Raw genomic sequence first — 57,097 nt, 5'->3', positions numbered from 1 at the left:
AGCCGAGGATTCTGGTAGTCGACGACGATGCAGCACTCGCCGAAATGCTCACAATCGTGCTGCGCGGCGAAGGATTCGAGCCGTTCGTAGTGGGCGACGGCACTCAGGCGCTCGGTGCCGTGCGCGAGATCCGCCCCGACCTCGTGCTGCTCGATCTCATGCTTCCGGGCATGAACGGCATCGATGTATGCCGCGTGCTCCGCGCCGACTCCGGCGTACCCATCGTGATGCTCACTGCCAAGTCCGACACCGTCGACGTGGTTCTCGGCCTCGAGTCGGGTGCCGACGACTACATGGTCAAGCCGTTCAAGCCGAAGGAACTGGTGGCGCGTGTGCGCGCCCGGCTGCGGCGCACCGAGCAGGAACCTGCCGAAGTCCTGTCGATCGGCGACATCACGATCGACGTTCCGGCACACAAGGTCACCCGCGGCGACGAACTGATCTCGCTCACCCCGCTCGAATTCGATCTGCTGGTGGCACTCGCGCGTAAGCCGCGCCAGGTGTTCACCCGCGAGGTCCTCCTCGAACAGGTCTGGGGCTACCGCCACGCAGCCGACACCCGTCTGGTGAACGTTCACGTCCAGCGCCTGCGGGCGAAGGTCGAGAAGGATCCCGAGAATCCCGAAGCGGTGCTCACGGTGCGGGGGGTCGGCTACAAGGCCGGACCGCCGTGACCCGTGGCTTCCGGCTGCGGCGGCGAATCGCACGAAGGACGCTGCCGCTCGTAAGGTGGTCGCGGTCGGTCAGCAGCAGACTCGCGCACACCTGGCGACGATCGCTCCAATTGCGGGTGGTCGTCTCGACACTCACCCTGTCGCTGATCGTGATGCTCGTGCTCGGCGTGGTCCTCATCAGCCAGATCACCGACAGGCTGCTGGAAGCAAAGATCGACGCCGCGACCGAAGAGATGGACCGTTCCCGCGCGCTGGTCGAGGGGCAACTCGCCGGCGCCGACGACTCCGGGTCGCTGGCGGTCCGGCTCGACGGCGCGGCGGCCACTCTCACCAGCCGCGCTGGCGACAGCGGCCAGGACACCGGCGTCGCCGGCACGTTCGACCCGGTGCTCATCGTCCCCGGAGACGGACCCCGCGCCCCGACCGCGAGCGGACCCGCCGAGCAGATCCCGCAGAACCTGCGCGCGTTCGTGCAGAACGGTCAGGTCGCCTACCAGTTCGCGACGGTCTCGAACCCGAACGGATACACCGGGCCGGTGCTGATCATCGGCAGCCCGACCGAGTCGGCCATCTCGACACTCGAGCTCTACCTGGTGTTCCCTCTGGGCGGTGAAGAACGCACGCTCGCGCTCGTGCGGGGCACGCTGCTCGTCGGCGCGGGTGTACTGCTCGTGCTGCTCGCAGCTATTTCGATGATCGTCGCGCGTCAGGTGGTGCTGCCGATCCGGTCTGCGTCCCGGATCGCGGTGCGGTTCGCCGACGGCCGCCTCAAGGAGCGCATGCCGGTCCGGGGCGAGGACGACATGGCGCGTCTGGCAATGTCCTTCAACGAGATGGCCGAAAGCCTGTCGCGCCAGATCACCCAGCTCGAGGAGTACGGAAACCTGCAGAAACGGTTCACCTCCGACGTCAGTCACGAGCTTCGCACCCCCTTGACCACGGTGCGGATGGCGGCGGATCTGATCCACGACGGCAGCGACGAACTGGACCCGTCCCTCAAACGTGCGTCCGAACTGCTCGTCGCCGAACTCGACCGGTTCGAGGGTCTGCTGGGCGACCTTCTCGAAATCAGCCGCCACGACGCGGGCGTCGCCGAACTCGCCTCCGAACGACTCGACGTCCGCATGTGCGCGCGAGCGGCCGTGTCCACGGTCCGGCACCTCGCGCGCGAGACTGCCACCGAGCTGATCGTCGACCTGCCCGACGAACCCGTCGAGGCCGAGGTCGACCCCCGGCGGGTGGAGCGGATCCTGCGAAATCTGCTCGCCAACGCGATCGACCACGGCGAGGGGAAGCCGATCCTGCTGCGCCTGCGGGCCGACGAGAACGCGGTGGCGTTCGTCGTCCGCGACCAGGGCATAGGGCTGCGCCCGGGTGAGGAGAAACTGGTGTTCAACCGTTTCTGGCGCTCCGATCCGTCGCGGGTACGCCGTTCCGGCGGCACCGGGCTGGGCCTTGCGATCAGCGTGGAGGACGCGAATCTGCACAACGGGAAACTCGAGGCGTGGGGCGAACCCGGCCGGGGCGCGAGCTTCCGGTTGACGCTGCCGCGAGAGCGGGGCCGGAAGGTCGGGCGCAGCCCCGTCCCGCTCGTGCCGGGTGCCGCACACGCGATCCAGGGAAAGCCGCCGCATTCGCCGGTCGAACCGGCGGAGAGCGATGCGGCTCCCGCATCGCCGTCCGGAGGTCCGGACGAGCGGCAGGGCCCGGCGGACAACGCTGCGCCCTCGTCTTCGGAAGGAGCGCCGACATGAATCCCACCGCACGGATCCGGGCCGCGCTCACCGTCGTGATGTGCGTGGTGGCGCTGGTCGTCTCGGGGTGTGCGACCCTGCCCGATTCGTCGTCTCCGCAGGCCATCGGCACCATCGATCCCACCCCCGCGACCACCGAGGTCGCGACGCCCGTCCCCGGGCGCGAACCGGATCTGTTGCTCCGTGATTTCCTGCAGGCCAGCACCGAACCGACGAACAGGCACGTCGCGGCCCGGCAGTTCCTGACTCCCGAGATGTCGGCGCGCTGGGACGACGCGGCGAGCGCGACGATCGTCGACAAGGTCGACGTCCTCGCCGAGAGCCGCAACAGCGATCGCGCGACGTACGTCGTCCGGGCGAACATCGTCGGCTACCTCGAACAGGGCGGCGTCTACCGGGCTGCCGACGGCGACTTCGAAGCGAAATTCACGCTGGTGCGGAACGGCGGTGAATGGCGGATCGAGGCGATGCCCAACGGGGTCATCATGGACCGTCCGCGCTTCCTCAACAGCTACGAACGGCGATCGCTGTACTTCGTCGAACCGTCCGGCGAGACAGTCGTTCCGGATCCGCGATGGATCACCGGAAATCCCGAGCAGACGGCTGCCCAGCTGATCGGGCTGCTCGTGGAGGGGCCGAAGGCATCCCTGGCATCAGCGGTTCGCAACCTCCTCGAGGACGTCACCGTGGTCGGTGCCGTCACCAAGGCGGACGGCCGGACCGGTCAGGTGGGCGTCGGCCTCGGCGGTATCCGCGTCGACTTCCAGGGCGTCGGATCGATGAGCAAAGGAGACCGGGAGCTTCTCGCCGCCCAGGTCGTATGGACGCTTGCCAACGCCGACATCTCGGGGCCGTACGTGCTGCTGGCAGATCACCAGCCTCTCGACGAACGATTCCCGAACGGCTGGACGACCGCCGACGTGGCATCGATGAACCCGCTTGCTACCTCCAGTGCCACCATCGGCCTGCACGCGCTGTTGCGTGGCGGACTCGTGGGCGTCGCGGAGACGGGCGTGACCCCTGTACCCGGATTCTTCGGGGCCGCCGACAACCTCCAGTCGATCGCCCTGTCACGCGACGGTGAACTCGTGGCAGCGGTCGCCGAGACCGGGGGAGTCGCGCCCGAGCCGGCCGCCCAGCTGATCGTCGGCGCGTACGGCGCCGATGTGGCCGAGCCCGCCGTCGACGGACAATCGATCACCCGCCCCACGTGGTCTCCCGACAACACCTCGGTCTGGGCTGTGGTGAACGGCATGGCCGTGGTCAGAGCCGTTCGCGAACCGGGAACCGGCCGCGTGACCGTCGTGGGCGTCGAAGCCGGCGCTCTCCGCGTGGTAGGCGGGCGCATCACCGAACTACGGTTGTCGCGGGACGGAGTGCGCGCCGCCCTCATCATCGACGGACGGGTATACGTCGCGACCGTCGTGCAGACGCCCAACGGCGAGTTCTCCCTCACCAGCCCCCGCGAGATCGGCTTCGGCCTCGGTGGACCGGCGCTTTCGCTCGACTGGAGCAGCCCCGACACCGTGGTGGTGTCGCGGGCGGCGTCGGACATGCCGGTCGTGCAGATCGCGGTGGACGGCTCCCGGATGGACGCCCTGCCCAGTCGCAACCTGACACCGCCCGTGATCGCCGTCGAGGCGTCGACGACCGCCGAGTTCGTCGCCGACTCGCGCGCGGTGTTCCAGCTCAACAACCGCGACCCCGCCGACGACCGCTACTGGCGTGAGGTGCCGGGACTGGCCGGGCTGACCGCGATTCCGGTGTTGCCGGGCTGACCTCGGGGTGCCGGTGGTGTCGGTGCGGCACGTCACACTGCACGGGTGCTGTCGTCGCTCCTCGATCTCGTGCTGCCCCTCGCCTGTGGGGGGTGCGGCGCGCCCGCGACGGCGTGGTGCCGCGCGTGCGCGCGGGCTCTCAACGATCCGCCCGCGACCGTTCGGCTGCGAGGCGACCCCGGGGTACCGGTGTGGAGTCTGGGCACGTACGCGGGCCCTCGGAGACGTGCGGTGATCGCCGCGAAGGAACGAGGCCGCCGCGATCTGGCCGTGCCGCTCGGACTCGCGTGGGCGGTGGCGGTGTCCCGGCTGCGGCGCTGGGGCGAACTGGCCCCCGGCCCGACGACCGTCGTGCCCGCACCCACCCGTCCGCGGGTCGCGCGGTCGCGCGGCGGCGATCCGGTGACCCGCGCGGCCCACGTCGGCGCCGGGCACGACCCGAGCCTGGCCGTGCATCGGCTCCTCGTCCACACCCGGGGTGTGCGCGACTCGGTGGGCCTGTCCGCGGCGGAGCGGCACCGCAATCTGGCCGGCAGGATCCGGGTACGGGAGGCGGGTGTCCCGCGCACGCGGCAGGTGCTGTTGGTCGATGACATCGTCACGACCGGGGCTACCGCCGCGGAGTCGATTCGGGTGCTCCGGGCGGCGGGTTTCGACCCTGTCGGCGTGCTCGTGTTAGCACACGCATGAGACCCCCGGGGGTACGCGGGGTGTCGAAAAAGTGAATTGGACCGCAAGGGTGGCATGCGTCCGAGATACCGACTACCGTCGCCATCAGACCCGGAAACAACAAGGTAGAAGGGTGTAACTGCTCATTCTTCCGCTTCCGGGCGGGCGCTCTTTGCGCTCATCGACATGCCCGGCGTGCAGGCTGCGCCGGCCGTATTCGGGAGGTACTTGTGACGACCCCTTCGAAGACCCAGGTTTCCGTCGGCGAGGCAGATGCCACCACGGAAGGCCCCCAGGCCGAGATCGTCGTGAAAGGCCGCAACGTAGAGGTTCCGGACCACTTCCGGATCTACGTATCCGAGAAGATTGCTCGAATCGAACGGTTCGATCCGACGATTTTCCACTTCGACGTGGAGTTGCAGCACGAGCGCAACCGCCGTCAGAAGAAGAGCTGTCAGCGGGTCGAGATCACGGCACGAGGCAAGGGACCGGTCGCGCGGGCGGAAGCTTCCGCGGACAGCTTCTACGCGGCATTCGAGTCGGTCATCGCCAAGCTCGAAGCCCGTCTGAGGCGGACGAAGGAACGTCGGAAGGTCTCGTACGGCGACAAGACCCCGGTCTCCGTTGCAGAAGCCACCGCCAAGCTCGCTCAGGACGACGACCTGGCGATTTCGCCGGACCTCCCGTTCGACGGACATGACCAGGAGCCCGAGGGTCCCGGCAGGATCGTCCGCGTCAAGGAACACAAGGCCGAGCCCATGACCGTGGACGACGCTCTCTACGAGATGGAACTGGTCGGGCACGACTTCTATCTGTTCCACGACAAGGAGACCGACAAGCCGTCCGTGGTGTATCGGCGCCACGCCTTCGACTACGGTTTGATCAAGCTCGTGTGAGCAGTGCCCGGAGCGGTCTCGGCGCAACACCGTCGCAGCAACTCCGGTAGAACGCCTACCATGGAATCCGGCCGGGGTCCGCAAGGCCTCGGCCGGATTTTCTTGTCCGTGCAGGTACCCGAGATTGAGGACGAACACACCAGTGCTGTCGCTGACGAAGCTGCTCCGGATCGGTGAAGGTCGCATGGTCAAGCGGCTCAAGCACATCGCCGAGCATGTCGAATCCCTCTCCCCGGAGTTCGAGGCCCTGACCGACGCCGAACTGCGGGCCAAGACGGACGAGTTCCGTAGCCGCTACGAGGACGGGGAATCGCTCGACGAGCTGCTGCCCGAGGCCTTCGCGACCGCGCGTGAGGCGTCGTTCCGCGTGCTCGGACAGAAGCACTACGGTGTCCAGATCATGGGTGGTGCCGCCCTGCACTTCGGCAACATCGCCGAGATGAAGACCGGTGAGGGCAAGACGCTGACCTGTGTGCTGCCCGCTTACCTCAACGCGATCTCGAGCGACGGCGTCCACGTCGTCACGGTCAACGACTACCTCGCCAAGCGCGACTCCGAGTGGATGGGGCGCGTCCACCGCTTCCTCGGGCTCGAGACCGACGTGATCCTGTCCGGCATGACCCCGGCCCAGCGCCGCGCGGCCTACAACGCCGACATCACCTACGGCACGAACAACGAGTTCGGCTTCGACTACCTGCGCGACAACATGACGCACTCGCTCGACGACCTCGTTCAGCGCGGCCACAACTACGCGATCGTCGACGAGGTCGACTCGATCCTCATCGACGAGGCCCGCACGCCGCTCATCATCTCGGGTCCCGCAGACGCGTCGAGCAAGTGGTACGCCGAGTTCGCTCGGATCGCCCCGCTGCTGAAAAAGGACGTCCACTACGAGGTCGACATCCGCAAGCGCACGATCGGCGTGCACGAGGCGGGCGTCGAGTTCGTCGAGGATCAGCTGGGGATCGACAACCTTTACGAGGCGGCCAACTCTCCGCTGGTGAGCTACCTGAACAACGCCATCAAGGCCAAGGAGCTCTACACCAAGGACAAGGACTACATCGTCCGCGACGGCGAGGTCGTCATCGTCGACGAGTTCACCGGCCGCGTGCTCTCGGGCCGTCGCTACAACGAAGGTATGCACCAGTCGATCGAGGCCAAGGAACACGTCGAGATCAAGGCCGAGAACCAGACGCTCGCCACGATCACGCTGCAGAACTACTTCCGCCTCTACGACAAGCTGTCGGGTATGACGGGCACCGCCGAGACCGAAGCCGCCGAGCTGCACCAGATCTACGATCTCGGCGTCATCCCGATCCCGACGAACCGCCCGATGGTCCGCGTGGACCAGGGCGACCTGATCTACAAGACGGAAGAAGCGAAGTTCGCCGCCGTCGTCGACGACGTGGTGGAGCGCCACCAGAACGGCCAGCCGGTCCTGATCGGTACCACCAGCGTCGAACGCTCGGAATACCTGTCGAAGCAGTTCACGAAGCGCGGCGTCCCGCACAACGTCCTCAACGCGAAGTTCCACGAGAAGGAAGCGCAGATCATCGCGGAGGCCGGGCGGACCGGCGCGGTCACCGTCGCGACCAACATGGCCGGTCGCGGCACCGACGTCGTGCTCGGCGGTAACCCCGACATCATCACCGACACCCTGCTGCGCAAGCGCGGACTCGATCCGGTCGAGACGTCGGAGGAGTACGAGGCCGCGTGGGACGAAACCCTCCCCGCGGTGCAGCAGCAGGTCCGGGAAGACGCGGATCGGGTCCGGGAGGCCGGTGGCCTGTACGTGCTGGGCACCGAGCGTCACGAATCCCGGCGTATCGACAACCAGCTGCGTGGCCGCTCCGGTCGCCAGGGCGATCCCGGTGAGTCACGTTTCTACCTGTCGCTCGGTGACGAGTTGATGAGACGGTTCAACGGCGCTGCGCTCGAGTCGATCATGACGCGGCTCAACCTGCCCGACGACGTGCCGATCGAGGCGAAGATGGTCTCCAAGGCCATCAAGAGCGCGCAGACGCAGGTCGAGCAGCAGAACTACGAGATCCGTAAGAACGTCCTCAAGTACGACGAGGTGATGAACCAGCAGCGCACCGTGATCTACGCGGAGCGCCGGCGCATCCTCCGTGGTGAGGACCTCGAGGGCCAGGTGCAGCACATGCTCACCGACGTGGTGACCGCCTATGTCGACGGCGCGACCGCCGACGGTTACGTCGAGGACTGGGATCTCGAACAGCTGTGGACCGCACTGAAGACGCTCTACCCGGTCGGGATCGACTACAAGACGCTGCTCGCCGAGAACGAGGATCTCGACCGCAACGATCTGCGCGAAGCGCTGCTCGCGGACGCCCGTGCGGCGTACGAGCGTCGCGAGGCCGAACTCCGGTCGCTGGCCGGCGAGAACGCGATGCGCGAACTCGAGCGCCGGGTGCTGCTCTCCGTTCTGGACCGCAAGTGGCGTGAGCACCTGTACGAGATGGACTATCTCAAGGAGGGCATCGGCCTGCGCGCGATGGCGCAGCGCGACCCCTTGGTGGAGTACCAGCGCGAGGGCTTCGACATGTTCACCGCCATGCTCGAGGGGCTGAAGGAGGAGTCGGTCGGGTTCCTGTTCAACCTCAAGGTGGAGGCGGCGCAGCCGCAGACAGCCCAGGGCACCGGAGTCTCGGTGACACCGGCCTCTGCCGCCGCTGTGGCGCGTACGGCGCCTCGGGTGGGGCAGCCCGCTCCGTCGCGCGCACCGGCTCAGCCGGCGGTCGCTCCGGCTCCTGCCGTGCTGCGAGCGCAGGGTCTGGACGAGGGCGAGCGTCGCCTGACCTACAGCGGTCCCGCAGAAGACGGCCGTGCGCACGTCGCGCGCCGCAGCGGTGGGGACGCCGCGTCGCCGACCCCCGGCCAAGCGACCGCCAGCCGCAAGGAACGCCGCGCGGCCGCGCGCCGCGACGCGAAGTCCGGTCGCCGGCACTGACCGTCGAGAACCAACCCTTCACGACCCTGTGGCTCACCCGAGCCACAGGGTCGTGATCGTCCAGGGGTGCGGCGCTCGCGGTCCGGGCGCCCTCCGCACGATCCGGCCGGCGACCGCATACACCCGCTCGCCGCGCGTGTAGGTGCCGGACAGTTCTGCCGTGTCCGCGTCGACCGTGTGGAGGCGGGTCCGGAGCAGCACCGCTGTTCCCGACATGGCATTCGACCGGCGTGCCGAGACCGCCGTGACCAGTGCCGGGTCGAGAACCGCGGCGAGTTGCGCTACCGGACGACGCCCGTCGACCACTTCGAGGACGAGACGCACCGCCGCGTCGGCAAACCTGACGGCGGTGGGGTCGGGTCGGGGCGCCGGCGGCGGCGACGGCGACAGCGGTGGCGCCGCGACCGGACGTGGGGATCGGCCGTCATGCGGCGATGTGCGGGGTGAGATGAGTGGCCGGTGCAGCGCGCACCGTTCCTGTGCGGGCGGCTCGAAAGGGGCGACGGGGCGCACGTATCGGCCGGTGCGGGTATGCGTCATACGGGGTCCTTCCCGGGGCATGGACGGTACCGGCGCGGGGCCGGTGCGACGAGGTCCGGGAGAGGACGAACCGCCGATATCGTGACATATCCGGCGGGCCCGTGCTCGCCGGATGTCTCGCGGCGAGCCCGGGTGGCGACATGCGGTGTAACCGTCAGCCGTCCACGAACACGCGCTCCTCGTTGTCGTGGACACCGGTAGACATTTCGGTCGGGGTGAGGGGCCGTGTAGCCACCGTAGGCATGATCCCTTCGCGATGAGCCAGATGAACCATGCTCTCGAGCCGCCCGGAGTACTCGGCGGTTGGTCGACCATCCAGGTGAACGGTCTGTTCGACCATGGCCGCGACCTGTTCGCGGTTCGACAGGTCCACCGGCACGGCGATCGCGGTGCCGCCACGGGCACGAATAGCGTCGACGACGTCGTCGAGCGTTCCGGGGGGTGCGGCGAGGGTCGGTTCGTGTCTAGCGACGCACGCGACCGCGTACCCGGTGTCGGCGCGAGCGAGAGCCGTTGCCGCCCCGACCCCCCGGCTGGCCCCGGTGACCGGCGCGACCTTGCCAAGAATGCTATCTCGATTTCCGAAACTATATTTTCGAGCAGGTTGCGGTACAAGAGGTTGTCCCTTCGAAGGCCGGAGAACGCATGACCGAGGACAGTGCCGGGGACTTCGCGTTCAGATACGGCCCCTCTGCTCTGGTGACCGGTGCGTCGTCCGGCATCGGCCGGTCGTTCGCCCGCCTTCTGGCGGAAGCCGGTCTGGACCTGATACTCGTCGCCCGCCGACTCGACCGGCTCGAGGAGCTTGCAGCCGAACTGCGCTGCCGACACGGCGTCGGGGTGACCGTGCACGAGACCGATCTCTCGGATCCCGCCGCCGTGGACCGGCTGCTCGGGAAAGAGGCGACCACCGATATCGGCTTGCTGGTCAGCAATGCCGGGTTCGGCGTGAAGGGCCCGTTCGAGGACGGTGACGCGGACACTCTCGCGTCCATGCTCGCCGTCAACTGTCAGGCACCGACGCGGTTGGCACATGCTCTAGTTCCACGCTTGAGGCGACGCGGTCGCGGCGGCGTCGTATTCACCAGTTCGGTGGAAGGACTTCTCGGCTGCCCGTACTCCGCCGCGTACTCGGCGACGAAGGCCTACGTCAACGCGCTCGGCGAAGCCCTCTGGGGAGAATTGACTCCCGCGGGGATCGATGTGCTGACACTCTGTCCGGGAGCAACCGACACCGAGGCACCCCGTCTTCAGGGCATCGATCCCGCTACCTTGCGACACCTGATGGATCCGGACGACGTCGCCCGGGGCGCACTCGAGAATCTGAACAACGGACCGATCTATGTACCGAGCGAGCACTATCGCGCGCAATTCGACACCCTCGTGACGATGCCTCGCCGGCAGGCGCTCGCGGCGATGGCGGCTAGCCTGCGGGTCTGATGCCGCGGCTCACCGGCAAGTCCGTCGATGCGCGGGCGGCGGAACATTTAGGGTGGGTCCGTGCTGCGCGGACTGGTGCTCGACTTCGGTGGCGTGCTCGCCGGCCCCGATACGGATCCCGAAGCCCTCGCGGCGTTGGTCGCCGGGTTGCGCCGCCGCGGGGTGCGCACCGCGATCCTCAGCAACGATCCGGGAGGACCGCACGGCCAATGGCTGCGCGACCTGGCCGGCACGCTGGTCGACGAGGTCGTCCTCTCCGGGGATGTGGGGGTCGCCAAACCTGACGCCGCCAGCTTCCGGCTCGTCGCGGAGCGTCTCGGTCTCGATCCGGCCGAATGCGTGTTCGTGGACGACCTGACGGGCAACGTGCGCGGCGCGGTGGCTGCGGGGATGGTCGGCGTCCACCATGATGGTCCCGACACCGTGCTGGCGGAACTCGACGTTCTCTTCGGCACGGCAGGACGATCCCGGTCACGCGGGGGTGAGGGGGACTATCCGCCATGACGAGTCGGATGACGGCGCAGGACGCGTCGTACTACTACCTGGAGACGAGCAATACGCCGATGCACATCGGCTCGCTCGCGATTCTCGAGCCACCCGAGGGTGGCGTTCACTACGACCGCGTCCTGCAACTGGTCGAGCAGCGGCTCGCGGAAGTCCCCCGGTACCGCCAGAAGGTGCGCGAGGTGGCGTTCGGTCTCTCGCGGCCGGTGTGGATCGACGACCGGGATTTCGACATCACGTACCACGTGCGCAGATCCGCGATTCCGCGCCCGGGATCCGACGACCAGTTGCACGACCTCATCGCCCGGCTCATCTCGCGACCCCTCGACCGGACTCGTCCGCTGTGGGAGATGTACGTCGTGGAAGGACTCGCCGGCGACCGGTGCGCGGTGTTCACCAAAACGCATTCGGCGCTCGTGGACGGGGAGCAGTCCCTCGAGATCGGTCAGGTTCTGTTCGACAAGAATCCGGACCCGCGGGAGGTGCCCGAGGAACTGTGGATGCCGGAGCAGGAGCCGTCGGAGTCGGCCCTGCTCGTCGGTGCCCTCGCGGAACTGGTGGCGCGGCCCGGCGAAGGTGCCGCTGCCGTGCGCTCCGCCGTGGGAAACCTCGCATCCACCCTGACCGGCACGGTCGACGTGATCGGGCGGCTCGCCCGGACCGCGGCGCAGTCGGCGCCCGAGTCGCCCTTGAACGCGACGATCTCGCGCAGCAGACGGTTCGCTGTCGTGGAATCCGATCTCGAGCCGTACCGGAAGATCCGGTCCCGGTACGGATGCAGCGTCAACGACGTGGTGCTCGCCGTGATCTCCGGTGCCCTGCGGTACTGGCTGCTCTCTCGCGGTGAACCGCTGACCGAGGCCACGGTGGTGCGTGCGATGGTGCCCATGTCGGTCTACGTGCATGCCACCGAGGGCACGGACGAGACCATTCAAGTCCACCCTCAGGGCGAGGTGTCGTCGTTCCTCGTCGACCTGCCCGTGGGGGAACCCAATGCCGTGGTGCGGTTGTCCCACATCGCCCACGCGGGGGAGGCGTACTCGCGGGAACGCAGGCGGGTCGCGGCGCAGTCGATGCTCCGGCTGTCGGGGTTCGCGCCGGCGACGATGCACGCCGTGGGTGCGCGCGTCGCATCGAGTTTCTCGCAGCGCGTGTTCAACGTCATGATCACCAACGCGCCGGGGCCGCAGTACCCGCTGTATCTGGGAGGGGCACGACTGCTCGGGATGTATCCGGTCTCGCCGTTGCTCAAGAATCAGGCCTTGAGTGTCGCGCTGACGTCGTACGACGGAAAGATCTACTACGGTTTGAATGCGGACCGCGACGCCATGCCCGACGTGCATGTGCTCACGTCGCTGCTGCACGAATCGCTCGAGGAGTTGTCGGATGCCAGTAGGTGAGAAGTGACGCGTGTCTATATACCGGCGACGCTCGGGATGCTGCAGCGTCTCGTGGCCGAGAACGAACTGGACGCCGTGGGACGCACTGCGTTCGCGGTGACGCCGACCCTGCGGGAGGCCTACACGTCGGGTGACGACGAGGAACTCGCCGAGGTCGCGATGGGCGAAGCCGCACGCGCCTCGCTGCGACTGCTCGCGGCCGAGGATGCGGGGGAGGAGTCGTTCGGGACCCGACGCGTGGTGGTTGCCGCAGACGTCGACGACGCCACCCCTCGCCCGGATCTCGACGACGCCGTGGTCCGCCTCGCCGGTCGGGTGCCGATGAGTGCGATCGCCTCCGTCCACGTGGACCTGAAGGATGCGGAAGCGGACGTCGCGCGTGCGATGGAGGTCGTGGACGAGGCCGACATGGGCGACGAGGAGGCCGAGTTCGTGCTCGGTGACGCCGAGGATCACGAACTGGCGTGGTACGCGGCTCAGGAACTGCCGTTCCTGCTGGAACTGCTCTGAGACGGGAACCGCTCAGAGGCCGCATCAGTGCCGGTTTCCAGCTGTTCTGAGCCCGGAATCACGCCGACCGCGCATTGCTCCGGAGGCCCGGGGCGGGGATCGTTGTAGAGGGAACCTCCGCGTAACCTACGGGACCGTAACCTCTGATAACCTACGCGGTCGTAGTCCCAGCGTGAGGAGAACCGTTCGATGGGTTTCAAGGAATGGATCGAAAAGCCGGCGGCCCATGTGGCACCAGGTGAGCGGTCCCTGTCCAACGTGGTACGAGGCGCCGTCGCCCGACTCACCACTCCATTGTTGCCCGACGACTATCTGCACCTCGTCAACCCGCTGTGGTCGGCGCGGGAACTTCGCGGGCGCATCGTCGAGGTACGGGCCGAGACCGCCGACTCCGCCACCATCGTCATCCGACCCGGCTGGGGATTCGACTTCGGGTACGCGCCCGGCCAGTACATCGGTATCGGCCTGCACATCGACGGTCGCTGGCACTGGCGGTCGTACTCGCTGACCTCCACCCCGATCCGCAGCGACAAAGTCATCTCGATCGCGGTGAAGGCGATGCCCGAGGGCTTCCTGTCGAGCCATCTCGTCGGTGGTGTGCCGGAAGGCACAATCGTGCGCCTCGCGGCTCCGCAGGGCGACTTCGTTCTTCCCGATCCGCCGCCCGAGAAGATCCTGTTCCTGACCGCCGGCAGCGGCGTCACGCCGATCATGTCGATGCTCCGCACCCTCGATCGGCGTGCAGTCGATCGTGGTGTCGACATCGCCGACGTCGTTCATGTGCACTCGGCGCCCACCGCCGAGGACGTGATGTTCCGGTCCGAACTCGAGCAGTTCGACGCCACCCACGACCGGTACCGCTGCCACCTGCAATACACCCGTGAACAGGGAAAATTCGCTCTTTCTCAGCTCGACGAGGTATGTCCGGACTGGCGGGAGCGTCAGACCTGGGCGTGCGGACCGCAGCAGATGCTCACCGATATCAGCGCGCACTGGGAGAAGGCGGGCATCGCGGATCGCGTGCATCTCGAGCGCTTCGCGGTCACGCGGGCCGACACCTCAGGGGCCGGGGGAACGATCACTTTCGCGAAATCCGGCAAGACCGTGACCGCAGACGGCGCCACCAGCATTCTCGAGGCGGGGGAGAGCGCAGGAGCACTCATGCCCTTCGGTTGCCGGATGGGTATCTGTCAGACTTGTGTAGTTCCCCTGCAAAAGGGGTATGTGGTCGATCTCCGGTCGGGCCAGGAGCACGGTGAGGGCGAACGAGTCCAGACGTGCATCTCTGTAGCTGCCGGCGACTGCACGATCGATGCCTGAGAGCATCGCCGAGAACGACGAGAGGGACCCCGCTTGGCCATCACCGACATCCGCGAGTTCGCGCATCTGACCGACGCCGACATCGATGCCCTGGCAACAGAGTTCGATGCCATACGGCGTGACGTCGAGAATTCGCGTGGCCCGCGTGACGCACGATACATCCACAACACGATTCGACTGCAACGCGCGCTCGAAATCGGGGGCCGGATCGTGCTGCTCGGTTCGCGGCGGCGTTCGCGCTGGCTGCTGGGTACGGCGGCGCTGTCGGTGGCGAAGATCATCGAGAACATGGAGCTCGGCCACAATGTGATGCACGGGCAGTGGGACTGGATGAACGATCCGGAGATCCACTCCACCTCGTGGGAATGGGATCAGACCGGCCCGTCCGCTCACTGGAAGCGCGCCCACAACTACGAGCACCACACCTACACGAACATCGTGGGGATGGACGAGGACGTGGGATTCGGCATCCTGCGCATGACTCGCGACGAGAAGTGGCGTCCGATCAACCTGCTGCAGCCGGTCGCGAATGTGGTCCTCGCGCTGACATTCGAGTGGGGTATCGCGCTGCACGACCTGACGGCACAGCGGATCGCGTGGGAGAAGCAACTCGGTGACGGTCCGCGGCCGAGGATGTCGGGGCCCGACCGTGAGTTCCTGGCGAAGGCTTCACGGCAGGTGTTCAAGGATCTGGTGCTGTTCCCGGCCGCGACCGGGCCGGCGTGGCGTAGCACGCTCACGGCCAACCTCACCGCGAATGTCGTGCGCAACATCTGGGCGTACCTGGTGATCTTCTGCGGGCACTTCCCGGACGGCGCGGAGAAGTTCACCGTCGAGCAGTTCGAGGACGAGTCGCGCGGCCAGTGGTATCTGCGCCAATTGCTCGGCAGCGCAAACATTTCCGGCGGACGGGTCATGGATTTCATGACCGGGAACCTCAGCTACCAGATCGAGCATCACCTCTTCCCGGATCTGCCGAGCAATCGGTACCGGGAGGTCGCGGCTCGGGTGCGTGCGCTGTGCGGCAAGTACGACCTCCCGTACACGACGGGCCCACTCGGCCGGCAGTACCTGCTGGCGCTGCGGACGATCCACAAACTGGCGTTGCCGGACAGTCTCCTGAAGGCCACGTCGGACGATGCGCCGGAGACGTCGTCGGAGCGTAAGTTCGAGCGTTTGCGCGCTGCGGCGACGGTGCCGGCACTGATGGAGGATCCCGTCACGGGACGTCGCCTCGGGCTGCTCACCGCGCTGCGGACGCACGCCGAACACACGGTGGCAGCGCGACGTGCACGGCGCCGGAATCGACGGTAAGGTGACGCTCCTCGCCCTCGCGTGATTCCTGTCACAGCCCGAAATCGCTAACCTACGCAGCCGTAACTTACGGTAGGGTAGGCGCATGGCGATATCGGACATCAAGGAGTACGCGCACCTTACGGAGGCGGACGTCGAGGCCATCGGCCGCGAGCTCGACGCCATCCGGCGCGATGTCGAGGAGTCGCGCGGAGAGCGCGACGCCCGGTACGTCCGCAACACGATCCGGCTGCAGCGCGGCCTCGAGATCGGCGGACGCTTGGTCCTGTTCGGTTCCAGGAAGCGCGCGTTGTGGTGGCTGGGCACCGGAATGCTCTCGTTGTCGAAGATCATCGAGAACATGGAGCTCGGGCACAACGTGATGCACGGGCAGTGGGACTGGATGAACGATCCGGAGGTCCACTCCGCCAACTGGGAGTGGGACAACGTCGATCCGTCGGCGCACTGGAAGATCACCCACAACCATCTGCACCACAAGTACACGAACATCCTGGGCATGGACGACGATGTGGGATACGGGCTGCTGCGTGTCACCCGCGACCAGCGGTGGAAGCCGTTCAATCTCGGCAACGTGGCCTACAACGCGATCCTCGCGTCGCTGTTCCAGTACGGCATCGCGATCCAGTTGCTCGAACTCGGCAAGGTCATCCAGGGTCGCGACGACCGTGAGATCACCAAGAAGAACGGCGCCGAGGTGCTCGCGAAGATCGCCAAACAGGATCTGCGCGACTACGTCGTGTACCCGGCTCTGACCGGCAAGTCGTGGAAGTCGACGCTCACGGCGAACGCGACGGCGAACTTCGTCCGCAACATCTGGACCAACGCGGTCATCTTCTGCGGGCACTTCCCGGACGGTGCGGAGAAGTTCACGAAGCAGGACGTCGAGAACGAGACGCACGCCGAGTGGTACCTCCGTCAGATGCTCGGTTCCGCGAACATCTCGGGCGGCAAGGTCATGGACTTCATGACCGGCAACCTGAGCTACCAGATCGAGCACCACATCTACCCGGACCTGCCGTCCAACCGGTACGCGGAGATCGCCGTGCGCGTCCGGCAGTTGTGCGACAAGTACGACCTGCCGTACACCACCGGTCCGCTGGCCGTGCAGTACTGGAAGTCCTGGCGCACCATCGCCAAGCTCTCGCTGCCCGACAAGTTCCTCAAGGACGACCGCGACGCAGCCCCCGAAACTGCTTCGGAGCGGGGCTTCGGTGGCCCCGCCGAGATCGATCCGCTGACCGGCCGCCGACGTGGCTTGGCCACGACCATCGAAACGACCCGCAAGCGCGGGCTCGTTCGGCGGGTCCTCGGCATGCGCTGATCCTTTTCGGCGCGTGCTGGATGCACGAACGACGAGCGAACCCCCGGCACCCAGGTGCCGGGGGTTCGTTTCATCCGATCACCAGGAGTCGTTGGTGGCGAGCGAGGCCAGCAGTTCGCGCACGGCCATCGCACGCCGCAGGGACTTACCCTCGAGAGTGTCGAGACCGCACTCGGGATCGGCGGGCGGCCCGAGATGCGTGCAACCCCGGGGGCAGTCCGCGACCGCCGCGGCGAGATCGGTGAAGGCGGCGACGACGTCGTCGGGCTGGATGTGCGCGAGCCCGAACGACCGGATGCCGGGGGTGTCGACCACCCAGCCGCCGGACGGCAGTGGCAGCGCGACCGACTGGGTGGAGGTGTGCCGGCCCTTCCCGACACCCGAGACCACACCCGTGGCACGGTCGGCATCGGGCACGAGACGGTTCACCAAAGTCGATTTACCGACGCCGGAGTGTCCGATCAGTGCCGTGACCCGGCCGGTGAGGCGTTCGGTGAGATCGGCGAGGTCGTTGTCCTGGCCGACGGCGAGAACCGGGATGTCGAGATCGGCGAACTGCGAGGCGAACTCATCGGGATCGGCGAGATCGCTCTTGGTCAGGCCGAGCATCGGCGACAGGCCGCCCGCGTAGGCGGCGACCAGCGCACGCTCGACGAGACCGGTCCGAGGTGGCGGATCGGCGAGAGCGACGACGATCAGCAACTGCGACGCGTTCGCCACCACGATCCGCTCGAACGGGTCCGTGTCGTCGGCGGTACGGCGCAGGACGGTGGTGCGCTCCTCGACCCGGACGATCCGCGACAGGCTGTCGGGCCGGCCGGACAGGTCGCCGACCACCCCGACGCGGTCGCCGACGACGATCGGAGTGCGACCCAGTTCCCGTGCCCGCATCGCGACGACGGGCCGGTGCGGGTCGCCGCCGAGCACGACGCCCCAGCGACCCCGGTCGACCGAATACACCATGCCTTCCACCGCATCGAGGTGGGCGGGGCGATCCTTGGTACGCGGCCTCGAACTCTTTCCCGGACGGACCCGGACGTCGGACTCGTCGTACTGCCGCCGGCTCAGGAGCGTGCTCCCGTCAACATCGCCGCCCACAGATCCTCGAATCCCGGCAGCGTCTTGGCGGTCGTGCCGATGTCCTCCACCTCGATGCCGTCGACGACGAGACCGAGGATCGCGCCGGCGGTCGCCATCCGGTGGTCGGCGTAGGAGTGCCACACCCCGCCGCGCAGAGGCGCCGGGTCGATCTCGAGTCCGTCTTCTGTCTCCCTCACGACCCCACCGAGCCGTCCGATCTCGGCGGACAGCGCAGCGAGCCGGTCGGTCTCGTGTCCCCGCAGGTGAGCGATACCGCGCAGACGCGACGGGGTCGATGCCAGGGCGGCCGTCGCCGCGACCGTGGGGGCGAGTTCACCGACGTCGTGGAGATCGATGTCGATGCCGGTCAGCGCGGCCGGACCGCTTACCGTCAGGGTCCCGTCCGCCAGCGACACCGTCGCACCCATGCGTTCGAGGATGTCCCGGATGGCGTCTCCGGCCTGCGTGGTCTTCTCCGGCCAGTGGGGGACCGACACGGTGCCCCCGGTGACCGCAGCGGCGGCGAGGAACGGGGTCGCGTTCGAGAGATCCGGTTCGACGACCACGTCGTGCGCGGTGATCGGGCCGGGGTGTACTCGCCACGTGTTCGGTTCCGAGGTGTCGACGTGCACTCCCGCGTCCCGGAGCATGTCGACCGTCATGTCGATGTGGGGCGTGGACGGTACGGGTTTGCCGTCGTGGTGCACGGTGACGCCCTCGTCGAACCTCGCTGCGGAGAGCAGCAGCCCCGACACGAACTGCGACGAGCCGGACGCATCGATCGTGACGGACCCGCCGCGCACTCCGGCGTGGCCGTGGACCGTGAAGGGCAGCGTGTCACCGTCGATGTCCGCGCCGAGTGCCCGGAGTGCACCGAGCACCGTGCCCATGGGACGCGACCGCGCCTGCTCGTCGCCGTCGAAGCGGACGTCCCCCTCGGCGAGGGCTGCGACCGGCGGGACGAAGCGCATCACCGTGCCCGCGAGGCCGCACTCCACCGACCCGGCTCGCAACGGCCCGGGTGTCACATCCAGGGTGGTGCCGCGGTCACGATCGGTGATCGTCGCACCGAGGGAGCGCAGCGCCCCGATCATCAGATCGGTGTCGCGGCTGCGCAGGGCTCCGGTGACAGTGGAGGGTCCGACCGCCAGAGCCGCCAGTACGAGCGCGCGGTTGGTGATGGATTTGGATCCCGGCAGCGTCACGGACGCGTCGACGGGGGACACGGCACGGGGTGCTTTCCACAGGCTCACCCACCCATCTTCGCCCATCGACCACCCGGGCATCGACTCCCACCCGCCGACCTGCCCGATGTGTGCCGTGTCGGTGCGCGCTGGAACACTCGGTGGCATGTGCGGCAGGTATGCGTCCACGGCCGATCCGGCGACTCTTGCGGTGGAACTCGACGCGCTCGACGAGACGGGCGACGACGAATTCCGGCCCGACTACAACGTCGCCCCCACCACCGGGGTGCTCACCGTGGTGGCGCGCCACGACCACGATTCCGACGCGGCGGCACGCCGCCGGATCCGGCGGATGCGCTGGGGACTGGTGCCACCGTTCGCGAAGGAAGTCGGCAAGAGCGCCCCGCTGATCAATGCCCGGTCCGAATCGGTCGCGACTAAGCCCTCGTTCGCGCAGTCGCTCCGCTACAAACGATGTCTCGTACCGATGGACGGCTGGTACGAATGGCAGGTCGAACCGGCGCCGGACGGAAAAACCCGCAAGGTGCCGTATTTCATGGCGCCCGCCGACGGTTCACGGATCTGCATGGCGGGCCTGTGGGCCGTGTGGCGCGATCCGCGCGACCCCGATGCGCCACCACTGCTCAGCACAACTGTGTTGACCGCGGATTCTGTTGCGCAGCTGAGCAACGTGCATCCCCGGATGCCTCTGATCCTTCCGCCCGAGCGGTGGGAGGCGTGGCTCGACCCTGACAGTCTCGGACACCCCGACCTCATCGTGCCGAGCGAGGACGCGGTGTCGAAGATCGCGATTCGCCGCGTGTCCGAGAAGGTCAACAGCGTGCGCAACAACGGACCGGAACTGCTCGTGCCCGACGACGGGGCAGGCGATCAGATGGTCCTGTTGTAGTGCCCGCGCAGCGCGGTCAGCGGCCCGCGACGACGGGGGCTACGACGGCTCCGGTCAGGCGGATCAGATCGGCGGGCGCGAGTTCGATCTCGAGGCCGCGCCGGCCCGCGCTGCACAGCACCTTGTCCCACTGCCCCGCCGACGCGTCGATCACCGTCGGCAGCCGCTTGCGCTGCCCGAGGGGAGAGATCCCACCCAGGACGTAGCCGGTCGCGCGTTCTGCGTCGGCGCGCTCGGCCATCGTGGCCTTGCCGCCTCCGAGCGCCGCCGACGCGGCCTTCAGCGACAGCGTCTCCGGGACGGGGACGACGGCGACGCCCAGCTTGCCGGACGGGAGCGCGATCACCAGGGTCTTGAAGATTTGGGCAGGTTCCACCCCGAGACGCTCGCCGAGCGCCTCGACCGCTTCGGATCCGAACGAACCGGCCCGAGGGTCGTGGGGGTATTCGTGGACCACGTGGGGCACCTTCTCGCGGGTGAGAAGCGTGGTGGCGGGGGTCGACGTGGATGCCATGGGCTCACCTTAGGCAACCCCGGTCACTCATTCCGTGGCAACGTGGCAAGCCCCACTGGAAGCACCCCGCTTCACGAGCAGAGAAGGCGCACTCGGACGCTGCGGCAGAGTCGACGTCATGTAGACGCTGTGTGGATCATCCCGGTAATCACCGAAGGGTCCACAGACGACGAAGCCCGCACCGGCGTACAGCGCCCGCGCCGGAGCGAAGAACTCCGTGCTTCCGGTCTCGAGCGAGATCTGCCGAATACCTCGCGAGACGGCGTCGCCGAGCAGGTGGCGCAGCATCAGCCGGCCCACCCCGTGTCCTCTCCGGCGAGGGTCCGTCCGCATCGACTTGAGCTCTTCGTGCCCCGGGCCGAGTGCGGCGAGGGCGCCTGTCGCCGCGATGCCCCCATCCCACTCGCCGACCCACAGCCGTACCCCCGGTTGTCGGAGCCCGGTCAAATCCAGGGCGTGCCGGCTCTCCGGGGGAGCCGTCGGGGCGAGCTCGTCCAGATGGGCCTGAAGGAAGGCGGCCAGCCGGGGGTCGGAGAAATCGGCGCGGTGGAAGCTGAGGGTCACGCCGAAAGGGTAGCCAGGGGACGCCGACGAGTGAGTGTCGATATCCGGTCCTCGCCGGCGTCACCGATCCGCCCCGGCCGAGAAGACACCGATGCCGACCAGTCCACTTCACGGCCCCGCGGGGAACAAGTCCGGTATGTGATGTGTTGACCCCATCGGACGTGCCCGCCGGTGCGACCGCTGTCGCTCGAAGATCGGAGACCCCGTTGGCAATCCTTTGCCCGCCCCGTCCGGCTGCGACAGGACCGGTAGCCTTCACGGAGAACGTCGGTGAAGGGATCGGTGTGGTCGAGGAGTCTGTCGAACAACTGGCCGAACGGTTCGAGCGTGAGGCATTGCCGCTGCTCGACCAGCTCTACGGTGCGGCGTTGCGGATGACACGCAATCCTGCCGACGCCGAAGACCTCGTCCAGGAGACGTACATCAAGGCGTTTTCTGCCTTCGCGTCCTTCCGTGAGGGCACGAACATCAAGGCGTGGTTGTACCGCATCCTGACGAACACCTACATCAACTCCTACCGGAAACGGCAGCGGCAACCCGCGCAGTATCCGACGGACGAGATCACCGACTGGCAGCTCGCGGCGACGGCAGAGCACTCGTCGACGGGGTTGCGGTCGGCCGAGGTCGAGGCGCTGGACGCACTGCCCGACGACGACATCAAGGCGGCACTGCAGGAACTGCCCGAAGAGTTCCGCATGGCGGTGTACTACGCCGACGTCGAGGGCTTCCCCTACAAGGACATCGCGGAGATCATGGGGACCCCCATCGGCACCGTGATGTCGCGCCTGCACCGGGGGCGCAAGCAACTCCGCGGCCTTCTCGGCGACGTGGCGCGCGAACGTGGCTTCAACCGCGGCGGTGCTGTCGACGCCGCGAACGGTGTGGACGCGCCGGGCGCGGGTGATCCGACGAACAAGAGCGAGAACAGGAAGGGAGTCTCGCAGTGAGCGAGCCGACAGACTACGAGTGGGTGGACTGCTCTGCGGTCATTGCGGACGTGTATCTGTTGCTGGATTCCGAGTGCGACGGGGATGCGCGAGCGAGGCTCCAGAAACACCTCGACGACTGCGGGGCGTGCCTCGAGGCCTATGGCATCGAGGAGAAGATCAAATCCCTTCTGAGCCGCAAGTGCGGGGGCGAGCACGCACCGGCGGGACTGCGGGAGAGATTGGTACTGGAAATCCGGCGCAATGTCGTGGTGCGCGGGCCGGACGCCCGCAACTGACCGTTCGTCGCTGACGAAGAGGGACCGGAAAGCATTGCGCTTTCCGGTCCCTCCGTGTCTTCGAGAGCGTCAGGCGTTGGGACGCTTGCCGTGGTTGGCGGCGTTCCCCTTGCGGCTGCGCTTCTTGCGGCCTCGCTTACCCATGGTTGGATCTCCTTTCTCTTTCATTACAGTGTTTCACGTGCGGTCGAGTGGTCCTGTCGGCAGGTCCACCGTCCGGTTCGCGGAATGAGGTGTTCGATGGCAGAGGACGTACGGGCCGAGATGGTATCCACGGTCTTCGAGGTGGTCGTGAGTGAGGGGCAGGTCGTCGCGGAAGGCGACACCCTGGTCATCCTCGAGTCGATGAAAATGGAGATCCCGGTGCTCGCGGAGTCGTCGGGAACCGTGACCTCGCTCGGTGTGAACGTGGGCGACGTGATCCAGCAAGGCGACCTCATCGCGGTCATCTCCTGAGTAAGAAGGCGCCCTCCGTGTCCACCCTCAGTGCACTTCTGGCGACCCATACCGATCTTCCCGGTGCCGCCGTCGATCATCTGCAGCGTGTCGTCGGGGAGTGGCAACTCCTCGCCGACCTGTCCTTCGCGGACGTGTTGCTGTGGGTGGACGCCCAGCCCGACGGGATCGTGTGCGTGGCGCAGTGCCGCCCCACCACTGCCTCGACCGTCATCCCGGAAGATGCGGTGGGAACCGTCGTCTCCGATGACGAACACCCTTATGTTCGAAAGGCTTTCAAGTCGGGGGAGATCGTCACGGTTCGTCGTGGCTCCAGCGACCCGATACATCTGCGTCAGGCCGTGCCGGTGCGGTGGGACGGAAAGGTCGTCGCCGTCCTGAGCCGCGACGCCGCCCGGGTGTCCCGGCGATCGGCGAGTGCACTGGAGACGGCCTACCTCGAGTGTGCCGACGCGCTCTACCAAATGATCAGCGAGGGAACGTTTCCCACGCCGGAAGCGCGGTCCGATACCAAGTCGAGCCCTCGTGCGGGTGACGGATTCATTCGGCTCGACCGCGAGGGCAGGGTCGTCTATGCCAGCCCGAACGCGTTGTCCGCATACCACCGGATGGGATTCAATTCGGATCTTCTCGGGCAGGACCTCATCGAAACGACCCGGGGTCTCGTCACCGATCCCTTCGAGAGCGAAGACGTCTCCGAGTACCTCCGCGGTGCGGTGCACGGACGGCTGGGGCAACGGATGGAGGTCGAGGCGCGCGGGGCGACAGTGCTCATCCGGGCGCTCGTCTTGACGCCGGGCGGCCGCATCGAGGGGGCTGCCGTGGTGATCCGCGACGTCACCGAGGTCAAACGCCGCGACCGTGCTCTGCTCAGCAAGGACGCGACGATCCGCGAGATCCACCATCGGGTCAAGAACAACTTGCAGACGGTCGCGGCGCTGCTTCGACTCCAGGCCCGCCGTACCGGCAACGTGGAGGCCCGGGAGGCGTTGGGGGAGGCTGTCCGCCGCGTGACTTCCATCGCGTTGGTGCACGAGGCGCTGTCGATGTCTGTCGACGAAGAAGTCGACCTCGACGGGGTTTTCGATCAGTTGATCCCGATCGTCGTGGACGTCTCGGCAGTCGGTAACCAGATCCGGGTGCGCCGGGAAGGAAATCTGGGGGTGTTCCCCGCCGATCGGGCCACCCCGCTCGTGATGGTGCTGACCGAACTCGTGCAGAACGCGGTCGAGCATGCCTTCGATCCGGGTGTCCACGGCACGGTGACCGTCATGGCGAAGCGGTCGGCCCGCTGGCTCGACGTCGTGGTCCGGGACGAGGGGAAGGGACTGCCCGAGGGGTTCAGGCTCGAGGATTCCGATCGTCTCGGGCTGCAGATCGTGCGGACGCTGGTCGCCGCCGAACTCGGCGGCGCACTCGAACTCCTGGCCAACGAGGCCGGTGGAACCGATGCGCGCCTGCGCCTGCCGCTCGGCAAGGTCGCCGGGGTCTGACCACGGGTCCGGTGCGCACGTACCCGGGCCGGATCGCCGGAATGCCTGCGACGTACGAAGGCCCGGTCCCCTCGGGGGCCGGGCCTTCGTACGGTCGTGCTCGTCAGACCGTGGTGCGAGCCCGGGTGCGGGCGTTGCGGCGCTTGAGAGCGCGGCGCTCGTCTTCGCTCATGCCACCCCACACGCCGGCGTCCTGACCGGACTCGAGGGCCCAGGAAAGGCACTCGGCGGTGACGGGGCAACGGTTGCACACAAGCTTGGCATCGGCGATCTGCGCGAGAGCCGGGCCGCTGTTACCTACCGGGAAGAACAGTTCCGGATCTTCGTCGCGGCAGATGGCTTCGTGGCGCCAGTCCATGCTTCTACTCTCCTTCGATGGTGCTGTGCACCGGATGATTGTCTGTGCGTGTTCACGCTTGCGGCGCGAAGTATTTCCGCGCGGTTACTTGTGAATGCTTTCACGAACAAGCGTGAAGTCAAGAGAATCGACCGCGACCGTGTGGAAGCTCACGCCGACAAAGGGGCGAAGCATTCGTCGATCCTTCTTTCTACACCTGTTCGGCCGAAAAGTAAGCAGAATCACAGAATTCGAGATGTCCGCTTACTGTGCAGGAGCGACGACTTCGAGTATCGACGGTACGGATACGAACTCCACGTCGGTGCGAAGTCCCAGGTAGTCGCCGTCGACCTGGAGGCCGATCGGACGTGTCGACCGTGCGCGGACGCGGGTGACGTCGTCCGCACGCAGCAGATGCGGAGACGACGGATCACCGTTCCGGGCAAGCAACTGCCGGACGACCCGCAGGCTCGGCAGCACCCGCATCGTCGCCATCGCGAAGACCCCGAGTCCCGATCCGAAGGACGTGCCCGGATTCGTATGGACCGGTCGGGTGTCGAGGAACGTCCACGGGCTCGAGTTGGACACGAAGGCGTAGTACACCCCGGTGACGGGCTCCTGGCCGGGCAGTTCGAGCGTGAGTGCGGGTTCGATCCGTCTCGAGGCGAAGAACTGCGTGATCGCGTGCCGCACATAGCGCGCACTGGTCACCTTCTTGCCGGCGAGACGGCTCAGGTCGATCGCTTCGCAGACCTGGGCGTCGAGTCCGAGGCCGGCATTGAACACGAACCATCGCCCGTCGCAGTGCCCCAGCCCGATGCGGCGGGACACATGCTCGGCCAGCAACGGAAGCAGTTGTTCCGTCGCTTCCATCGGGTCCGCCGCGATACCGAGGGAGCGGGCGAACACGTTCGCCGACCCGCCGGGTACCACCGCGAGTCGCGGCAGCGACGGGTCGGTCCCGCGATCCGGGGAGGGCCCCAGCAGACCGTTGACGATTTCGTTCACCGTCCCGTCGCCGCCGTGGGCGATGACGACGTCCATCCCGTCCGCGTGCGCCGAGCGCGCCAGGTCGGCGGCGTGCCCCCGGTGCGTCGTGTGCGCGACCGTGAGCCGGGTTCTGCTCGACAATGCGTGCGCCAACCGGTCGCGACCGGCCGGAGTGGTGGTCGTCGCATTGGGGTTCACGATCAGCAGGGCACGCACGGAGCATCAGCCTAAGTGCTATCGCGCCGGTCCACTACGCTGGTCGGGTGCCCACTGAAACACCTCGTACCCGTACTCCGTCGACCGTCCGGGTCGCCGGGTCGCTCGTCGTGCTCGAAGGCGTCATCGCAATCGGGTTCGCGGTGTACTCGGTGATCCGCGCGTGGTCGGGCGACCACGACCAGTCGGTGAGCAACGGCTACGGCCTCGCGCTGTGGCTGTCGATCCTCTTCGGCGGCGTCCTGGCCGCCGGAATCGGGCTGCTGCGCGGCGCCCATTGGGGTCGTGCGATCGCAATCGTCGCGCAACTCCTGCTGCTGCCCGTCGTGTGGTCGCTGCTCACCGATTCGAACCAGGTGGTGCTCGGCCTGCTCATGGGACTGATCGTCGTGCCCACGCTGGTCCTGCTGTTCAGTCCGGCCACCACGCAATGGCTCGCCACCGAGTACGTCCCCGAGGACGACGAAGACGACCGCTGAGCCCGACGGCAGTGCGGCCGGACGGTCAGGTACCAAGCTCGCGCAATGCGTCGCCACTGAGACGGAACGTCGTCCATTCGTCCTGGGCGACCGCGCCCAGCGACCGGTAGAACCCGATGGACGGCTCGTTCCAGTCCAGCACGGACCAGCTCAGACGGGTATAACCGTGCTCCACGCATTCGCGGGCAAGAGCGGCGAGCAGTGCGCGCCCGTGTCCGGCGCCGCGGTGTTCCGGACGCACGAACAGGTCTTCGAGATACACCCCGTGCACCCCGTCCCACGTGGAGAAGTTCCGGAACCACAGCGCGACGCCGACGACGGTGCCGTCCTGCTCCTCGGCCACATGCGCGAACACCGACGGTTCGGGACCGAACAGCGCGGAGCGGATCTGCTCCGGCGTCACGGTGCACTCGTCACGGGCCTTTTCGTACTCCGCGAGGTCGTAGATCAGGCCGGTGACGGCATCGACATCGTCGGGACGGACTCTGCGGATCACGATCGACACGCCTTTCGGGGGACTGACGGACAGGACGCCCGATTCGCCGGAAGAGACCGCGTCGTTACCGCACACGGGCGCGCCGAATACGCGAGGATCGAGCAGTGACAACCGTACTTGCAGTGGCAAACCAGAAGGGTGGCGTCGCCAAGACGACCACCGTCGCGTCGCTCGGCGCCGCGCTGTCCGCCCTGGGGCAGCGGGTGCTCCTCGTCGACCTCGATCCCCAGGGGTGCCTGACGTTCTCGCTGGGTCACAACCCCGACCGGCTCGACAAATCGGTACACGACGTGCTCGTCGGCGATACGAAGGTGCGGGAGGTGCTGATCGAGGCCGGCGAGGGCCTGACCCTCATGCCCGCCACGATCGACCTGGCCGGTGCCGAAGCGATGTTGCTCATGAAACCGGGACGCGAATACACGCTCAAGCGTGCGCTCGCGACGGTCGCCGACGATTTCGACGTCGTGATCGTGGACTGCCCCCCGTCGCTGGGTGTCCTCACCCTCAACGGTCTCACCGCGGCAGATTCGGTGCTCGTACCGCTGCAGTGCGAAACGCTCGCCCACCGAGGTGTCGGGCAGTTGCTGCGGACCGTGGACGAGATCAAGCAGATCACCAATCCCGATCTCGATCTGCTCGGTGCGCTCCCCACCCTGTACGACTCACGGACCACGCACAGCCGTGACGTGCTCGCCGACGTCTCGGATCGGTACGATCTGCCGGTGCTCGCGCCGCCGATCCCGCGCACCGTCCGGTTCGCCGAGGCGTCGGCTTCCGGTTCCACCGTCCTTGCAGGTCGCAAGAACAAGGGCGCAGACGCCTACCGCGAACTCGCCGAGAACCTGCTCGCCTCGTGGACGAAGGGCACGCCCCTGCCCACACTCGACTGACGACCGCGGGGGTGGTCAGCGCAGCGCGACGAGCTGGCCGCCGCGTTGTTCGAGCACCAGGTCACCGGCGACGGCGACGTCCACCGACTGCGCGTCGCCGCGGTCGACCGGGATGCGTTGCCGGATGTCGCCGGACGCCGGATCGACCGCCGCCACCGCGTCGTCGACGGGAAGAAGCAACGTTCCGGCCATCGGGGCCCCGGTCCCGAGTGTGTTCTCGACGGTCCATTCCGGTGTGAAATCGTCCGGGGACAGCGCGACCGTGTCCACACCCGTCCACCACACGAGCACTCCTTCGTGCTCGGTGGCCGGTCCGGGATTGTCGCCGGCGGCGCGTGCGAGGTCGTGGGTGTCGAGCAGTGCGCCGGAGCCGTCGTACACGGCGATGCGCGGGGCGCCGCCGTCACCCGGTGGCACGTACACCGCGGTGCGTTCACCGAGTACGGCGACGATGCGGGCCCCGGCGCCCGGTGCTGCTTCCGGCAGCACCGACGACGCGTACTGCTCGGGTTTCTGGTTGTCGTCCGGTGACGGGTCGAGCAGGGTGAGCCGGTTGGCGGGCTCGTTCGGGCACTGCTCGAGTACCGCGAGACGGCTGCTGCCGGCGTCCGCGGAGATGAGCGTGCAGCCGGATCGTGGCTGGGCACGCGGATTGACGGGAGCGTCGACGTAGCCGTATTCGACGGTCCGCACGAGGTCGGACCGCCACATCTCGAGCCGGGTATCGCCGAGGGAGATCACATACGATCCCGCGTCGAAGAGCCGGATCTCGTCGTCGGCGTGACTCGTTCGTTGCACATCGCGTGCGCCGCTGTCCGCCTCGAGCGCGGTGACCTGTCCGCATCCGCGTGCGTCCCGGTACACCGAGACGACCGAACCCCACGCGCCTGCCACCGCGCACAGGGGCCGGTTGCGTTCGTATCGCCAGCGTTCGTCGCCGGTCAGTGGGTCACGGCCGACGACCGCTCCGGCGTGGGCGGTTGCGACGGTGCCGCCGAGAGCGACCGGCACCGACGTCGCATCGCTCGGCGCCTCCCACACCTCGACGAGGTCGTCCGGCAGCGCGCCGGCCGCGGGCAGAGAGGAGACCGGTTCGCCCCACGTGATCGAGGTGGTGCCACGCGCATCGGACCGAAACCAGACCACACTCGCCGCCACCAGGACGGTGGCGACGAGTGTGGCGGCTACGAGCAGATCCGTGCGCGTGCGGCGCTCGGGCGCGAGCACGGGTGCTACTGAGCGGACGAGGCCGCGACGGTGTCCGGATTCGCGGCGTCCTGCGTTGCCGCGTCGTGGCCCGCAGCGCCGTTACCGGCGGGGCTGCGACGACGACGCCGGCGACGTGCCGGGGCGGGCGCGTCGGAGTCGGACTTCTCGGACTTCGGCGCGGAAGCGGACGCCGGTGCCTCGGATGCCTTCGGCTCCGTGGCGTCCGTGGACGCACCGGTGGCTGTATCGCCTTCGGCGGTCTTGCCGCGCACCGTGCGGCGACGCACACGGTTGCGCTTGGGCCGGGACGCGGTCTCCTCGCGGTCGCCGCGTGTGCGACGCTCCGCGGGTTCGTTCTCGGGGGAACGAGCCGGAGCCTGTTTCCGAACCTGTCCCTTGGTGCCGGTCGGAATGCCGAGTTCCTCGAACAGGTGCGGCGAGCTGGAGTAGGTCTCGACCGGATCGGGCATGCCGAGCCCGAGTGCCTTGTCGATCAGCTGCCAGCGGGGCACGTCGTCCCAGTCGACCAGGGTGATCGCGATGCCCGTGCGCCCTGCACGACCGGTGCGGCCGATGCGGTGCACGTACGTCTTCTCGTCTTCGGGGCACTGGTAGTTGATGACGTGCGTGACGTCGTCGATGTCGATGCCGCGCGCGGCGACGTCGGTTGCGACGAGCACGTCGATCTTGCCCGCGCGGAACTTGTCGAGTGCCTTCTCGCGCGCGATCTGCCCCAGGTCACCGTGCACGGCGCCGCACGCGAAGCCGCGCTCGACGAGATCGTCGGCGACCTTCTGCGCTGTGCGCTTCGTGCGGGTGAAGATCATCGTTGCGCCGCGGCCTTCGGCCTGAAGCACACGCGCGACGAGTTCCGCCTTGTCGAGCGCATGGGCACGGTAGACGTGCTGCTGGGTGCGCTCGTGCACGGCCGACGACTCGGCTTCCTCGGCACGGATGTGCGTCGGGCGGTTCAGGAACGTGCGGGCGAGCGTGATGATCGGGCCCGGCATGGTCGCGGAGAACAGCATCGTCTGACGCTTGTCCGGCACCATGGTCAGGATGCGCTCGATGTCGGGGAGGAACCCGAGGTCGAGCATCTCGTCGGCCTCGTCCATGACGAGTACGCCGATCTTGCCGAGGATCAGATGACCCTGGTTGGCGAGGTCGAGGAGTCGTCCCGGGGTGCCGACGACGACGTCGACGCCCTTCTGCAACTGGGCGATCTGCTGTTCGTAGGGGCGCCCGCCGTAGATCGACAGGACCTCGAGGCCCTTCTTGCCGCTGCCGGGCAGGTACTTCGAGGCGTTCACCAGGTCGCCGGTCACCTGCACGCAGAGCTCGCGCGTCGGGACGATCACGAGCGCGCGGGGGGTGCCGTCGAGGGTCGTGGTGCCCGATCCGTCGGTGGTGATGCGGTTGAGCAGGGGGACCCCGAAGCCGAAGGTCTTACCCATGCCCGTCCGGGCCTGGCCGATGAGGTCGTCGCCGGCGAGGGCGAGGGGGAGCGTGAGCTCCTGGATTGCGAAGGTGCGTTCGATGCCCACCTCGGCGAGTGCCCGGACGATCTCGTCGCGGACGCCGAGCTCTCCGAAGGTGGGGGGAACGTGGGTGGAGTCGAGTTGTGCGGAGACGGTCGATTCGGTCGCGTCGTCTTCGTGGTCGATTGTGATCTTGCTCAGGGGTCCGGCCTTCCTGGTCTCGGCACGCACGCACGAGGTTGGGCAGGGGACCGGCCTGCGCCTCAGCACGAGCATCTCTGGCTCGGCGAAGCGCGGCGATCCGCGGTCGGGTGCGCGCACATTATCGGTGAAGCTCGCGGGCCACGTTCAGTGGCTCGAAGCGCGAACTTCAAGAACCATTGTACCGGTTCGGGCGGATTTGCCGAGGTAGTACTACGCTTTGTCGTCATGGGAGCCGAATCGTCGCCGTCCACAACATCATCCAGCCCGACCCTCGTCCCCGCCGGTCATCCCGGCGTCGCCGAGTTGTTCGCGGTGATCGCCTACGGCGAGATCGCCGCGTTCTACCGTCTGGCCGACGATGCGAAGTTCTCCCCGTCGCTGCGGGGGCGTGTCGCTCTCGCGAGCATGGCGGGGGCAGAGATGAGTCACTTCGAGACCCTGCGCGCGGCGCTCGTCGACCGCGGTGTGGAGATCTACGCGGCGATGGAGCCGTATCGGCAGGCCCTGGACGCTTATCACGCGTCGACCACCCCGTCGACGTGGCTCGAATCACTGGTGAAGGCGTACGTGGGCGACGGAATCGCCGCCGACTTCTACTGTGAGATCGCCGATCGGCTGGATCCCGAGGTGGCGGCGGTCGTGCGCGACGTCCTCGCCGAGACGGGGCACTCCGAATTCGTCGTCCGGGAAGTGCGCGAAGTCGTGGAACGGAGCCCGCTCCAGAAGGACCGCCTGATGCTGTGGGGCCGCCGGTTGCTCGGCGAAGCCATCACCCAGGCCCAGTACGTGCTCGCCCAGAACGAGGAACTCGCCGAACTGGTGATTCTCACCTGCGGGGACCTCGCCGGCATCGCCGCCTTGTTCGACCGTATGCAGGTCGAGCACACCAAACGGATGGCAGTGCTGGGACTGCATTAGCCTGGCGGTGACAAGCAGTACAGCCTGAGATTTCGGAGGTCCCCAGTGGAGGTCAAGATCGGCGTTGCGGACAGCCCGCGTGAACTCGTCCTCGTCAGCGACCAGACGCACGACGAGGTGGAAAAGCTTGTGACCGACGCACTGAGCGGCAGCGACAGCGGCGTGCTCGCTCTCATCGACGAGAAGGGCCGCAAGGTCCTGGTGCAGGCGGCGAAGATCGCATACGTGGAGATCGGCCCCTCCACCATCGGGAAGGTCGGCTTCGCAGCCCTCTGACCGCAGGACCGATATACGGCGAGAGGCCGGGGCCATGGCCCCGGCCTCTCGCCGTATCGCTAGAAGCCCCCGGCGCACGAGTGCAGCCGGGTGAGAAGTCAGCGCAACCGGAGTTCGGGCTGCAGCGGAACGTGCTTGAGGCCACCCCACGCGAGTGCCACCGTCGTATCGACCGCATCGTCCTTCGGGATCGGCCGGGCCGCGTCGAGCCAATAGCGAGCCGTGAACTGGCTGGTGCCCACCAGTCCGACGGCGAGGATGCGCGCGCGGTAGGGGTCGAGACCGGAATCATGACTGACCAGGTCGAACACGGCGTCCACGCACGCTTCCGTGGCCTGCTCCACGCGGCGGGAAACCTCCGGCTCACCCATGAGGTCCGACTCGAAGACCAGCCGGAAACCCTGGCTGTCGTTGTCGACGAAGTCGAAGAAGGCCTGGACCGCCGCCCGCACGCGCTGACGGTTGTCGGTGGTGGAGCGCAGCGCCTGACGGACACCGTTGATAAGCACGTCCACGTAGTTCTGTAGGACGGCGCAGTACAACTCGAGCTTGCCGGGGAAGTGCTGGTAGAGCACGGGCTTGCTCACGCCTGCGCATTCGGCGATCTCGTCCATTCCGGCGGAGTGGTAACCGCGTGTGACGAAGACTTCGCTCGCCGCTTCGAGGAGCTGGGCACGACGTTCGTCCCGGGGCATCCGGGCACCACGCTTGTTGTTGCCGCGGCCCGATGCCCGGTCGGCGAGTTCGGTCATACTTGCTCCAGTCTGCGCACTTCACCGAAGTGAGCAGCGCCACTTCGACATCGATCGTCCTTGCAGATTACAGGCCGCCTCGCCTTTCTCCTGGTCGGCCCTCTGTCGAGTATCCGCTTTTCTCGCCCGGCCACCGGCCGGACTCCGAGTGGACCGGGTCGCGTTCACGTCGGTGTGACATCCTGTCAACCGTGATCGAGCGAGGAGGAGTGCGCCCGAGTAGGTCTGCGGAGGACTCCACCCAGAACCCGCCGCCCGGTCCCCCGGCACAGCGACAGCCTTCCGAAGTGCGCCGGTCCGCCGGCGCGTCGCGGGTCCCGAAACGGGACTCCTACCAGCCGCTGCGAGCCCAGTGGGATCCGGTGGCCGGTGACGACCGCTCGCGCGAACCCCGCAGGCCGCGTCCCGTCCGGGACGTGCGGAAGCAGAGCCGGCTCGGCAAGTTCGTCGCAACCTACGGCTGGCGCGCCTACGTGGTGCCCGTGCTGGTCGTCGTCACCGCCTTGGTGCTGTGGGACGCGGTCGGAAGCGTAGGTGGCGGAAGCGTAGGTGACGACGACGGCAGCGGCACCGTGGAGCAGAGTCCGCTGGGAGCCGATCGGATCGTTGCGGAAGCACCGCTCGCCGACGGCGAGTTTCCACCCGATCTCGCCTCCGGGGCGCTGCCCGAGGGCGGCCCGTTCACCGCGCGTGGTGCACAGCGGTGGAGGGTGCTGCCCGGAACGACCGAGCGCGTCGGGGCCGAGGCAGCGCGCACCCTCACCTACACGATCGAGGTCGAGGACGGCGTCGACACCGCAGGCTACGGCGGTGACGACGCGTTCGCCGTCATGGTCGACCGAACGCTGGCCGATCCGCGTAGCTGGATCGGCAACCCCGATTTCGGCTTCCGCCGTATCGACGTCGGCACACCCGACTTCCGCGTGTCCCTGACCTCCCAGATGACCATCCGGGAGGGATGCGGTTACCAGATCCGGCTCGAAGGCTCATGCTTCAACGCATCCCTCGGCCGGGTCCTGCTCAACGAGGCGCGCTGGGTCCGGGGAGCGGTCGCCTTCCAGGGCGACATCGGCTCCTACCGCCAGTACCTGATCAATCACGAGGTCGGGCACGCGCTCGGATTCGCTCAGCACGAGCGGTGCGCGGCGCCCGACGGGCTCGCGCCGATCATGATGCAACAGACCTTCGGGACCGCGAACGACGACATCGCCCGGCTCGATCCCGGCGGTGTCGTCCCGGCCGACGGGATGGGATGTCGCTTCAATCCGTGGCCGTACCCGCGAGCGTGACGCCACCGGTGTGACCGGTGGAACAATGGACACCGTCCGTACCGCCGCCCGAGGAGAATCCGTGACCGTATCGCCGCCCGCCGTCGAACCGAGTGCGCTTCCTCCCCTCGTTGCGCCGGCTGCCGACCTCGATCACGACGAGGTGGCCCGCTACAGCCGGCACCTGATCGTTCCGAACGTCGGTGTCACGGGGCAGAAGCGACTCAAGAACGCGAAGGTGCTGTGCATCGGTGCGGGCGGCCTCGGATCGCCGGTGCTGCTGTACCTGGCCGCCGCGGGCGTCGGCACCCTGGGCATCGTCGAGTTCGACGAGGTGGACATGTCGAATCTGCAGCGCCAGGTCGTCCACGGCCGGTCCGACGTGGGCAGGGCGAAGGGCGAAAGCGCCCGTGACAGCATCGAAGCGATCAACGAGCACGTCGACGTGCGACTGCACCCGGTTCGCCTCGACACGGACAACGCGGTGGAGCTTTTCGAGCAGTACGACCTGATCGTCGACGGCACCGACAACTTCGCGACCCGTTACCTCGTCAACGACGCGGCGGTGCTCGCGGGAAAACCGTACGTATGGGGATCGATCTTCCGCTTCGAGGGCCAGGTGTCGGTGTTCTGGGAGGACGCACCAGGCGGGCGGGGCCTGAACTACCGCGACCTGTATCCCGAAGCGCCGCCACCGGGCATGGTGCCGTCGTGCGCGGAGGGCGGGGTCCTGGGGGTCCTGCCCGGAACCGTGGGCACGATCATGGCGACCGAAGCGATCAAACTGATCACCGGGATCGGGGAGCCACTGCTGGGCCGGCTGATGATCTACGACGCCCTGGCGATGTCGTTCCGCACCGTGACGCTGCGCCGCGACCCCGGACGGGTACCGGTCACCGAACTCATCGACTACGACGTGTTCTGCGGGGTCGTGCCGGACGATGCGGCCGCGTCCGCAGACGCGACGATCACGCCGGGCGAGTTGCGCAGGATGCTCGACGAGGGCCGCGACATCGAACTCGTCGACGTACGGGAGCCGGTGGAGTGGGACATCGTCCGTATCGACGGTGCCCGGCTCGTACCCAAGGGCAGCATCCTGTCGGGGGAAGCGCTCGCCGAATTGCCGCAGAACCGGCCCATCGTCCTCTACTGCAAGACGGGTATCCGGTCCGCGGAAGCACTCGCGGTGCTCGCGCGTGCCGGCTTCTCCGACGCCACCCATCTTCGCGGTGGTGTGCTCGCCTGGGCGCAGCAGGTGGACCCGTCGCTGCCCGTCTACTGACCTGCGGGCGGACGATCCCGCGGCTGCGGTCGGGCGTGCGCCGGTCCGGTTGTAGCGGAGCTGTGATCGAAATCCAGCGGAGTGCCTCCCGGGGACCTGACCTGTACGCCGGTACCTTGATGGCGTGAGCTCACTCGAACCACCGCAGCACGTGTGCTCCACGTTCGGCCTCCGCGACGTCGAGCCGATCGCGCTCGGTGCCGACTGGGACGGTGGCTTCCGGTGTGGAGACGTGGTCCTGTCCAGGGTCGCCGACCACGCCCGCGCCGCGTGGTCCGCAAAGATCAGGGAGACCCTGAGCGTCGACGGGGTCCGCCTCGCCCGGCCCGTCCGCTCGACCGACGGGCGCTACGTGGTGTCGGGATGGCGCGCCGACACCTACATCGTCGGGACATCCGAGCCCCGGCACGACGAAGTGGTCTCGCTGTCGCTGAGGCTGCACGTCGCGACCGCGCAACTCGAGCGCCCCCGCTTCCTGATGCAGCCCCCCGTGGCGCCGTGGCAGGACGTCGACGTCTTCGTCGCTGCCGACCGCGCGGCGTGGGAGACCGTGCCGTTGCGTACCGCGCGCGCTGCGGGTGCTCCCGAGACCGTCACTCCCGACGGCCGCAAGAGCCTCGATCTCATCGGGCAACTCGCCACGTTCCGCAAACCGGTGCATCTGCCCGATCAGCTCGTGCACGGCGACCTCTTCGGGACCGTGTTGTTCGCGGGCCGGGCAGCGCCCGGACTGACCGACATCACCCCCTACTGGCGTCCCGCGTCCTGGGCCGCCGCCGTCACCGTCGTGGACGCGTTGTCGTGGGGCGGCGCCGACGACGCCCTGATCACCCGGTGGGAGGACCTTCCGGAGTGGCCGCAGATGCTGTTGCGGGCCGTGATCTTCCGGCTTGCGGTGCACGCGCTGCACCCGCGCTCCACCGAAGAAGCGTTTCCCGGGCTGGCACACACCGCCGACCTGGTCCGATTCCTGCTCTGAGCCCGGTTACATCCACCTCACACCGCCACCTCGCGCCGGGTGAGCATCTCTTGACGCGACGGTCACCGCGTGCAGCACCGTGGCAACACCGGTTGCCTACCTTGAGGTCATCACAGACCTGAGAAGGGTGGCCGGCATGGCGGATACGGTCCGAACCGAAACTCTCCGACAGAGATTCGCACGCAAGCACTACATCGACAGCTGGGACGCCGAGGATGTCGAGGCGTGGGAGAACGGCGGAAAGGACGTCGCCAAGCGCAACCTGATCTGGTCGGTGATCGCGGAACACGTCGGCTTCTCCGTATGGTCCGTGTGGTCGGTGATGGTGCTGTTCATGCCCACCGACGTCTACGGCATCGACGCCGCGGGCAAATTCTTCCTCGTGGCTGTCCCGACACTCGTCGGTGCCCTGCTGCGCATTCCGTACACGGTGGCCACGGCGCGATTCGGTGGCCGCAACTGGACGGTCTTCAGCGCTCTGGTCCTGCTGGTGCCGTTGCTGGGCGCGTTGTACCTGATGCTCAACCCCGGGCATTCGTACACGACGTTCATGCTGGTCGCCGCGTTGGCCGGCGTCGGTGGCGGCAACTTCGCCTCGTCGATGACCAACATTAACGCCTTCTACCCGCAGCGGCTCAAGGGATGGGCGCTCGGGCTCAACGCCGGTGGCGGCAACATCGGCGTACCGGCCATCCAGCTGGTCGGCCTGCTGGTCATCGCCACCCTCGGAAACACGGAACCGTGGATCGTCTGCGCGGCCTACCTGGTGTTCTGCGGTGTCGCCGCGCTCGGTGCCGCACTGTTCATGGACAACCTCGGTGACCAGAAAGCAGACCTGCGTGCGATGGGCCGGGCGCTGAAGTTCAGCGACGCGTGGGTCATCTCGTTCCTGTACATCGGCACGTTCGGATCGTTCATCGGGTTCAGCTTCGCATTCGGCCAGGTACTGCAGATCAACTTCCTCGCCAGTGGCGACACCGCGGCCCAGGCGTCGTTGCACGCCGCCCAGATCGCATTCATCGGACCGCTGCTCGGTTCGATCTCGCGTCCTCTCGGCGGCAAACTCGCCGATCGTATCGGCGGCGGCAAGATCACCATGTACACGTTCGTGGGTATGGCACTCGCCGCCGCGGTGCTGATCGTCGCGGGCACCCTCGACGACGCGAGTGCGGGCGCGGCGAGCGGTGGCGTCTTCACGGCCATGGTGCTCGGGTTCATCGCACTGTTCCTGCTGTCCGGTGTGGGCAACGGCTCGGTGTACAAGATGATCCCGTCGATCTTCGAAGCGAAGGCCCAGGGACTCCCGGGTGCCGATCGCGCAGCGAAGGCGGCATGGTCGCGCAGCATGTCGGGCGCCCTCATCGGGTTCGCGGGTGCCATCGGCGGGCTCGGCGGCGTGGGGATCAACCTGGTGTTCCGCGGTTCCTACGGCGGCGAGGCGCAGTCCGCGACCATGGCCTTCTGGGTGTTCGCGATCTTCTACCTCGTCTGCATCGCGGTGACCTGGTTCGTCTTCCTCCGTCGTCCGCAGCCCACCGTCACACCGGCGCCGTCCGCACCCGTGCCGGCACAGGCGACGCCGCTGTCCGACGCCGCGGTCTGACATTTTCACTGCACGAAACAGAGAGAGATTTCCCATGAGCCGCAAGAACGTCGTCGTCGTCGGACACGGAATGGTCGGGCACCGCTTTGTGGAGGCATTGCGTGCCCGCGACGAGCAGGACGCATGGAAGATCACGGTGCTCTGCGAGGAATCCGACCCCGCGTACGACCGGGTGGGATTGTCGTCCTACGTCGACACATGGGATCGCAAGGAACTTGCGCTTGCCGGAAACGACTATGCGGCAGACACTCTCGTCGATCTCCGGGTCTCGACCCGCGTCGTCTCCATCGACCGTGACGCGCGGGTCGTGACCATAGACTCCGGCGACACCCTGCCGTACGACGCGCTCGTTCTCGCCACCGGTTCGTACCCGTTCGTGCCGCCGATCCCGGGCAAGGACCTTCCGGGTTGCTTCGTGTACCGCACTCTCGACGATCTCGACGGCATCCGGGCGGCGGCAGAATCGGCTGCCGCCCGCGGCGAGTTGCCCGTCGGTGTCGTCGTCGGCGGCGGACTGCTCGGTCTGGAAGCCGCGAACGCGCTCCGCAGGCTCGGAATGGCCCCGCACGTCGTGGAGTTCGCGCCACGCCTGATGCCACTGCAGGTCGACGAGGGCGGCGGACGGGTACTCGAACGCCTCGTCACCGACCTCGGACTGACCGTGCACACCGGGGTCGGGACGGCCGGAATCACCGAGAGCGGTGCGGGTCTGGTCGTCGAGCTGTCCGACGGTTCGACGATCGACGCGTCGGTGCTGGTGTTCTCGGCAGGTGTCCGGCCGCAGGACGCTCTGGCCCGCGACGCCGGCCTCGATGTCGGCGCTCGCGGCGGTGTCCTCACCGACCTCGGGTGCCGCAGCACCACCGACGAGGCGATCTACGCGATCGGGGAGTGCGCAGCGATCGAGGGAACCTGCTACGGACTCGTCGCTCCCGGCTACAGCACCGCGGAGGTTGTCGCGGACCGATTACTTGGCGGCACAGCGGAATTCCCCGGAGCAGACCTGTCGACCAAGCTCAAGTTGCTCGGGGTGGACGTCGCGAGTTTCGGCGACGCGCACGGGGTCACGCCGGGTGCGCTCGAGGTGGTGTTGTCCGACTCGGCGAAGGGCACCTACGCGAAGCTGGTCGTGTCGGACGACGCGAAGACGCTGCTCGGCGGCATTCTTGTCGGCGACGCGTCGGCTTACGGGACCCTGCGACCGCTCGTCGGCCGCGAACTTCCCGGTGACCCAGCGGCACTGATCTCCCCGGCGGGTGAGAAGCCCGGTGCGGGAGCGCTTCCCGACGACGCCGAAGTGTGTTCGTGCAACGGCGTCACGAAGGGCGCGATCTGCGGGGCGATCGCGGACGGCGCCTGCGACATCGCGCAGGTCAAGGCATGCACCAATGCGGGTACGACCTGCGGCGGGTGCCTACCGACCGTCAAGCAGCTGCTCAGCAGTTCGGGTGTGCCGATGTCGAAGGCGCTGTGCGAGCACTTCGAGCAGTCGCGTGCCGAACTGTTCGAGATCGTGCGTGCCACCGAGATCCGTACGTTCTCGGCCCTGATCTCGCGTTACGGCACGGGCCGAGGTTGTGACATCTGCAAACCCGTCGTCGCGTCGATTCTCGCCTCCACCGATTCCGACCACGTTCTGCACCGTCTGCAGGCCGGCCTGCAGGACACCAACGACCACTTCCTCGCCAACATCCAGAAGAACGGCACGTACTCGGTGGTGCCGCGGATGCCGGGGGGTGAATGCACGCCCGAACAGCTCATCGTCATCGGCGAGGTCGCCCGGGACTTCGGGTTGTACGTGAAGATGACGGGCGGTCAGCGCATCGACATGTTCGGCGCCCGGGTCGAACAGCTTCCCCTGATCTGGAAGCGGCTCGTCGACGCCGGGATGGAATCCGGTCAGGCGTACGGCAAATCGCTGCGCACCGTGAAGAGCTGTGTCGGGTCGACCTGGTGCCGGTACGGCGTGCAGGACTCGGTGGGCATGGCGGTGGATCTCGAACTGCGATACCGCGGGCTGAGAGCGCCGCACAAGTTCAAGTTCGGTGTCTCCGGCTGTGCGCGCGAGTGCGCCGAAGCGCGGGGCAAGGACGTCGGCGTGATCCCCACCGAGAACGGCTGGAACCTGTACGTCTGCGGCAACGGCGGGCAGTCTCCGAAACACGCGCAGCTGCTGGCCGGTGGCCTCGACGACGAGACCCTGGTGCGCTACATCGACCGGTTCCTGATGTTCTACATCCGTACCGCCGACCGGTTGCAGCGCACAGCGCCGTGGCTCGACGCACTCGACGGTGGGCTCGAGCACCTGAAGGACGTCGTGTGCAACGACAGCCTCGGCATCGCCGACGAACTCGAAGCAGCGATGGCCAAGCATGTCGCCGGCTACAAGGACGAGTGGGCAGGGGTACTCGAGGATCCCGAGTTGCTCGCGCGGTTCGTCTCCTTCGTCAACGCGCCCGACCAGCCCGACCCGACCGTCCGATTCGACGACTCGGGGAAGCGGAAGGTGCCCGTTCTGGTCGGCATGCCGAAGATCGGCCGGGATACGCCTGCCTGACGTCCCTGCTTACGTGGAGGGAATCGGCGAGTAACGCACGCGAAACACCGTGGCCACAGAATGCCAGGACGGCAGTTTCAAGGAGGAACCATCCAATGACCGTCATCGAGTCGCATACCGCCGAGGGTTCGACGCGTGCCAGCGTGTTCGACGGACGCCTGGAGTGGACGTCGGCGTGTCCTCTCAGCCACCTGATCCCCGGCCGCGGAGTGGCCGTGCTGTTGCGCGGGGGCGAACAGGTCGCGGTGTTCCTGCTCGACGACGGCACCCTGCGCGCCGTCGGCAATTTCGATCCCTTCGGCCGCGCCGCAGTGATGTCGCGAGGCATCGTGGGAGACCGCGGGGGCGAACCCACCGTCGCCTCACCCCTTCTCAAGCAGGTGTTCTCGCTCGACGACGGCCGATGCCTCGACGACCCGTCGGTGCGGCTGCCGGTCTACGACGTGCGCGTGTGGGCGGGTGTCGTGCAGGTCCACAGCCACCTCACGGGCGCGCCCACCGACGGCGGTCCGGCGACCGACGCCGAGCTTTCGTGAGCCCGGACACCACGCCGCTGCGGGGTTTCACCGTCGGGGTGACGGCGGCGCGTCGCGCGGACGAGTTCGCCACGTTGCTCACGCGGCGTGGCGCGGAAGTGGTGCACGCACCGGCCATCCGGATCATCCCGCTGTCCGACGACACCGAACTCGAGCGGGTCACCCGCAGCATCGTCGCGAATCCACCGGACATCACCGTCGCGACGACCGCGATCGGATTCCGCGGGTGGATGGGCGCTGCCGACGGGTGGGGACTGTCCGACGAGCTGTCGCGCTCGCTCGCGGGAAGCCGCATCCTCGCTCGGGGCCCGAAGGTCACCGGCGCGATCCGCGCCGCCGAGCTGCGTGAGGAATGGTCTCCGGCATCGGAATCGTCGGCCGAAGTCCTCGAACATCTGCTGGCCGAGGGAGTCCGGGGCCGCAGGATCGCGGTGCAACTGCACGGTGAGCGCACCGAGTGGGAGCCCGGCACCGACGTGTGCGAGGCGTTGCGGGACGCGGGCGCCGACGTGGTCGCCGTGCCCGTCTACCGATGGACCCCGCCCGACGACCCCGCCGTCCTCGACCGCATGATCGAGCAGATCGCCGACTACGGCCTCGATGCGGTGAGTTTCACGAGCGCCCCCGCGGTGGCGTCGATGCTCATGCGCGCCAAGGAAACCGGAATGCTCGAGCTGATGCTGCGCGGGTTGCGCAGCGGCGTCACGGCGGTGTGCGTCGGGCCGGTCACGGCCGCGCCGTTCGCCGCTCTCGAAGTGCCGGTGACGATGCCGTCGCGTGCGCGCCTCGGGTCGCTGGCACGGCACCTCGCCGAGGAACTTCCCCGCCGTGCCGTTCGCATCGAAGCCGGCGGACACGTACTCGGAATGCGGGGGCGGTGCGTGATGGTCGACGACACCACCTGTTGCCTGGCCCCGGCGGGCATGGCGCTGATCCGTACGCTCGCCGCGCGGCCGGGACGCGTCGTCTCCCGCGAAGAACTCCTCGCTGCACTTCCCGGAGGCGGAGGAGACACCCATGCCGTCGAAACCGCCGTCGCGCGACTGCGTTCGGCGCTCGGCGCGCCGTCGATCGTGCAGACCGTGGTCAAACGCGGCTACCGCTTGGCGGTCGATCCGGAAGGACTCTGAACCATGCCCGACCCCGCTCTGCTGCTCGTTGCCCACGGCACCCGCAATCCGCGCGGAGTCGAGATGATCGCCCGGCTCGCCGACGCGGTCGCCGACCGGGTCGGCACCACCCGGGTGGCGTTCGTGGACGTGCTCGGTCCGTCACCTGCCGAGGCGCTGCGCGAGATCCGGGGTCCGGTGGTGCTGGTTCCGGCGTTCCTGGCCTCCGGGTACCACGTCCACAACGACGTACCACGTGAGGTCGCCGAGAGCGGACACCGCGCGGTCGCGGTCACCCGGGCGCTGGGGCCCGACCCCGCCCTCGCCGGTGTGCTCGTCCAGCGGTTGCGTGAAGCCGGGTGGCGCCCGGGAGACGCGATCGTGCTCGCTGCCGCAGGGTCGTCCGACCCGCGGGCCCGCCACGACGTGCAACGGGCGGCGCACCTGCTGTCGGTTCTGACGTTCACACCTGTGCGCATCGGTTACGTCGCGACCGGGGAACCCCGCGTGCCGCAGGTGGTCGCGGAGTCGCGGCAGCCGGGTGTGCGGGTGTTCGTCGCGTCGTACCTGCTGGCGGAGGGGCTGTTCCACTCGAGGTTGTCCGAGGCCGGTGCCGACGGGGTCGCGGCGCCGCTCGGCGTCACCGAGCCCGTCGTCGACCTGGTCGCCCGGCGGTACCGCGCGGCCGTGCCCACGCTGCGGGCCGGCGCCGGGGCGCAGCCGAACCCCTGACGAGGTCCGTTCGGCGCGTCACCGGGGGAGCGGCAGCAATTCCACGACCGCGCCGTCCGTCGCCCGCGGCGGCACCAGAGCAATCGCAGTACGTCCGATCAGCCCCGCGAGATGTGCGGTGCGTACGGCGTTGTCGCACAGCCACTGTCCGTCGGAGCGCTGGCGGGCGGGCAGGAGGCGGGTGCGATCACCCTCGACCTCCGACGCGTTCGCCAGTGTGCCGAGGAAGGGCAGCGGCGGGGTGCGACCGGTACGGCCGTCCACGACCGCCGGGAGCATGACGAGAAGCGTCGACAGCGCGGCAACCGGGTTGCCCGGAAGTCCCAGTACGGCGCGGCCGTCGGGCAGGACCGCGGCGACCTGCGAACCGCCGGGTTTACAGCGAACCCGCTCGACCACGACGTGCGCGCCGGCCCGGTCGAGCGCGCCGCGCAGCTGGTCGGCGGCGCCGCCACCGGTGGCGCCCACGACGACCAGCGCGTCCACGGTGGTCGTCTCGGCGAAGAGTGCGTCGAATCCGCCCGGGGTGTCGCGCAGATGGGTCTCGCCGACCGGCTCGGCACCACACCAGCGCACGAAACGGGGAAGAACCGGCCCCTGGGAATCCCGGGTCTGGCCCACCTGCAGCGGGCCGTGACGCAGGATCTCGTCGCCGCTCACCACCACATGCACCCGCAGCGGGCCGCGCACATCGATCTCCGCGACCTCGCCGCTCAGTGCAGCCGAGACGACGGCCGGACCCACGTGGTCGCCGCGGGCGGCCAGCACGAATCCGGGCTCCCAGTCCTCACCCCGGCGGCGGGTGTCGTCCCGCACCGGGCACTGCGGCAGGCGGCGGAGCGTGTGACCCTCGACCTCGACGAATTCGTCTCGGACCACTGCGGTTGCGCCGGCGGGAAGATGCGCACCAGTGGCGATCCGGGCGGCCTCACCGTCGAGCAGTGTCAACCCCGAACGATCACCCGCCCGCCGGACTTCGGGGCGCAGGGTCCACGGGCCGCGGCCGGCGACCGCGTAGCCGTCCATCGCCGATGACGGCACGGCTGGTAGCGCTTCGGCGGCGACGAGTGGCGCAGCCAGGGTGGTGCCCTCCGCCGCAGCGGCGGGAACACGCCGAACGGGCAACGGCAATAGAGCTTCTCGTATGAGGGTGCGTGCCTCGTCCGGGTCTGCGGCGATACGGCCGGAACCGTGGGCGACCCGCGCCCGGTGCAAGTCGGCGGGGGTGTCGCAGTCGGTGGTACCCGGAACGGGGACGGAGACGTACCGGTCGGGCAGCAGTGCCTTCATCGGCCGACCGGCCACATCGGTGCCGAAGCCGGCGATCCGTGCGGACAGTGCGGGGCCCCGCCAGGCCGCGAGCAGATACTGCATTCGGCCGTCGTCGTCCACCGCGAAGGCCGCGTCAGCGGCGGGATCGGTGTCGAGCGCCTCGAGCAATGTCGCCACGATGTCCGCGGTGACGAAAGGCAGATCTGCTGCGAGAGTCACCACGGCGTCCGACGCGGGGTCCGCCGCGGCGAGTGCCGCGACCGGGCCGGCGCCGGCAGGTGTTTCCTGCACCTGCACGATCGCCGGGTCGAGGTCGTTGCGCCAGGGGCCGACCACGGTGATCCGGGCGCATCCGGCGACGCATGCGAGGGCGGTGTCGAGGAGGCGCCGGCCGCCGACCGTCAAGGCGGGTTTGTCGACGCCTCCCATGCGGGTTGCGCGGCCGCCCGCCACGATCACTGCCTCGACGCCGGTCAGTGCACTCATGGCGTTCATGCTGCCCCATGACGCTGTGGCTTTCACGAGGGCCGCCCGACCTGCCGGTGTGTCGTCGGTAGCTCGCGGGCATCAATTCTTGGGCATGGAGCTCAACCGGGCGAGGAGGGGCGCCGCTTCGATCAGGGTGCGAGCCTCGCCGGGGGTCAAGGAGTCGAGCAGGTCGCGTACGCCTCTGGTCCACATCGCGTCGATCAGTCCGTTGTTGTGCCGCGCCAGTCCGGTCTGGTGGATCCGGTGCGAGCGACGATCGTTCGGATCGGCGCGCCGCTCGAGCAGTCCGCGATCGACCAGGCGGCTCACGGTGGTGCTGACGTTGCTGTTCTGCAGGTCGAGTGCCCGTGCGAGTTCCGAGACCGAGCTTCCCGGTTGCTCCGCCACTGCTCGCAGGACCTCGATCTCGGAGTTGGGCATCGCAGACAGGCCGGCTTCCCGCTCGCCGAATCTGCGGAGCGCCCAGACCAGGGACCGCGCCGTCCGCGCGAGGCTCTCGACGTCACTTTCGCTTACGGCCTGCGGTTCGCCCATGCTACGATTTTAGCTCAACAATCTATATATAGATTTAAATATAAATCTGTAACGAAAGGTGAGCATGCCCGCGCAACACCCCGTCACCACCGAGGGACGGGAACCACCCGGCCACAACGAGACCGACGCAGACACCGGCAAGCCCTTCCCGGGCAGATTGATCGCGGTGCTCGCGCTTCTCGCAGCGGTCGCGCCCCTGGCAATCGACATGTACCTGCCCGCCTTGCCCGAGATGGCGAAGGAATTCGGTACAAGCGCGACGGCGATCCAGCTGACGCTCACGACCTTCCTGCTCGGTATGGCCATCGGCCAGCTCGTGTTCGGGCCGTTGTCCGACCGGTTCGGCCGCCGCCCGCTTCTGCTTGTCGGCACATTGGCCTGCGCGGTGTTCAGCGCCGCGAGTGCCCTGGCCCCGACCATCGAACTGCTCGCGGGCGCTCGATTCGTTCAGGGCTTCGCCGGTGCGGCCGGCATCGTGCTCGGCCGCGCGGTCATCTCCGATCGCGCGACGGGCGTCGCGGCAGCGAAACTGTTCGGCCTGCTCGTGGTCATCAACGCGGTGGCTCCCATCGTCGCACCGCTCGTCGGTGGCGTGATCGTGACCAATCTCGGCTGGCGCGCCGTGTACTGGGCGCTCGCCGGAATGTCGGTCCTCATGTTCCTGGCTGTGCTGTTCCTTGTCTCCGAAACACACCCTGTCGAACGTCGCACCCAGGGCGGTGCCTCCGCGATGCTGCGCGACGCGCGTGAGGTTCTGCGCAACCGCCGGTACGTCGGCTACACCCTCACGTACGCGTTCGCCTTCGGCGTGATGTTCGCGTACATCTCCGCGTCGCCGTTCGTGCTGCAGGATCTCCACGGCATCTCCACCGGCTGGTACACGGTGGCCTTCACCGCCAATGCGCTCGGTCTCGTGGTCGGCAGCGTCGCGAACGACAACATCGTGCGACGTATCGGCTCGGGACGGACACTGCGGATCGGACTGACCGTCCTTGCCTCGATGTCGGTGCTGATGCTCGTGAACAGCCTTGCCGGACCGGCGATGTGGGTGACGCTGATTCTGCTGTGGTGCACCATGAGCAGCCTCGGTCTCATCATCGCGAACGCCACCACTCTGGCTCTCGGTGAGGCCCGGCGTGCGGCGGGCACCGGTTCGGCGCTGCTCGGCGCTCTGCAGTTCCTGCTCGCGGCAGCGATTGCTCCGCTCGTCGGCATCGGGGGAGAGGAGACCGCCGTCCCCATGGCGGTGGCGATGGTCGTCAGCAGTGTCATCGCCCTCGGCGCGTTGGCGTCGACCAAGCCGGTACGCGCCTGACGCCCTTCCGGTTCAGTCCTCGTCGCCGGGTGGGTCCGGATGTCCGGGCCCACCCGGCGACGGGCGTTCGTGGGGCTGCGCGAACCGGTGGCGGGCGCGCGCCAGGTCGACGCGATCCCCGTGCAGGGGTGTGCCTTCGAGAGCCAGCCGGGCCAGTTGCCGGTGGGCGAGGTGGGTCGCCGGTCGGCCCGACGCGGGTACGACGCGATGCCACGGGAGGTCGGCCGTATCGGTGCGCATGATCCACCCGACCGTGCGCGGGCTGGAAAGGGCTGCGGCATCGGCGATGTCGCCGTAGGTGGCGACGCGCCCCGCCGGGATGGCGGCGACGAGCGCGCGCACGGTCTCGATCTGCTCGTCGGTGGTCGCGGCCATCTACAGCACCCGGGCGATGAGTTCGGCGGCGTCCGCGGGACGAGCCTGGTCGATCATGTGGTCGCAGTCGATCTCGACCTCGGTCAGGTTCGACCCGAGCCGGTGGGCGAGTGCGGCGCGGAATTCGGGAGAGGTGTACCCGGGCTGCACCTTCCCGGCCCGCGCGAACACGGTGGGGACATGCGCCGGTGGCAGCACATGGTCCCGGGCCAGTTCGCTCCACGACGTCACGATCGCGGGCATACACACCCGCCAGGCGACGCGACCGGAGTCCGCCGGTACCAGGTGCTCGCCGACTTCCGCATCGAGCAGTTCCGGCGCCACCTCAGCCCAGTCCGCATGGACCTTCTCGGCGCGCGCTTCGGCCTCGTCGGTGTAATCCGGGTAACGGGCCGTGGAGTCGGCGACTTCGAGCATCTGCTCCGGAGGCAGGGCGATGGCGGGGTCGAGCAGGACGATCGAGCGGACCCGTTCGGGGGCGGTGGCGGCGAGGTGCAGTGCGAGTGCGCCCCCGAACGAATGGCCCACGACGGTGACCGGGCCCGACGCGTGCGCGTCGAGCACGTCGAGCAGGTCGGCGACGTGCCGCTCGAAGGTCCATGGCGGTGTCCAGGGCGATCGGCCGTGACCACGCAGATCGGGTGCGATGAACCGGGCCTCCGGCAGATGACGGTTCGCCAGATTCCGCCACCGGAGACCGTGACCGGTGAGCCCGTGCAGCGCGAGGATCTGCGGCCCGTCGGAGGGGCCGAACACGTGGGTGTGGAGATTCTCGGAAGCGCTCACTCCGCCCACTATGGCACCCGGGTCAGCGGTAGTAGACGGCCAGTCGGCCGTTGGGCCCGTCGACGCACGTCACCGGGGTGTCGAACACGCGCGTGAGCGTGTCGTCGACGAGGATCTCCTCCGGAGTCCCGAACTCGACCACGCGGCCGTCCTTCACAGCGCAGATGCGGTCGGCGTAATGGGCGGCGAAGTTGATGTCGTGCAGGACGATGACCACCGTCCGTCCGAGTTCGTCGGCGGCCCTGCGCAGGTGCTGCATCATCAGCACCGAATGCCGCATGTCGAGGTTGTTGAGCGGCTCGTCGAGAAGGACGTAGTCGGTCTCCTGGCACAACACCATCGCGACATAGGCGCGCTGGCGCTGCCCACCGGAAAGCTGATCCAGGTAACGGTTTTCGAGCGGCCCGAGGTCGAAGAACTCGATGGCGCGGCTGATGATCTCCTGATCGTGCCGGGTGATGCGGCCCTTCGAATGGGGGAACCTGCCGAAACCGACGAGTTGACGCACCGTCAGCCGGGTGACGAAGTGGTTCTCCTGTCGAAGGATGGAGACGATCTTCGCAAGGTCCTTCGAGGGGGTGCGCGCGATGTCGTATCCCGCGATCTCGATGGTGCCCGAATCCGCGCCGAGCAGGCGGCCGATGATCGTCAGCAGCGTCGACTTACCGGCACCGTTGGGGCCGACCAGTGCGGTGATACCTCCGGCTGGGATCTGCAGGTCGACGGGGCCGATCGACACCTCGTCGCTGTAATCCTTACGGACACCTTTGAGTTCGATCACAGTCTGCCCTTTCGGAGGAGGACGTAGAGGAACACCGAACCGCCGACGGCCTCGATGATGATGGACACGGCGCCCTCGGCGTAGAAGACGTTCTTGAGAACGAAATAGGCGCCGGTGAGGACGACGAATCCGGTGAGTACGGCCACCGGGAACACGTACCGGTGGTCGTATGTGTTGGCCAGCTGGTAGGCGAGGGTGGCCACCAGGAAGCCCAGGAAGGTCATGGGGCCGATGAGGGCGGTGGAGACCGCCATCAGGACCGACACCAGGAACAGCACGATCATGATCTCGCGGCGGTGATTCAGGCCGAGGCTGGTCGTGATGTCGCGCCCCAGCGCCACCAGGTTGAGCTTGCGCGCACGCCACCACAGTGCGGCGGCCGCAGCCACGCACAGCGGGATGGCGACGGGGAGGTAGGACACGTCCGCGTTGGAGACCGACCCGAACAACCTGGCGGTGAGAATGTCGAACTCGCTCGGCGTGAGGAGACGCTGCATGAAGGTCGATACCGAGCCGAGACCACCGCCCAGGATGATGCCTACGAGCAGCATCACCTGCAGGTTGCCGTACTTGCCCGACAGCAACCACCCGTAGAGCACGAGCGAGAAGAAGACCATCAGGGCGATCTGCAGGAGGAACTGCGGAGTTCCGCGGAGGGCAGCGACTCCCACTGCGCCGAGGAAGTACACCGCCGCGGTGGAGATCGCGACGTAGAGCGCCTCGAAACCCATGATCGACGGCGTGATGATCCGGTTGTTCGTCGCGGTCTGGAACGCGACGGTGGCGGTGGCCTGGCAGACCACGACGATCGCGATGACGACCAGGCTGGTCGCGCGCATCTCGGTGATCCGCCAGAAACCGGAAGTCCCGAAGGGCATCGGGTTGTTCCACATCAGCGTTCCCGCCGCGAAGAGGACCGCGAGAACCGCCAGTGCGCCGAGCAGGATCCAGTAGCGGCGGCGAGCCTTCGTATCGGGAAAGGACTCGCAGGCAGGCGGTTCCGCGGGGGAGGGCGCTTCGATCGCCGAAGTCGTGAGGGGGGAGACGGTGTCAGGCATGGCGGCGGCTCCGCAGCAGGAGGGCGATGAACACGACGGCGCCCACCACGCCGAGGATGAGGGAGACCGGTACCTCGAACGGCGCGATGATCGTCCGTCCGATGAGGTCGCACACCGTCACGATCGCGATACCCAGCAAGCACACCCAGGGCAGGTTGCTGCGCAGGTCGTCGCCTCGGAACATCGAGACGATGTTCGGGACGATGAGGCCGATGAACGGCAGATTCCCCACCACGACGGTGACCACACCGGTGGCAATGGCGATCAGGCCCGTGCCCAGGAAGATGAGCCGGGTGTAGTTCAGGCCGACGTTGGTCGCCACGTCTTCGCCGAGCCCGGCCACGGTGAACCGGTCGGCGACCAGGAACACCGCGACCGCAACGGCCGCGACGATCCACAGCACCTCGTACTGTCCCCGCAGGACCGAGGTGAAACTGCCGGCGAACCAGACACCGAGGCTCTGCAGCATGTCGGTGGCCAGGGCGAGGTACGTCGTGATCGAGCCGACGACCGCGCCGAGCATGATGCCCACGATCGGCACGATCAGCGAGGACGACAGCGACACCCGGCGCAGGAACAGGAAGAAGATCATCGTGCCGATGAACGCGGCGACCACGGCCCCGATCATGCGGGGCACCAGACCCGACGCGGGCGCGACGATCATCATCACGATGAGCCCGAGCCCCGCCCATTCGGTGGTGCCCGCGGTGGTGGGTTCCACGAACCGGTTCTGCGTGAGCAACTGCATCACCAGGCCCGACATCGCCATTGCCGCGCCCGCCAGGACGAGCGCGATGGTGCGGGGGATACGGGTGATCTCGAACATCTCCCACCCGTTGTCGCCGCCGAAGATGTCGTAGACGCCGGTGAACAGGGACATGGTCAGCAGTGCGCAGACTCCGAGGATTCCGAGCAGAAGCTTCCAGTCGAACAGTTTCCCCTTCGCAGGAGGGGAAACCTCTGCTGGAGGGGAAGCAGTCGGTGCGCTCATGTGGGTACTGCCGTCTCTCGTGAAGCTTTCGATGGCTGTGCCCCGCGGGACGAACCCGCGGGGCTACAGGGTGAAGCGGGTCAGGACTTCTGCTGCTCGAGCAGGTCGGCGAGCGAGTTGAAGAACTCCGTGTACGTCTGGATGCTCTCGTTGGTGTAGGTGTCGGTCGGCAGGAAGATCACCTTGCCGTCCTTCACCGCGCCGACGGACTTCAGTGCTTCGGCGTCCTGGATGATGTTCGCCGCGGGGACGAATCCCTCGCCGCCGCCGTTGGCGGTTCCGGCGTCGCGGTCCATCACGATGATCAGGTCGGGGTTCGACGCCGCGATGGCCTCGACGGAGATGTCGTCACCCTGGTGGTTGTCGGAGCTCTCGGGTACCTCGAGCGACGGGGTGAAACCGAAGATGTCGAACATGGGGCCGATCGTGCGGCCGTTGCTCGGGGCCACGTAACCGATCTCGCCACCGGAGGTGATCAGGCCCATCACCGACGTATCGGGGGAGTATGCAGCCTTCACGCGCGCGATCGAGGCGTCGAACGCGTCGTTGAGTTCCTGCGCTTCGGCCTGCTTGCCGAAGATCTCACCGAGAGCCGTGGTGCCGCGCTTGAGTTCGGCTTCGAACGGCTGGTCGTCGCGCGGGGTGACCTCGACAATCGAGGCGCCGGGCGCGAGGCGCGAGAAGTCCGCGCGGAACTCTGCGAACCGGCCGCCGTTGATGATGAGGTCGGGCTCGGCCGCGACAACCGCTTCGAGGTTCGGCTCGCGGTGCGTACCGAGGTCGATGATGCTGTCGTCCTGCTTGTAGCCGATCGTGTTCGGCATCAGGCTCACAGAAGCGGCCGACAGGTCCACGCCCCAGGAGTCGAGGGTCTCGAAGAAGGTGTTGTCGGTGGCCACCACGGACTTCGGCGGGGTTGTCACGGTCTGCTCGCCGAAGTTGTCCTCGATCGCGACCGTCTGAGCTGCCGCAGTGGTGTCTGCGTCGTCGGTCGTGGAAGTGGAGCACCCGGCCAGGGCGATGACGGCCAGGGCGCCGATTGCGGCGCGCCGGTAGTTTCGGATGGCGTTCATAGCTGTGATCCTCGTTCTGCTTCGACGGGTCGGCGGCGTGGTGCCGCAGCCGAGCAGAGCTTAACCTAGCCTTACCTTCACTTTGCCTTCGGTGCCGGTCAGTGGAACTGCTCGGGCCAGAGCAGGCCGGCACGGCGAACTGTCGGACCTCTCTGATGGGATGCCGGTATGCCCGACTCCGACCTCCGCGTGCCCGACCGGCCGCGCCGCCCGGCCGCGCGACTGGTCCGGCGACCGGCTGTCGCGCCCGCCGTGAGGACGTGGCCCGAGGATGTGCGCGCGGTCTTCGCCGACGCACCGCCCGCCCCGCGGTGGCGTCCGTGGCAGGTGCTCGGCGGACCGGGTACCGGAAAGACGTCGCTGCTGGTCGACCTCGTGGTCCACCGCATCGCCTCCGGCGCCGACCCCGAATCGGTTCTCGTGCTCACCCACTCCCGGCGAGCCGCAACGGCGCTGCGTGAGGCGGTGACCGCAGGGTTGCTCGGTGCCGGAGCGCGCGCCACTCGCGAACCACTCGTCCGTACCGTCCATTCGTACGCGTTCGCGGTCCTGCGCTTGCAGGCGACGGCGCACGGCAACCCGCCGCCGCGACTGATCACCGGCGCCGAACAGGATGCCGTCCTGCGCGAACTGCTCCGCGGCGACATCGACGACGGTGCCGGCATGTGGCCCGAAAGACTCCGTCCCGCGCTCGGCATGACCGGCTTCGCCGTCGAACTGCGCGACCTGATGCTGCGCGCCAACGAGCGTGGACTCGGTCCCGAAGACCTCGTCGCGCTCGGCGAACGGCGCGACCGTCCCGAATGGGTCGCCGCCGGCCTGTTCGCGCAGCGATACGAGCACGTCATGCTCCTGCGCGGGGCGGTCGGGCTGGAGGCACCCGAGGCCACCGCGCCCGCCCTCGACGCGGCCGAACTGGTCGGCGCTGCCCTGGCGGCCTTCGCGACGGACCCCGAACTGCTTGCGTCCGAACGCACGCGGATCCGTCATCTGCTCGTCGACGACGCGCAGCACCTCGATCCGCAGGCCGCACAGCTGGTCCGGGTCATCGGCGCCGGCACACGCACGAGCACCGTTGCGGGAGACCCGGACCAGAGCGTGTTCGGCTTCCGGGGCGCCGATCCAACCTTCCTCGAACGACTGGCCGAGGACGACCCGGCCCGTCGCATCGTCCTGGGCACCAATCACCGAGCGGCACCCGAGGTGGCAGCGGTGACCGACCGCGTCGCGCGCAGACTGCCCGGACTTCCCCCGCACCGCGGCGCCGTACCCGCGGCCGGAGACGAGCCCGGCAGTGTGCGGGTGGCCGTGCAGCCGTCCCAGGCGAAGGAAGCCGCGCTCGTCGCCGACACCCTGCGCCGGGCCCACCTCGTCGACGGTGTGCCGTGGTCCCGCATGGCCATCGTCGTCCGCTCGGTGCCGCGCGTCCTCGCACCCCTGCGGCGCGCGCTGCTCGCCGCCGGAGTCCCGATGACCACCGCGGCTTCCGAACTCCCGCTCGCGCGGCAGCACAGCGTGGCGGGGCTGCTGCTGGTGCTGCGGGCCGTATCCGGTCGCCGGTTCGGCGGCGAAGAAGCGCTCGCACTCTTGTCGGGTCCGGTCGGCGGGGCCGAGCCGGTCGCGCTGCGCCGCCTGCGACGCGGTCTCCGGCGCGTCGAACTGGCATCCGGACGCGACCGCGACTCGGCAGAACTGCTGCGTCTGCTGCTCACCGACGGTGACGACGATGACGAGACGGCGCACCTCGTGCGCGGCCTGACCGACGTGGAATCAGCCCCGCTGAGAAAGGTTCTCGGCGTCCTGCGAAAGGCCCGCTCCGCGGCGTTGCGCGGCGGAGGCCTCGAAGACGTGCTGTGGGAGGCCTGGCAGGCCACGGGCCTCGAACGACGCTGGGCCGCAGCATCGGCCCGCGGCGGCCCGGTCGGCGCTCAGGCCGACCGCGACCTCGACGCGGTCGTCGCGCTCTTCGACGCCGCGGCCGACTACGTCGACCGTCTTCCCCGCGCGCACATCGCCGGATTCGTGGACTATCTCACCGAGCAGGAGATCCCCGGCACGGTGCGTACGCGACTGGTCGCCGAAACCGAAGCGGTCACGGTGGTCAGCGCCCATTCGGCGGCAGGGCGCGAATGGGATGTCGTCGTGGTCGCCGGGGTGCAGGAAGGACTGTGGCCGAGCCTGCGGGCGCGCGGCACATTGCTCGGCATCGAATCGCTCCTCGACGCGGTGTCGGGCGCCGACGGCGGTGAGGAAGCGTCGGTGCGATTGTCGCGAACGGCGCCGTTGCTCGCCGACGAGCGACGCCTGTTCCTGGTCGCCTGCTCTCGCGCGCGCAAGCGCCTGCTGGTCACCGCGGTCGACTCGGTGAGCGGTGACACCGAACTCGTGCGGTCGCGGTTCGTCGACGAACTGCTCGCCGGTGATACTTCCGGCGACGAGGTGCCCGATCCCGAGGAGATCCCCGAGGCCACCCACATCCGGGTTCTCGCGTTGCCCGCGCTCGTCGCCGAATTGCGCAGCGTGGTGTGCGATCCGCTGGTCGCCGAACACGAGCCGGAGCGGCAGCTCAGAGCGGCCGAGCAGTTGTCCCGGCTCGCCCGCGCCGGTGTGCGCGGTGCGCACCCCGACGACTGGTACGGAATCTCCGATCCGAGTACCTCTGCGCCGCTGTGGGATCCCGAAGACGATGCGGTCCGGATGTCCCCCTCCACCGTCGAACAGCTCGCGACCTGCCCCCTGCGCTGGATGTTCGAACGGCACGGGGGCGCCGACGGCGAGAACAGCCAGGCCGTCACCGGCACGCTCGTCCACACGCTCGTGCAGGCACTGGCCGGACGCATTCCACCCGAGCGCATCGACCAGGCACTCGAGAAGGCCTGGGATGGAGTCGATCTGGGTTCGGATTGGTTTGCGCGACGTGAGCTCGAACGCACCCGCCGCATGCTCGACACGTTCTCGACCTGGCTCCAGGGCACCCGCGGCGACCTCACGGAGATCGGCGTCGAGGTCAGTGTGGACGGCATCCTCGAACCGCTGTCCGACGACAAGCCGCGCGTGCGGTTGAAAGGCCGCATCGACCGGCTCGAGCGCGACCCGGACGGGCGACCCGTCGTAGTGGACGTCAAGACCGCGAAGAATCCCGTCTCGAAGGACGCCGCGCGCGACCACGCGCAACTCGCCGCTTATCAGGTGGCAGCGGCCGCCGGAGCCATCGAAGGTCTGCCGGCAACGCCTCCCGGCGGGGCCCGCCTGGTATTCGTGGCCAAACCCCACAACAAGGAGGGCGCGGCCCAACGGCTGCAACCACCGCTCGACGAGGACGGTCTCGCGCATTGGCGAGAGGTGATCCATGAGGCGGCCGCGGCGACACAGGGACCGCAGTTCCTCGCACGCGTCAACGACGGGTGCCGGCACTGCCCGGTGCTGTCGAGTTGCCCCGCGCACGACGAAGGAAGACAGGTGACCGACGGATGACCCCGCCCAGGGTGAGCGCGGCCCGGCTGGCCGAGGCGCTCGGACAGCATCCGCCGACTGCCGAGCAGGCGGCCGTCATCGAGGCCCCGATGGGCCCCGCGCTGGTCGTGGCGGGTGCCGGAGCGGGCAAGACGGAGACGATGGCGGCACGGGTGGTGTGGCTGGTCGCCAACGGTCTCGTCGAGCCGGAACAGGTGCTCGGTCTGACCTTCACCCGCAAAGCAGCCCAGCAGCTCACCGCCCGCATCCGTACCCGGCTCGCCAAGCTCGCGGGGTCGGCACTCGTCCGGGATCTGGATCCGGAAGGAGGCCTCCGCGCACGGATCCTCTCGGGCGAACCCGAGGTGGGGACGTACCACGCGTACGCCGGACGGTTGCTCGCCGAGCACGGGCTGCTGCTGCCCATCGAGCCCACTGCCGCGCTCCTGTCCGAGACCGAACTGTGGCAGGTCGCCCACCGGGTCGTGAGCGCATGGGACGGCGAACTCGACACCGATCGCAACCCCGCGTCGGTCACGGAGGCAGTCCTCGCCCTGTCCGGTCAGCTCGCCGAACACCTCGTCGAACCCGAAGATCTGCGCGAGGCCCACACCGAGCTCGACAAGCTGATCCTCTCGCTCCCGGCAGGTCCGGGCCAGCGCGGCGGGCCGTCGAAGACCCTCCTCGGATATCTCGAGACCCAGGAGGAGCGGCTGCAGTTGCTTCCGCTCGTCCAGCGGCTCGCCGACACGCTGCGCCGCGAAGGTGCCCTCGATTTCGGGAGCCAGATGTCGCTTGCGGCGCGAGTGGCCCGCGACCATCACGAGGTGGGCGCCGGCGAACGCGAGCGTTTCCGCGTCGTGCTGCTCGACGAATACCAGGACACCGGCCATGCGCAACGGGTCCTGCTCGCAGCACTCTTCGGCGGCGCACAGGACCCGGGTCTCGCCGTGACGGCGGTGGGCGACCCCATGCAGTCGATCTACGGCTGGCGTGGAGCCTCGGCCGCGAACCTGCCGCGTTTCGTCGCGGACTTCCCGCTCCTGGGCGGACGCCCCGCGCCGACACTCGAACTGCTGACGAGCTGGCGCAATCCGCCCGAGGCGCTCGACTTGGCGAATCACTCCTCCGAACCGCTGCGCGATCGCGGAGTGGCCGTCAGCCGTCTGCGTCCCCGGCCCGATGCCGTCGCCGGCGACGTGCGCTTGGCGCTGCACACCGACGTCGAAGCCGAACGCAACTGGGTGGCCGACCGCATCGCAGCGGAATATGCGGCAGCGCACGAGGCCGGCACCCCGCCGCCGAGTGCGGCGGTACTGGTACGACGCAACGCCGACGCCGCCCCGATCGCCGAAGCGCTGCGGGCGCGGGGCCTGCCGGTGGAGGTCGTCGGTATCGGCGGTCTGCTGCACACTCCCGAGGTCGCCGACCTGCTCGCCATGCTGAGGCTCGCCGCGGACCCGTCGGCCGGCAGCGCCGCGGTGCGGGTGCTGACCGGTGCGCGGTGGCAGATCGGCGCGGCCGACCTGAAGGCACTGTGGCGCCGCGCGCAGAAACTCGCCATTGCGGGCCGATACGGCGTGGCCGGGGTCGTCACCGATCCGGAGGCGCTCGACGAGGCACTCGATTCGGCGTTGCCCGGCGAGTACGCCGACCAGGCGGGGCTGGCAGACGCGATCTCCGACCCGGGTGATCCCGATCAGTACTCGGAGTTCGGGTTCGCGCGCATCACCGCGCTGGCCCGCGAACTCGCGTCGCTTCGGGAGCGTCTCGGCCAGCCCCTCACCGAACTCGTCGCCGAAGTCGAACGTGTCCTCGGAATCGGTATCGAGGCGGAAGCTCGCGTCGGAGGGCGCGGGGGAGTTGCCGGTCGCGAACATCTCGACGCGTTCGCCGACGTCGTCGCGTCGTACGCGGCGCGCACCCACGCGACCCTCGCTGGACTGCTGGGCTATCTCGCGGCCGCGGAGGAGATCGAGAAGGGACTCGCGCCCGGCGAGGTGGAGGTGGATCCCGAAAGGGTCCAGGTACTCACGGTCCATTCGGCGAAGGGCCTCGAATGGCAGGTCGTGGCGGTACCGCACGTCACCGCGGGAATCTTCCCGTCCTCGTCCGCCGCCGCAACCTGGCTGGGGTCGGTGA

54 protein-coding genes (2 of these 54 cut by a window edge) are annotated in these 57,097 nt (G+C 68.1%); 33 read left to right on the top strand and 21 right to left on the bottom strand.

Going from position 1 to position 57,097, the window contains the following annotated elements:
* The 6 genes from mtrA to secA all read left to right on the top strand — a co-directional run.
* Nucleotides 1-674 carry the 3' portion of an MtrAB system response regulator MtrA gene (gene mtrA, locus RDCOP1_RS07430; RefSeq protein WP_072699446.1) on the top strand. It extends 4 nt beyond the left edge of the window, so only the last 674 of its 678 coding nucleotides appear in the window; its start codon lies beyond the left edge, outside the window; the stop codon is at nt 672-674.
* A gap of 116 nt (nt 675-790) precedes the next feature.
* A complete protein-coding gene (gene mtrB / locus RDCOP1_RS07425) occupies nt 791-2,428 on the top strand; it encodes an MtrAB system histidine kinase MtrB (protein ID WP_371836807.1) in 1,638 nt (545 codons plus the stop codon).
* On the top strand, nt 2,425-4,206 hold the full coding sequence (gene lpqB / locus RDCOP1_RS07420) for an MtrAB system accessory lipoprotein LpqB (RefSeq protein WP_072699444.1): 1,782 nt from the start codon (nt 2,425-2,427) through the stop codon (nt 4,204-4,206). The genes mtrB and lpqB overlap by 4 nt, the downstream gene beginning before the upstream one ends.
* A gap of 45 nt (nt 4,207-4,251) precedes the next feature.
* Nucleotides 4,252-4,896, top strand: a complete 645-nt coding sequence (locus RDCOP1_RS07415) for a ComF family protein (RefSeq protein WP_072699443.1) — start codon at nt 4,252-4,254, stop codon at nt 4,894-4,896.
* Nucleotides 4,897-5,105: 209 nt separating this feature from the next.
* The gene (gene hpf, locus RDCOP1_RS07410) at nt 5,106-5,771 is read left to right on the top strand and encodes a ribosome hibernation-promoting factor, HPF/YfiA family (RefSeq protein ID WP_072699442.1); all 666 of its coding nucleotides are present in this window, start codon (nt 5,106-5,108) and stop codon (nt 5,769-5,771) included.
* Nucleotides 5,772-5,955: 184 nt separating this feature from the next.
* The gene (gene secA, locus RDCOP1_RS07405; RefSeq protein WP_231923089.1) at nt 5,956-8,742 is read left to right on the top strand and encodes a preprotein translocase subunit SecA; all 2,787 of its coding nucleotides are present in this window, start codon (nt 5,956-5,958) and stop codon (nt 8,740-8,742) included.
* Between the two features lie 33 nt (nt 8,743-8,775).
* On the opposite strand, the gene RDCOP1_RS07400 is transcribed toward secA, so the two are convergent.
* Nucleotides 8,776-9,282, bottom strand: coding sequence for an Rv3235 family protein (locus RDCOP1_RS07400; RefSeq protein ID WP_072699440.1), 507 nt, complete (start codon nt 9,280-9,282; stop codon nt 8,776-8,778).
* 154 nt (nt 9,283-9,436) lie between these two features.
* Nucleotides 9,437-9,850: an SDR family NAD(P)-dependent oxidoreductase gene (locus RDCOP1_RS21155; RefSeq protein ID WP_084722489.1), complete on the bottom strand. Its 414-nt coding sequence runs from the start codon at nt 9,848-9,850 to the stop codon at nt 9,437-9,439.
* A 77-nt stretch (nt 9,851-9,927) separates the two neighbouring features.
* Here RDCOP1_RS21155 and RDCOP1_RS07390 point away from each other — a divergent pair, with 77 nt between their 5' ends.
* From RDCOP1_RS07390 to RDCOP1_RS07360, 7 genes are all read left to right on the top strand, one after another.
* Nucleotides 9,928-10,722, top strand: coding sequence for an SDR family NAD(P)-dependent oxidoreductase (locus RDCOP1_RS07390; protein WP_072699438.1), 795 nt, complete (start codon nt 9,928-9,930; stop codon nt 10,720-10,722).
* 63 nt (nt 10,723-10,785) lie between these two features.
* The gene (locus RDCOP1_RS07385; RefSeq protein ID WP_072699674.1) at nt 10,786-11,226 is read left to right on the top strand and encodes an HAD-IA family hydrolase; all 441 of its coding nucleotides are present in this window, start codon (nt 10,786-10,788) and stop codon (nt 11,224-11,226) included.
* Nucleotides 11,223-12,626: a WS/DGAT/MGAT family O-acyltransferase gene (locus RDCOP1_RS07380; RefSeq protein WP_072699437.1), complete on the top strand. Its 1,404-nt coding sequence runs from the start codon at nt 11,223-11,225 to the stop codon at nt 12,624-12,626. Before RDCOP1_RS07385 ends, RDCOP1_RS07380 begins: the two co-directional genes overlap by 4 nt.
* 3 nt (nt 12,627-12,629) lie before the next feature.
* Nucleotides 12,630-13,136, top strand: coding sequence for a DUF6912 family protein (locus tag RDCOP1_RS07375; protein ID WP_072699436.1), 507 nt, complete (start codon nt 12,630-12,632; stop codon nt 13,134-13,136).
* Between the two features lie 189 nt (nt 13,137-13,325).
* Nucleotides 13,326-14,456 (top strand): ferredoxin reductase, encoded by a 1,131-nt coding sequence (locus RDCOP1_RS07370; protein WP_072699435.1) that lies wholly within the window; start codon nt 13,326-13,328, stop codon nt 14,454-14,456.
* Nucleotides 14,457-14,489: 33 nt separating this feature from the next.
* Nucleotides 14,490-15,770, top strand: coding sequence for a fatty acid desaturase family protein (locus RDCOP1_RS07365; protein ID WP_072699434.1), 1,281 nt, complete (start codon nt 14,490-14,492; stop codon nt 15,768-15,770).
* 85 nt (nt 15,771-15,855) lie between these two features.
* Nucleotides 15,856-17,091, top strand: coding sequence for a fatty acid desaturase family protein (locus RDCOP1_RS07360; RefSeq protein ID WP_072699433.1), 1,236 nt, complete (start codon nt 15,856-15,858; stop codon nt 17,089-17,091).
* 78 nt (nt 17,092-17,169) lie between these two features.
* Here the strand turns inward: RDCOP1_RS07360 and rsgA are convergent, their stop codons facing one another.
* Together rsgA and aroA are read right to left on the bottom strand one after the other, a co-directional pair.
* Nucleotides 17,170-18,189 (bottom strand): ribosome small subunit-dependent GTPase A, encoded by a 1,020-nt coding sequence (gene rsgA, locus RDCOP1_RS07355; protein ID WP_072699432.1) that lies wholly within the window; start codon nt 18,187-18,189, stop codon nt 17,170-17,172.
* Nucleotides 18,156-19,442: a 3-phosphoshikimate 1-carboxyvinyltransferase gene (gene aroA, locus RDCOP1_RS07350; protein ID WP_072699673.1), complete on the bottom strand. Its 1,287-nt coding sequence runs from the start codon at nt 19,440-19,442 to the stop codon at nt 18,156-18,158. Before aroA ends, rsgA begins: the two co-directional genes overlap by 34 nt.
* Nucleotides 19,443-19,521: 79 nt before the next feature.
* Between aroA and RDCOP1_RS07345 the strand changes: the two genes are divergently transcribed.
* Nucleotides 19,522-20,265, top strand: a complete 744-nt coding sequence (locus tag RDCOP1_RS07345; protein WP_072699431.1) for an SOS response-associated peptidase — start codon at nt 19,522-19,524, stop codon at nt 20,263-20,265.
* A gap of 16 nt (nt 20,266-20,281) precedes the next feature.
* On the opposite strand, the gene ybaK is transcribed toward RDCOP1_RS07345, so the two are convergent.
* Both ybaK and RDCOP1_RS07335 read right to left on the bottom strand, forming a co-directional pair.
* Nucleotides 20,282-20,779, bottom strand: coding sequence for a Cys-tRNA(Pro) deacylase (ybaK, locus tag RDCOP1_RS07340; RefSeq protein ID WP_072699430.1), 498 nt, complete (start codon nt 20,777-20,779; stop codon nt 20,282-20,284).
* Between the two features lie 27 nt (nt 20,780-20,806).
* Nucleotides 20,807-21,343: a GNAT family N-acetyltransferase gene (locus RDCOP1_RS07335; protein ID WP_072699429.1), complete on the bottom strand. Its 537-nt coding sequence runs from the start codon at nt 21,341-21,343 to the stop codon at nt 20,807-20,809.
* 284 nt (nt 21,344-21,627) lie between these two features.
* On the opposite strand from RDCOP1_RS07335, the gene RDCOP1_RS07330 reads away from it, so the two are divergent.
* Both RDCOP1_RS07330 and rsrA read left to right on the top strand, forming a co-directional pair.
* The gene (locus RDCOP1_RS07330; RefSeq protein ID WP_072699428.1) at nt 21,628-22,290 is read left to right on the top strand and encodes a sigma-70 family RNA polymerase sigma factor; all 663 of its coding nucleotides are present in this window, start codon (nt 21,628-21,630) and stop codon (nt 22,288-22,290) included.
* Nucleotides 22,287-22,568 carry a mycothiol system anti-sigma-R factor gene (gene rsrA, locus RDCOP1_RS07325; RefSeq protein WP_072699427.1) on the top strand — a complete coding sequence of 94 codons (282 nt, stop codon included), beginning with the start codon at nt 22,287-22,289 and terminating at the stop codon, nt 22,566-22,568. Before RDCOP1_RS07330 ends, rsrA begins: the two co-directional genes overlap by 4 nt.
* A gap of 69 nt (nt 22,569-22,637) precedes the next feature.
* On the opposite strand, the gene RDCOP1_RS21980 is transcribed toward rsrA, so the two are convergent.
* Nucleotides 22,638-22,712: a 50S ribosomal protein bL37 gene (locus RDCOP1_RS21980; protein WP_022597109.1), complete on the bottom strand. Its 75-nt coding sequence runs from the start codon at nt 22,710-22,712 to the stop codon at nt 22,638-22,640.
* A gap of 96 nt (nt 22,713-22,808) precedes the next feature.
* On the opposite strand from RDCOP1_RS21980, the gene RDCOP1_RS07320 reads away from it, so the two are divergent.
* On the top strand, nt 22,809-23,024 hold the full coding sequence (locus RDCOP1_RS07320; protein ID WP_072699426.1) for a biotin/lipoyl-binding carrier protein: 216 nt from the start codon (nt 22,809-22,811) through the stop codon (nt 23,022-23,024).
* Nucleotides 23,025-23,041: 17 nt separating this feature from the next.
* Nucleotides 23,042-24,517 carry a sensor histidine kinase gene (locus RDCOP1_RS07315; RefSeq protein WP_072699425.1) on the top strand — a complete coding sequence of 492 codons (1,476 nt, stop codon included), beginning with the start codon at nt 23,042-23,044 and terminating at the stop codon, nt 24,515-24,517.
* A 103-nt stretch (nt 24,518-24,620) separates the two neighbouring features.
* Here the strand turns inward: RDCOP1_RS07315 and RDCOP1_RS07310 are convergent, their stop codons facing one another.
* Both RDCOP1_RS07310 and RDCOP1_RS07305 read right to left on the bottom strand, forming a co-directional pair.
* Nucleotides 24,621-24,875, bottom strand: coding sequence for a WhiB family transcriptional regulator (locus RDCOP1_RS07310; protein ID WP_072699424.1), 255 nt, complete (start codon nt 24,873-24,875; stop codon nt 24,621-24,623).
* Between the two features lie 243 nt (nt 24,876-25,118).
* Complete coding sequence (locus RDCOP1_RS07305; protein ID WP_072699423.1) at nt 25,119-26,060, bottom strand: diacylglycerol/lipid kinase family protein; 942 nt, start codon at nt 26,058-26,060, stop codon at nt 25,119-25,121.
* 47 nt (nt 26,061-26,107) lie between these two features.
* On the opposite strand from RDCOP1_RS07305, the gene RDCOP1_RS07300 reads away from it, so the two are divergent.
* A complete protein-coding gene (locus RDCOP1_RS07300; protein ID WP_072699422.1) occupies nt 26,108-26,539 on the top strand; it encodes a hypothetical protein in 432 nt (143 codons plus the stop codon).
* Between the two features lie 25 nt (nt 26,540-26,564).
* On the opposite strand, the gene RDCOP1_RS07295 is transcribed toward RDCOP1_RS07300, so the two are convergent.
* The gene (locus tag RDCOP1_RS07295) at nt 26,565-27,035 is read right to left on the bottom strand and encodes a GNAT family N-acetyltransferase (protein ID WP_072699672.1); all 471 of its coding nucleotides are present in this window, start codon (nt 27,033-27,035) and stop codon (nt 26,565-26,567) included.
* Between the two features lie 122 nt (nt 27,036-27,157).
* Between RDCOP1_RS07295 and RDCOP1_RS07290 the strand changes: the two genes are divergently transcribed.
* A complete protein-coding gene (locus tag RDCOP1_RS07290) occupies nt 27,158-27,925 on the top strand; it encodes a ParA family protein (RefSeq protein ID WP_231922912.1) in 768 nt (255 codons plus the stop codon).
* 15 nt (nt 27,926-27,940) lie between these two features.
* Here RDCOP1_RS07290 and RDCOP1_RS07285 read toward each other — a convergent pair whose 3' ends face one another.
* Nucleotides 27,941-29,152: an Rv3212 family protein gene (locus tag RDCOP1_RS07285; protein ID WP_072699420.1), complete on the bottom strand. Its 1,212-nt coding sequence runs from the start codon at nt 29,150-29,152 to the stop codon at nt 27,941-27,943.
* 5 nt (nt 29,153-29,157) lie between these two features.
* Nucleotides 29,158-30,843, bottom strand: a complete 1,686-nt coding sequence (locus tag RDCOP1_RS07280) for a DEAD/DEAH box helicase (RefSeq protein ID WP_072699419.1) — start codon at nt 30,841-30,843, stop codon at nt 29,158-29,160.
* Between the two features lie 198 nt (nt 30,844-31,041).
* Here RDCOP1_RS07280 and RDCOP1_RS07275 point away from each other — a divergent pair, with 198 nt between their 5' ends.
* Nucleotides 31,042-31,734 carry a ferritin-like fold-containing protein gene (locus RDCOP1_RS07275; protein ID WP_072699418.1) on the top strand — a complete coding sequence of 231 codons (693 nt, stop codon included), beginning with the start codon at nt 31,042-31,044 and terminating at the stop codon, nt 31,732-31,734.
* Between the two features lie 45 nt (nt 31,735-31,779).
* The gene (locus RDCOP1_RS07270) at nt 31,780-32,010 is read left to right on the top strand and encodes a DUF3107 domain-containing protein (protein WP_072699417.1); all 231 of its coding nucleotides are present in this window, start codon (nt 31,780-31,782) and stop codon (nt 32,008-32,010) included.
* Nucleotides 32,011-32,108: 98 nt separating this feature from the next.
* Here the strand turns inward: RDCOP1_RS07270 and fasR are convergent, their stop codons facing one another.
* A complete protein-coding gene (gene fasR / locus RDCOP1_RS07265) occupies nt 32,109-32,762 on the bottom strand; it encodes an HTH-type transcriptional activator FasR (protein WP_072699416.1) in 654 nt (217 codons plus the stop codon).
* A gap of 287 nt (nt 32,763-33,049) precedes the next feature.
* Here fasR and RDCOP1_RS07260 point away from each other — a divergent pair, with 287 nt between their 5' ends.
* The 8 genes from RDCOP1_RS07260 (at nt 33,050) to RDCOP1_RS07225 (ending at nt 42,828) form a co-directional block, all read left to right on the top strand.
* On the top strand, nt 33,050-34,051 hold the full coding sequence (locus tag RDCOP1_RS07260; RefSeq protein ID WP_231922913.1) for a DUF3152 domain-containing protein: 1,002 nt from the start codon (nt 33,050-33,052) through the stop codon (nt 34,049-34,051).
* 61 nt (nt 34,052-34,112) lie between these two features.
* Nucleotides 34,113-35,312, top strand: a complete 1,200-nt coding sequence (moeZ, locus tag RDCOP1_RS07255; protein ID WP_072699670.1) for an adenylyltransferase/sulfurtransferase MoeZ — start codon at nt 34,113-34,115, stop codon at nt 35,310-35,312.
* Nucleotides 35,313-35,436: 124 nt separating this feature from the next.
* Nucleotides 35,437-36,291 (top strand): TIGR02569 family protein, encoded by an 855-nt coding sequence (locus tag RDCOP1_RS07250; protein WP_072699415.1) that lies wholly within the window; start codon nt 35,437-35,439, stop codon nt 36,289-36,291.
* 136 nt (nt 36,292-36,427) lie between these two features.
* A complete protein-coding gene (locus RDCOP1_RS07245) occupies nt 36,428-37,894 on the top strand; it encodes an MFS transporter (protein ID WP_072699669.1) in 1,467 nt (488 codons plus the stop codon).
* Between the two features lie 34 nt (nt 37,895-37,928).
* Nucleotides 37,929-40,451: a nitrite reductase large subunit NirB gene (nirB, locus tag RDCOP1_RS07240; protein ID WP_072699414.1), complete on the top strand. Its 2,523-nt coding sequence runs from the start codon at nt 37,929-37,931 to the stop codon at nt 40,449-40,451.
* A 95-nt stretch (nt 40,452-40,546) separates the two neighbouring features.
* Nucleotides 40,547-40,987, top strand: a complete 441-nt coding sequence (gene nirD / locus RDCOP1_RS07235; RefSeq protein ID WP_072699413.1) for a nitrite reductase small subunit NirD — start codon at nt 40,547-40,549, stop codon at nt 40,985-40,987.
* The gene (locus RDCOP1_RS07230) at nt 40,984-42,117 is read left to right on the top strand and encodes a uroporphyrinogen-III synthase (RefSeq protein WP_072699412.1); all 1,134 of its coding nucleotides are present in this window, start codon (nt 40,984-40,986) and stop codon (nt 42,115-42,117) included. The genes nirD and RDCOP1_RS07230 overlap by 4 nt, the downstream gene beginning before the upstream one ends.
* A 3-nt stretch (nt 42,118-42,120) precedes the next feature.
* Nucleotides 42,121-42,828 carry a sirohydrochlorin chelatase gene (locus tag RDCOP1_RS07225; protein WP_072699411.1) on the top strand — a complete coding sequence of 236 codons (708 nt, stop codon included), beginning with the start codon at nt 42,121-42,123 and terminating at the stop codon, nt 42,826-42,828.
* 18 nt (nt 42,829-42,846) lie between these two features.
* On the opposite strand, the gene RDCOP1_RS07220 is transcribed toward RDCOP1_RS07225, so the two are convergent.
* Both RDCOP1_RS07220 and RDCOP1_RS07215 read right to left on the bottom strand, forming a co-directional pair.
* The gene (locus RDCOP1_RS07220; protein ID WP_072699668.1) at nt 42,847-44,586 is read right to left on the bottom strand and encodes an NTP transferase domain-containing protein; all 1,740 of its coding nucleotides are present in this window, start codon (nt 44,584-44,586) and stop codon (nt 42,847-42,849) included.
* An 81-nt stretch (nt 44,587-44,667) separates the two neighbouring features.
* Nucleotides 44,668-45,123 (bottom strand): MarR family winged helix-turn-helix transcriptional regulator, encoded by a 456-nt coding sequence (locus RDCOP1_RS07215; RefSeq protein ID WP_084722486.1) that lies wholly within the window; start codon nt 45,121-45,123, stop codon nt 44,668-44,670.
* A gap of 64 nt (nt 45,124-45,187) precedes the next feature.
* Here RDCOP1_RS07215 and RDCOP1_RS07210 point away from each other — a divergent pair, with 64 nt between their 5' ends.
* A complete protein-coding gene (locus RDCOP1_RS07210) occupies nt 45,188-46,438 on the top strand; it encodes a multidrug effflux MFS transporter (protein WP_174555777.1) in 1,251 nt (416 codons plus the stop codon).
* 12 nt (nt 46,439-46,450) lie between these two features.
* On the opposite strand, the gene RDCOP1_RS07205 is transcribed toward RDCOP1_RS07210, so the two are convergent.
* The 6 genes from RDCOP1_RS07205 to RDCOP1_RS07180 all read right to left on the bottom strand — a co-directional run bounded on the left by RDCOP1_RS07205 (nt 46,451) and on the right by RDCOP1_RS07180 (nt 51,502).
* Nucleotides 46,451-46,813, bottom strand: coding sequence for an MGMT family protein (locus tag RDCOP1_RS07205; protein ID WP_072699410.1), 363 nt, complete (start codon nt 46,811-46,813; stop codon nt 46,451-46,453).
* Nucleotides 46,814-47,608: an alpha/beta fold hydrolase gene (locus RDCOP1_RS07200; RefSeq protein ID WP_072699409.1), complete on the bottom strand. Its 795-nt coding sequence runs from the start codon at nt 47,606-47,608 to the stop codon at nt 46,814-46,816. It lies immediately after the preceding gene.
* 13 nt (nt 47,609-47,621) lie between these two features.
* A complete protein-coding gene (locus RDCOP1_RS07195; RefSeq protein WP_072699408.1) occupies nt 47,622-48,380 on the bottom strand; it encodes an iron ABC transporter ATP-binding protein in 759 nt (252 codons plus the stop codon).
* Nucleotides 48,377-49,438: an iron chelate uptake ABC transporter family permease subunit gene (locus RDCOP1_RS07190; protein WP_084722484.1), complete on the bottom strand. Its 1,062-nt coding sequence runs from the start codon at nt 49,436-49,438 to the stop codon at nt 48,377-48,379. Before RDCOP1_RS07190 ends, RDCOP1_RS07195 begins: the two co-directional genes overlap by 4 nt.
* Nucleotides 49,431-50,429 (bottom strand): ABC transporter permease, encoded by a 999-nt coding sequence (locus RDCOP1_RS07185; RefSeq protein ID WP_072699407.1) that lies wholly within the window; start codon nt 50,427-50,429, stop codon nt 49,431-49,433. Before RDCOP1_RS07185 ends, RDCOP1_RS07190 begins: the two co-directional genes overlap by 8 nt.
* Nucleotides 50,430-50,509: 80 nt before the next feature.
* The gene (locus RDCOP1_RS07180) at nt 50,510-51,502 is read right to left on the bottom strand and encodes a siderophore ABC transporter substrate-binding protein (protein ID WP_072699406.1); all 993 of its coding nucleotides are present in this window, start codon (nt 51,500-51,502) and stop codon (nt 50,510-50,512) included.
* Between the two features lie 168 nt (nt 51,503-51,670).
* Here RDCOP1_RS07180 and RDCOP1_RS07175 point away from each other — a divergent pair, with 168 nt between their 5' ends.
* Both RDCOP1_RS07175 and RDCOP1_RS07170 read left to right on the top strand, forming a co-directional pair.
* Entirely contained in the window at nt 51,671-54,976 is a 3,306-nt protein-coding gene (locus RDCOP1_RS07175; protein ID WP_072699405.1) for an ATP-dependent helicase, read from the top strand.
* Nucleotides 54,973-57,097: the 5' portion of an ATP-dependent helicase gene (locus RDCOP1_RS07170; RefSeq protein WP_072699404.1), read on the top strand. 1,256 nt of this gene lie beyond the right edge of the window; only the first 2,125 of its 3,381 coding nucleotides appear in the window; it begins with the start codon at nt 54,973-54,975; its stop codon lies beyond the right edge, outside the window. The genes RDCOP1_RS07175 and RDCOP1_RS07170 overlap by 4 nt, the downstream gene beginning before the upstream one ends.

The organism is Rhodococcus coprophilus NBRC 100603 (assembly GCF_001895045.1).
Taxonomy (GTDB): domain Bacteria; phylum Actinomycetota; class Actinomycetes; order Mycobacteriales; family Mycobacteriaceae; genus Rhodococcus; species Rhodococcus coprophilus.
Note: the sequence above shows the minus strand (reverse complement) of the source record. Positions and strands in the feature narration are given on the sequence as shown.

What these genes read in the sequence shown, in the direction of transcription:
- RDCOP1_RS07220 (WP_072699668.1), bottom strand. Translation starts at nt 44,586, where the DNA reads ATGAGTGCACTGACCGGCGTCGAGGCAGTGATCGTGGCGGGCGGCCGC.
- nirB (WP_072699414.1), top strand. Translation starts at nt 37,929, where the DNA reads ATGAGCCGCAAGAACGTCGTCGTCGTCGGACACGGAATGGTCGGGCAC.
- RDCOP1_RS07360 (WP_072699433.1), top strand. Translation starts at nt 15,856, where the DNA reads ATGGCGATATCGGACATCAAGGAGTACGCGCACCTTACGGAGGCGGAC.
- fasR (WP_072699416.1), bottom strand. Translation starts at nt 32,762, where the DNA reads ATGACCGAACTCGCCGACCGGGCATCGGGCCGCGGCAACAACAAGCGT.
- nirD (WP_072699413.1), top strand. Translation starts at nt 40,547, where the DNA reads ATGACCGTCATCGAGTCGCATACCGCCGAGGGTTCGACGCGTGCCAGC.
- RDCOP1_RS07210 (WP_174555777.1), top strand. Translation starts at nt 45,188, where the DNA reads ATGCCCGCGCAACACCCCGTCACCACCGAGGGACGGGAACCACCCGGC.
- RDCOP1_RS07345 (WP_072699431.1), top strand. Translation starts at nt 19,522, where the DNA reads ATGTGCGGCAGGTATGCGTCCACGGCCGATCCGGCGACTCTTGCGGTG.
- RDCOP1_RS07190 (WP_084722484.1), bottom strand. Translation starts at nt 49,438, where the DNA reads ATGCCTGACACCGTCTCCCCCCTCACGACTTCGGCGATCGAAGCGCCC.
- RDCOP1_RS07275 (WP_072699418.1), top strand. Translation starts at nt 31,042, where the DNA reads ATGGGAGCCGAATCGTCGCCGTCCACAACATCATCCAGCCCGACCCTC.
- RDCOP1_RS07320 (WP_072699426.1), top strand. Translation starts at nt 22,809, where the DNA reads ATGGCAGAGGACGTACGGGCCGAGATGGTATCCACGGTCTTCGAGGTG.
- ybaK (WP_072699430.1), bottom strand. Translation starts at nt 20,779, where the DNA reads ATGGCATCCACGTCGACCCCCGCCACCACGCTTCTCACCCGCGAGAAG.
- RDCOP1_RS07175 (WP_072699405.1), top strand. Translation starts at nt 51,671, where the DNA reads ATGCCCGACTCCGACCTCCGCGTGCCCGACCGGCCGCGCCGCCCGGCC.
- lpqB (WP_072699444.1), top strand. Translation starts at nt 2,425, where the DNA reads ATGAATCCCACCGCACGGATCCGGGCCGCGCTCACCGTCGTGATGTGC.
- RDCOP1_RS07380 (WP_072699437.1), top strand. Translation starts at nt 11,223, where the DNA reads ATGACGAGTCGGATGACGGCGCAGGACGCGTCGTACTACTACCTGGAG.
- secA (WP_231923089.1), top strand. Translation starts at nt 5,956, where the DNA reads ATGGTCAAGCGGCTCAAGCACATCGCCGAGCATGTCGAATCCCTCTCC.
- RDCOP1_RS07390 (WP_072699438.1), top strand. Translation starts at nt 9,928, where the DNA reads ATGACCGAGGACAGTGCCGGGGACTTCGCGTTCAGATACGGCCCCTCT.
- RDCOP1_RS07185 (WP_072699407.1), bottom strand. Translation starts at nt 50,429, where the DNA reads ATGAGCGCACCGACTGCTTCCCCTCCAGCAGAGGTTTCCCCTCCTGCG.
- RDCOP1_RS07215 (WP_084722486.1), bottom strand. Translation starts at nt 45,123, where the DNA reads ATGGGCGAACCGCAGGCCGTAAGCGAAAGTGACGTCGAGAGCCTCGCG.
- RDCOP1_RS07205 (WP_072699410.1), bottom strand. Translation starts at nt 46,813, where the DNA reads ATGGCCGCGACCACCGACGAGCAGATCGAGACCGTGCGCGCGCTCGTC.
- RDCOP1_RS07310 (WP_072699424.1), bottom strand. Translation starts at nt 24,875, where the DNA reads ATGGACTGGCGCCACGAAGCCATCTGCCGCGACGAAGATCCGGAACTG.
- RDCOP1_RS07370 (WP_072699435.1), top strand. Translation starts at nt 13,326, where the DNA reads ATGGGTTTCAAGGAATGGATCGAAAAGCCGGCGGCCCATGTGGCACCA.
- RDCOP1_RS07245 (WP_072699669.1), top strand. Translation starts at nt 36,428, where the DNA reads ATGGCGGATACGGTCCGAACCGAAACTCTCCGACAGAGATTCGCACGC.
- RDCOP1_RS07225 (WP_072699411.1), top strand. Translation starts at nt 42,121, where the DNA reads ATGCCCGACCCCGCTCTGCTGCTCGTTGCCCACGGCACCCGCAATCCG.
- aroA (WP_072699673.1), bottom strand. Translation starts at nt 19,442, where the DNA reads ATGGGCGAAGATGGGTGGGTGAGCCTGTGGAAAGCACCCCGTGCCGTG.
- RDCOP1_RS07400 (WP_072699440.1), bottom strand. Translation starts at nt 9,282, where the DNA reads ATGACGCATACCCGCACCGGCCGATACGTGCGCCCCGTCGCCCCTTTC.
- RDCOP1_RS07180 (WP_072699406.1), bottom strand. Translation starts at nt 51,502, where the DNA reads ATGAACGCCATCCGAAACTACCGGCGCGCCGCAATCGGCGCCCTGGCC.